General features: G+C 73.4%; 43 protein-coding genes and 3 pseudogenes (2 of these 46 cut by a window edge). 19 read left to right on the top strand and 27 right to left on the bottom strand.

Annotated elements, in window-relative coordinates; genetic code table 11:
- The 3 genes from ACZ51D_RS25190 to ACZ51D_RS25180 form a co-directional block, all read left to right on the top strand.
- Positions 1 to 44: the 3' portion of a universal stress protein gene (locus ACZ51D_RS25190; protein ID WP_465663582.1), read on the top strand. It extends 829 nt beyond the left edge of the window; 44 of the gene's 873 nt are visible here — the last part of the coding sequence; its start codon lies beyond the left edge, outside the window; the stop codon is at positions 42 to 44.
- A 92-nt stretch (positions 45 to 136) separates the two neighbouring features.
- Positions 137 to 670, top strand: a complete 534-nt coding sequence (locus tag ACZ51D_RS25185) for a flavodoxin family protein (RefSeq protein WP_465621762.1) — start codon at positions 137 to 139, stop codon at positions 668 to 670.
- 267 nt (positions 671 to 937) lie between these two features.
- Positions 938 to 1,549 (top strand): hypothetical protein, encoded by a 612-nt coding sequence (locus ACZ51D_RS25180; RefSeq protein WP_465621760.1) that lies wholly within the window; start codon positions 938 to 940, stop codon positions 1,547 to 1,549.
- 18 nt (positions 1,550 to 1,567) lie between these two features.
- Here the strand turns inward: ACZ51D_RS25180 and ACZ51D_RS25175 are convergent, their stop codons facing one another.
- Positions 1,568 to 2,725 (bottom strand): Rossmann-fold NAD(P)-binding domain-containing protein, encoded by a 1,158-nt coding sequence (locus ACZ51D_RS25175; RefSeq protein ID WP_465621758.1) that lies wholly within the window; start codon positions 2,723 to 2,725, stop codon positions 1,568 to 1,570.
- Between the two features lie 112 nt (positions 2,726 to 2,837).
- On the opposite strand from ACZ51D_RS25175, the gene ACZ51D_RS25170 reads away from it, so the two are divergent.
- Complete coding sequence (locus tag ACZ51D_RS25170) at positions 2,838 to 6,425, top strand: hydantoinase B/oxoprolinase family protein (RefSeq protein ID WP_465663581.1); 3,588 nt, start codon at positions 2,838 to 2,840, stop codon at positions 6,423 to 6,425.
- Here ACZ51D_RS25170 and ACZ51D_RS25165 read toward each other — a convergent pair.
- Positions 6,395 to 7,655, bottom strand: a pseudogene (locus tag ACZ51D_RS25165) (APC family permease). The gene ACZ51D_RS25170 and the pseudogene ACZ51D_RS25165 sit on opposite strands and share 31 nt — an antisense overlap.
- Before the next feature lie 955 nt (positions 7,656 to 8,610).
- Between ACZ51D_RS25165 and ACZ51D_RS25160 the strand changes: the two are divergent.
- A pseudogene (locus ACZ51D_RS25160) lies at positions 8,611 to 8,850 on the top strand (SpoIIE family protein phosphatase); the annotation flags it as partial.
- 156 nt (positions 8,851 to 9,006) lie between these two features.
- Here the strand turns inward: ACZ51D_RS25160 and ACZ51D_RS25155 are convergent.
- Positions 9,007 to 9,960, bottom strand: a complete 954-nt coding sequence (locus ACZ51D_RS25155; protein WP_465621936.1) for a 1-phosphofructokinase family hexose kinase — start codon at positions 9,958 to 9,960, stop codon at positions 9,007 to 9,009.
- 332 nt (positions 9,961 to 10,292) lie between these two features.
- Here ACZ51D_RS25155 and ACZ51D_RS25150 point away from each other — a divergent pair, with 332 nt between their 5' ends.
- The 5 genes from ACZ51D_RS25150 to ACZ51D_RS25130 all read left to right on the top strand — a co-directional run bounded on the left by ACZ51D_RS25150 (position 10,293) and on the right by ACZ51D_RS25130 (position 13,696).
- Complete coding sequence (locus tag ACZ51D_RS25150) at positions 10,293 to 10,700, top strand: HAD-IC family P-type ATPase (protein WP_465621754.1); 408 nt, start codon at positions 10,293 to 10,295, stop codon at positions 10,698 to 10,700.
- Between the two features lie 120 nt (positions 10,701 to 10,820).
- A complete protein-coding gene (locus ACZ51D_RS25145) occupies positions 10,821 to 10,994 on the top strand; it encodes a hypothetical protein (protein ID WP_465621752.1) in 174 nt (57 codons plus the stop codon).
- Positions 10,987 to 11,598, top strand: coding sequence for a cytochrome b N-terminal domain-containing protein (locus ACZ51D_RS25140; protein ID WP_465621750.1), 612 nt, complete (start codon positions 10,987 to 10,989; stop codon positions 11,596 to 11,598). The genes ACZ51D_RS25145 and ACZ51D_RS25140 overlap by 8 nt, the downstream gene beginning before the upstream one ends.
- Complete coding sequence (locus ACZ51D_RS25135) at positions 11,595 to 12,569, top strand: hypothetical protein (protein WP_465621748.1); 975 nt, start codon at positions 11,595 to 11,597, stop codon at positions 12,567 to 12,569. Before ACZ51D_RS25140 ends, ACZ51D_RS25135 begins: the two co-directional genes overlap by 4 nt.
- Before the next feature lie 425 nt (positions 12,570 to 12,994).
- A complete protein-coding gene (locus tag ACZ51D_RS25130; RefSeq protein WP_465621746.1) occupies positions 12,995 to 13,696 on the top strand; it encodes a helix-turn-helix domain-containing protein in 702 nt (233 codons plus the stop codon).
- A 701-nt stretch (positions 13,697 to 14,397) separates the two neighbouring features.
- On the opposite strand, the gene ACZ51D_RS25125 is transcribed toward ACZ51D_RS25130, so the two are convergent.
- The gene (locus ACZ51D_RS25125; protein ID WP_465621744.1) at positions 14,398 to 15,384 is read right to left on the bottom strand and encodes an Acg family FMN-binding oxidoreductase; all 987 of its coding nucleotides are present in this window, start codon (positions 15,382 to 15,384) and stop codon (positions 14,398 to 14,400) included.
- Positions 15,385 to 15,680: 296 nt separating this feature from the next.
- Between ACZ51D_RS25125 and ACZ51D_RS25120 the strand changes: the two genes are divergently transcribed.
- Entirely contained in the window at positions 15,681 to 16,475 is a 795-nt protein-coding gene (locus ACZ51D_RS25120; protein ID WP_465663580.1) for an OsmC family protein, read from the top strand.
- A gap of 306 nt (positions 16,476 to 16,781) precedes the next feature.
- Here the strand turns inward: ACZ51D_RS25120 and ACZ51D_RS25115 are convergent, their stop codons facing one another.
- Positions 16,782 to 17,549, bottom strand: coding sequence for a methyltransferase domain-containing protein (locus ACZ51D_RS25115; RefSeq protein ID WP_465621740.1), 768 nt, complete (start codon positions 17,547 to 17,549; stop codon positions 16,782 to 16,784).
- A gap of 7 nt (positions 17,550 to 17,556) precedes the next feature.
- On the bottom strand, positions 17,557 to 17,976 hold the full coding sequence (locus ACZ51D_RS25110; RefSeq protein WP_465621738.1) for a hypothetical protein: 420 nt from the start codon (positions 17,974 to 17,976) through the stop codon (positions 17,557 to 17,559).
- Between the two features lie 89 nt (positions 17,977 to 18,065).
- Here ACZ51D_RS25110 and ACZ51D_RS25105 point away from each other — a divergent pair, with 89 nt between their 5' ends.
- Positions 18,066 to 18,839: a class I SAM-dependent methyltransferase gene (locus ACZ51D_RS25105; RefSeq protein WP_465621736.1), complete on the top strand. Its 774-nt coding sequence runs from the start codon at positions 18,066 to 18,068 to the stop codon at positions 18,837 to 18,839.
- Between the two features lie 126 nt (positions 18,840 to 18,965).
- Here the strand turns inward: ACZ51D_RS25105 and ACZ51D_RS25100 are convergent, their stop codons facing one another.
- Positions 18,966 to 20,216 carry a glycosyltransferase gene (locus ACZ51D_RS25100; protein ID WP_465621735.1) on the bottom strand — a complete coding sequence of 417 codons (1,251 nt, stop codon included), beginning with the start codon at positions 20,214 to 20,216 and terminating at the stop codon, positions 18,966 to 18,968.
- Positions 20,213 to 21,007 carry a MerR family transcriptional regulator gene (locus ACZ51D_RS25095; protein WP_465621733.1) on the bottom strand — a complete coding sequence of 265 codons (795 nt, stop codon included), beginning with the start codon at positions 21,005 to 21,007 and terminating at the stop codon, positions 20,213 to 20,215. The genes ACZ51D_RS25100 and ACZ51D_RS25095 overlap by 4 nt, the downstream gene beginning before the upstream one ends.
- A 437-nt stretch (positions 21,008 to 21,444) precedes the next feature.
- Here ACZ51D_RS25095 and ACZ51D_RS25090 point away from each other — a divergent pair, with 437 nt between their 5' ends.
- On the top strand, positions 21,445 to 21,828 hold the full coding sequence (locus tag ACZ51D_RS25090; RefSeq protein ID WP_465621731.1) for a VOC family protein: 384 nt from the start codon (positions 21,445 to 21,447) through the stop codon (positions 21,826 to 21,828).
- A gap of 332 nt (positions 21,829 to 22,160) precedes the next feature.
- Positions 22,161 to 23,000: an SAM-dependent methyltransferase gene (locus ACZ51D_RS25085; RefSeq protein ID WP_465621729.1), complete on the top strand. Its 840-nt coding sequence runs from the start codon at positions 22,161 to 22,163 to the stop codon at positions 22,998 to 23,000.
- Positions 23,001 to 23,209: 209 nt separating this feature from the next.
- Here ACZ51D_RS25085 and ACZ51D_RS25080 read toward each other — a convergent pair whose 3' ends face one another.
- From ACZ51D_RS25080 to ACZ51D_RS25070, 3 genes are all read right to left on the bottom strand, one after another.
- Positions 23,210 to 24,460 (bottom strand): D-arabinono-1,4-lactone oxidase, encoded by a 1,251-nt coding sequence (locus ACZ51D_RS25080; protein ID WP_465663579.1) that lies wholly within the window; start codon positions 24,458 to 24,460, stop codon positions 23,210 to 23,212.
- A gap of 152 nt (positions 24,461 to 24,612) precedes the next feature.
- Positions 24,613 to 26,544 (bottom strand): phosphatase PAP2 family protein, encoded by a 1,932-nt coding sequence (locus tag ACZ51D_RS25075; protein WP_465621725.1) that lies wholly within the window; start codon positions 26,542 to 26,544, stop codon positions 24,613 to 24,615.
- Between the two features lie 87 nt (positions 26,545 to 26,631).
- Positions 26,632 to 27,993 carry a jacalin-like lectin gene (locus ACZ51D_RS25070; RefSeq protein ID WP_465663578.1) on the bottom strand — a complete coding sequence of 454 codons (1,362 nt, stop codon included), beginning with the start codon at positions 27,991 to 27,993 and terminating at the stop codon, positions 26,632 to 26,634.
- A gap of 369 nt (positions 27,994 to 28,362) precedes the next feature.
- Here ACZ51D_RS25070 and ACZ51D_RS25065 point away from each other — a divergent pair, with 369 nt between their 5' ends.
- The gene (locus tag ACZ51D_RS25065; RefSeq protein WP_465663646.1) at positions 28,363 to 29,619 is read left to right on the top strand and encodes an SLC13 family permease; all 1,257 of its coding nucleotides are present in this window, start codon (positions 28,363 to 28,365) and stop codon (positions 29,617 to 29,619) included.
- A 4-nt stretch (positions 29,620 to 29,623) separates the two neighbouring features.
- Positions 29,624 to 30,115: a universal stress protein gene (locus ACZ51D_RS25060; RefSeq protein WP_465663577.1), complete on the top strand. Its 492-nt coding sequence runs from the start codon at positions 29,624 to 29,626 to the stop codon at positions 30,113 to 30,115.
- Between the two features lie 207 nt (positions 30,116 to 30,322).
- Here ACZ51D_RS25060 and aspA read toward each other — a convergent pair whose 3' ends face one another.
- The 8 genes from aspA to ACZ51D_RS25020 form a co-directional block, all read right to left on the bottom strand.
- Positions 30,323 to 31,732 (bottom strand): aspartate ammonia-lyase, encoded by a 1,410-nt coding sequence (gene aspA, locus ACZ51D_RS25055; RefSeq protein WP_465663576.1) that lies wholly within the window; start codon positions 31,730 to 31,732, stop codon positions 30,323 to 30,325.
- Positions 31,733 to 31,778: 46 nt separating this feature from the next.
- Positions 31,779 to 32,795 carry an asparaginase gene (locus ACZ51D_RS25050; RefSeq protein WP_465663575.1) on the bottom strand — a complete coding sequence of 339 codons (1,017 nt, stop codon included), beginning with the start codon at positions 32,793 to 32,795 and terminating at the stop codon, positions 31,779 to 31,781.
- A gap of 102 nt (positions 32,796 to 32,897) precedes the next feature.
- Complete coding sequence (locus ACZ51D_RS25045) at positions 32,898 to 34,337, bottom strand: amino acid permease (protein ID WP_360500136.1); 1,440 nt, start codon at positions 34,335 to 34,337, stop codon at positions 32,898 to 32,900.
- Positions 34,334 to 35,065 (bottom strand): FadR/GntR family transcriptional regulator, encoded by a 732-nt coding sequence (locus tag ACZ51D_RS25040; RefSeq protein WP_360500133.1) that lies wholly within the window; start codon positions 35,063 to 35,065, stop codon positions 34,334 to 34,336. The genes ACZ51D_RS25045 and ACZ51D_RS25040 overlap by 4 nt, the downstream gene beginning before the upstream one ends.
- Before the next feature lie 206 nt (positions 35,066 to 35,271).
- A complete protein-coding gene (locus tag ACZ51D_RS25035; protein ID WP_465663574.1) occupies positions 35,272 to 36,531 on the bottom strand; it encodes a hypothetical protein in 1,260 nt (419 codons plus the stop codon).
- A 458-nt stretch (positions 36,532 to 36,989) separates the two neighbouring features.
- Positions 36,990 to 39,407 (bottom strand): glycoside hydrolase family 95 protein, encoded by a 2,418-nt coding sequence (locus ACZ51D_RS25030; protein ID WP_465663573.1) that lies wholly within the window; start codon positions 39,405 to 39,407, stop codon positions 36,990 to 36,992.
- Positions 39,408 to 39,469: 62 nt separating this feature from the next.
- Positions 39,470 to 39,721 (bottom strand): hypothetical protein, encoded by a 252-nt coding sequence (locus tag ACZ51D_RS25025; protein WP_465621711.1) that lies wholly within the window; start codon positions 39,719 to 39,721, stop codon positions 39,470 to 39,472.
- Between the two features lie 35 nt (positions 39,722 to 39,756).
- Positions 39,757 to 40,491 carry a FadR/GntR family transcriptional regulator gene (locus ACZ51D_RS25020; protein WP_465621709.1) on the bottom strand — a complete coding sequence of 245 codons (735 nt, stop codon included), beginning with the start codon at positions 40,489 to 40,491 and terminating at the stop codon, positions 39,757 to 39,759.
- A 398-nt stretch (positions 40,492 to 40,889) separates the two neighbouring features.
- Here ACZ51D_RS25020 and ACZ51D_RS25015 point away from each other — a divergent pair, with 398 nt between their 5' ends.
- Entirely contained in the window at positions 40,890 to 43,292 is a 2,403-nt protein-coding gene (locus tag ACZ51D_RS25015; protein ID WP_465663572.1) for a SpoIIE family protein phosphatase, read from the top strand.
- Positions 43,293 to 43,588: 296 nt separating this feature from the next.
- Here ACZ51D_RS25015 and ACZ51D_RS25010 read toward each other — a convergent pair whose 3' ends face one another.
- Positions 43,589 to 44,587: an aldo/keto reductase gene (locus ACZ51D_RS25010; RefSeq protein WP_465663571.1), complete on the bottom strand. Its 999-nt coding sequence runs from the start codon at positions 44,585 to 44,587 to the stop codon at positions 43,589 to 43,591.
- Positions 44,584 to 45,000 (bottom strand): annotated as a pseudogene (locus ACZ51D_RS25005) (SDR family oxidoreductase); the annotation flags it as partial. The gene ACZ51D_RS25010 and the pseudogene ACZ51D_RS25005, both read right to left, overlap by 4 nt.
- A gap of 239 nt (positions 45,001 to 45,239) precedes the next feature.
- Here ACZ51D_RS25005 and ACZ51D_RS25000 point away from each other — a divergent pair.
- A complete protein-coding gene (locus tag ACZ51D_RS25000; protein ID WP_465663570.1) occupies positions 45,240 to 47,243 on the top strand; it encodes an alpha-amylase family protein in 2,004 nt (667 codons plus the stop codon).
- 21 nt (positions 47,244 to 47,264) lie between these two features.
- On the opposite strand, the gene ACZ51D_RS24995 is transcribed toward ACZ51D_RS25000, so the two are convergent.
- Entirely contained in the window at positions 47,265 to 48,635 is a 1,371-nt protein-coding gene (locus ACZ51D_RS24995) for an ROK family transcriptional regulator (RefSeq protein WP_465663569.1), read from the bottom strand.
- 72 nt (positions 48,636 to 48,707) lie between these two features.
- Positions 48,708 to 50,138 carry a xylulokinase gene (gene xylB / locus ACZ51D_RS24990; RefSeq protein WP_465621699.1) on the bottom strand — a complete coding sequence of 477 codons (1,431 nt, stop codon included), beginning with the start codon at positions 50,136 to 50,138 and terminating at the stop codon, positions 48,708 to 48,710.
- 97 nt (positions 50,139 to 50,235) lie between these two features.
- On the opposite strand from xylB, the gene xylA reads away from it, so the two are divergent.
- Positions 50,236 to 51,408 (top strand): xylose isomerase, encoded by a 1,173-nt coding sequence (gene xylA, locus ACZ51D_RS24985; RefSeq protein ID WP_465621697.1) that lies wholly within the window; start codon positions 50,236 to 50,238, stop codon positions 51,406 to 51,408.
- Positions 51,409 to 51,538: 130 nt separating this feature from the next.
- Here xylA and yicI read toward each other — a convergent pair whose 3' ends face one another.
- The 4 genes from yicI to ACZ51D_RS24965 form a co-directional block, all read right to left on the bottom strand.
- Complete coding sequence (gene yicI, locus ACZ51D_RS24980; protein ID WP_465663568.1) at positions 51,539 to 53,821, bottom strand: alpha-xylosidase; 2,283 nt, start codon at positions 53,819 to 53,821, stop codon at positions 51,539 to 51,541.
- The gene (locus ACZ51D_RS24975; RefSeq protein WP_465663567.1) at positions 53,818 to 55,218 is read right to left on the bottom strand and encodes a GH1 family beta-glucosidase; all 1,401 of its coding nucleotides are present in this window, start codon (positions 55,216 to 55,218) and stop codon (positions 53,818 to 53,820) included. The genes yicI and ACZ51D_RS24975 overlap by 4 nt, the downstream gene beginning before the upstream one ends.
- 34 nt (positions 55,219 to 55,252) lie before the next feature.
- The gene (locus ACZ51D_RS24970; protein ID WP_465621691.1) at positions 55,253 to 56,242 is read right to left on the bottom strand and encodes an acetylxylan esterase; all 990 of its coding nucleotides are present in this window, start codon (positions 56,240 to 56,242) and stop codon (positions 55,253 to 55,255) included.
- Positions 56,243 to 56,421: 179 nt separating this feature from the next.
- Positions 56,422 to 57,671, bottom strand: partial view of a glycoside hydrolase family 3 C-terminal domain-containing protein gene (locus tag ACZ51D_RS24965; protein WP_465621932.1) — the 3' end only. The gene runs 1,606 nt beyond the window's last position; 1,250 of the gene's 2,856 nt are visible here — the last part of the coding sequence; its start codon lies beyond the right edge, outside the window; it ends in the stop codon at positions 56,422 to 56,424.

Genomic DNA, 57,671 nt, shown 5'->3' with positions numbered 1-57,671 from the left:
TCCACCACGCCCACTGCCCGATCGCCGTCGTCCCGCACGACTGACACGGACCGTCCGGCGACCCGATCCGGGCCGAACGGCCCGCGTCCGGACCGTCCGCGCGGCGCGAACCTGATGGTGAGGAAAGGTGGAGACCATGCACACCGTGATCGTGTACGAGAGCATGTACGGAAACACCCGCGAGATCGCCGAGGCCATCGCCGAGGGTGTCCACCAGGCCGACCCCTCGGCAGCCGTCGACTGCCTCCCGGTGACCGAGGCCGGCGCGGACGTGACCCGCACCGCGGACCTGCTGGTGGTCGGCGGCCCGACCCACATGCGCGGCATGTCCTCCGGGCTCAGCCGCCGGATGGCGGCCACCGCCGAGGGCCACAAGGAAGGCCACGAGGACGCCGCCGCCGAAGCCCGGGAGACCGCCGAGGGGCCGGGCCTGCGCTCCTGGTTCCACGACCTCCCGAAGACCGAACCCGGCACCTACGCCGCCGCGTTCGACACCCGCGGCGCCACACCCGGTAGCGGCGGCGCCGCCGAGGGCATCGCCCAGCGGCTCTCCCGCCACCACTACGACGTGGTCGCCGAGCCCCAAGGCTTCATCGTCGAGGGCGTCGACGGCCCGCTGCGCAGCGGCGAACTCGACCGCGCCCGCGCCTGGGGCGCCCGCCTGATCTGACTGCCCCGGCGGCGCCCCGGACGCAAGCGTGCGGGGCCGGACCGAACCCCAGGGGTCCGGCCCCGTGCGGTCGTCGGGCAGAGGCCGGACCGGCTCTCCTTCGCGATAGCCGCGGCCCCGGACGGCAGTACCGAAGTACGCCTGGACGCCGCGCCACCGCCCGACGCCGGGTACGCCCCGCACCGGGCGGAGCAACACTGGTCGAGGGGGAGGCGGAGCGGGCCGGACAGGCCGCTCGGGCGCTCCGCGGAGGACAGGAGCGAACGGATGTCTGATGGCGGAGAGCGGAACCGGGAGTACCGCACCCTGATCGCCGAGTTGGCCGGACTGGTGCGGCTCGCGCACGCCGCCTTGTGCGGCGCGACCGCCGCGCTGACGGATCCGGCCGACGACGGGGTCCCGGCGGCGGAGAAGGCACTGGCCGAGCTGCGGGACCGGATCGAGGAGGACGCTGCCGGAACGCTCGGCGGGCGGGCCGGGGTCGTCACGGGTGTCCATGTGGGCACCGAGGTGGAGGCCCTGGGGCAGCTCGCCCAGCGGCTGCTGGAGGCGGCCTGGGCGCGTCAGGAACGGGAGCCGGTCGACGAGCGGCTCCAGGCCCCGCTGCGCGGGATCGCCGACGCCGCCCTGGACCTGGCCGCACGGGCGGCCGACGTCCTGGAATCCGGTGCGCCCGAGGGCGTCGCGGACATCCTCGGGGAGCTGCACGAGGTCGGACAACGGCAGCGGCTGCTGTACGAACTGCTGATCCACGAGGAGTCGGCGGACCTGGTCGACATCGCCGACCTCGTGCTGCTGTCCTGCTGCTACCAGCAGTGCGCGGCCCACGCGGGGTCGATCGCCCGCCACGCGGTGCTGTTCTCGCACGCCGGGCTCTGAGGCCCGGGGCTTCCGAGGCTACGGCAGGCCCGCCACGGCGGTCGCCTCCAGCAGCAACCGCCTGGTGGGTTCGTGCAGCACCATGCCCTGGTGGGTCACCAGCATCGGCCCCAGGACGGGGTCGTCCGCCGGCGCGGCGGCCCGCAGGAGGCGAGCGAGCAACGCCAGCGCGTTGTGGGCGTACGCGCACGAGGCGGTGACGGGCACCTGCGCGGCCAACTCCCCGGCACCGATCACCACCACCCCGTCGCCGACCAGCGTGGTGGTGTCCGGCAGGACGCCCTCGATGTTGCCGCCCTCTGGGCAGACCGCCAGGTCCACCAGCACCGAACCGGGCCTCATCGCAGCCGCTGCGGCCGTACTGAGCAGCACCGGGGGGACGCGACCGGGGAGCCCGAGGGCGGTCACCACGAGGTCGTGGCGCGTGACGGCCTCGGCGAGCCCCGCCGTCCAGGCGGAGCGCTTGAGGTCGAGCGTCTCCCGGAGCTCCCGATCGTCCGCCACCGGGTGGAGCAAGGGCAGGTCCAGCAGGTCGGCCCCCAGGGCGGCGACCGCCGCACGCTCGCGGCGGCGCAGTTCGACCGCGTGGACCTGCGCGCCCAGACGACGGGCCGTGTCGATCGCCTGCAGGCCCGCGTGTCCGGCACCGACCACGAGGAGCCGGACCGGGTCGAACAGCCCGTCCGCCGAGCCCCAGGGCGGCAGGCAACGGCCCAGCCGGGCGGCCGCGAGCAGCACCGCCTGGTAGCCGGTCACCCTCGCCTGGGAGGCCTCGGCGTCCAGCGGATAACCGGCGGGCAGCGCGGGTGGCACCAGGTCGAGGCCGATCGCGGTGACCCCCCGATCCGCCCACTGCCGGACCCGGTAGGGGATCCGGTGCGGGCGCAGCATCGCGACCAGCACCTGGCCGGGGCGCAGGCCGTGCACCGGGTCGACGGTCGGCGGGTGGACGCCGAGCAGGACGTCCGCGCGACGCAGCAGGTCGGTCCGCCCGACGACGGTCGCTCCCGCGGCACGGTAGTCGGCGTCGTGGTACCCGGCGAGGGCTCCGGCACCGGGCTCGACCACCGCGGTCAGCCCGAGCCGGCCGACGGCCGGCACCAGGTCGGGGACGAGAGCCACCCGGCACTCGCCCGGTACGGTCTCCCGGAGCACTCCTACCGTCGTGGTCGTCATCGCTGCCTCTCTGGTCGGCCCGCATGCCCAGTGTGTTCCGATTGCCCGCCCGGTTCACCCGGACGGATACTCGTGCACGGGGCGCCACTCGGCACGGCGGAGGGAGCCGGTCATGGCGACATCCAAGGGCTGGCAGTTCTGGGTGGACCGGGGCGGGACCTTCACCGATGTCGTCGCGCTGGCCCCGGACGGCCGGCTGTTGACCCACAAGCTGCTCTCACACGACCCCGCCCGCTACCGCGACCCCGCCGTAGCCGGGATCCGGGCCCTGCTGCCGTCCGGAGCCGGCATCGAAGCCGTCCGGATGGGCACCACCGTGGCCACCAACGCCCTGCTGGAGCGAACCGGCGAGCCGACCGCGCTGGTCATCACCCGCGGCTTCGCGGACGCGCTGCGGATCGGCTACCAGAACCGGCCGCAGATCTTCGCCCGCGAGATCGCGCTGCCCGAGCCGCTGTACGCCCGGGTGGTCGAGGTGGACGAGCGGATCGCCGCCGACGGCACGGTGCTGCGCCCTCCCGATCTCGACCGGCTCACCGAGGACCTGCGCGGGTGCCTGCGCGACGGCATCCGTTCCGTGGCCGTGGTCTGCCTGCACAGCTACCTGCACCCCGCTCACGAGCGGTCAATCGGCCGGATCGCCGAGCAACTCGGCTTCACCCAGGTGTCGTTGTCCAGCGAGGCGAGCCCGCTGATGAAGCTGGTCCCGCGCGGCGACACCGCCGTGGTCGACGCCTACCTCTCCCCCGGGCTGCGCCGCTACGTCCGACAGGTGGCCGACGAACTGGCCGGCGTCCGGCTGATGTTCATGCAGTCCAACGGCGGCCTGGCCGAGGCCGGGCACTTCCGCGGCAAGGACGCGATCCTCTCCGGCCCGGCGGGCGGCATCGTCGGCATGGTGCGGATGTCCCGACTGGCCGGCTGCGAGCGGGTGATCGGATTCGACATGGGAGGCACCTCCACGGACGTCTCGCACTTCGCGGGCGAGTACGAGCGGGTGGTGACGACCCAGGTCGCCGGGGTGCGGCTGCGCGCGCCCATGCTGGCGATCCACACCGTCGCGGCCGGCGGCGGCTCGGTGCTGCGCTTCGACGGCGGACGGCTGCGGGTCGGGCCGGATTCGGCGGGCGCCGACCCCGGCCCCGCCTGCTACCGGCGCGGCGGCCCGCTGACCGTCACCGACGCCAACCTGCTGCTCGGCCGGATCCAGGCCGGGCACTTCCCCCGCGTCTTCGGCCCCGACGGCGACCAGCCGCTCGACGCCGAACTGACGCGACGCCGGTTCACGGAACTGGCGGCCGACGTAGGGGACAGATCACCGGAGAAGGCCGCCGAGGGCTTCCTGCGGATCGCGGTGGGCAACATCGCCAACGCGATCAAGCGGATCTCCGTCCAGCAGGGCCATGACGTCACCCGCTACGCGCTGACCACCTTCGGCGGCGCCGGCGGCCAGCACGCCTGCGCGGTCGCCGAGGCACTGGGCATCCGCACCGTGCTGGTCCCGCCGATGGCCGGCGTGCTCTCCGCCCTCGGCATCGGCCTGGCCGACACCACCGTCCTGCGCGAGCACGCCGTCGAACGCCCGCTGGCGGCCGAGGAGATGGCGGACGTACGCGCCCTGGCCGACGGACTGGCGGAGGCCGCCACCGCCGAACTGCTCGACCAAGGCACCCCGCCGGAGCAGATCCGGCTGGCCTTCCGGGCTCGGCTGCGCTACCAGGGCACCGACACCACCCTCGGCGTCCCGCTGGGCGAACCCGACGACATGGCGGCCGAGTTCGAGGAACGGCACCGCGCCACCTACTCCTTCCTGATGGACCGGCCGCTGGTCATCGAGGCCCTCGCCGTCGAGGGCACCGGGCTCTCCGAGCAGCCGGAACTCGACACCCGCTCCCCCGCCCAACCCTCCGAACCCGTCGACGTGCCGCTGTACGCCGACGGCGCCTGGCGCCAAGTCCCCCTGCTGGAACGTCAGTCCATGCGACCGGGCGGCACCCTCACCGGCCCGGCCGTCATCGCCGAGGCCAATGCGACCACCGTGGTGGACGACGGCTGGCGGGCCACCGTGACGCCGGCCGGTCACCTGCTGGTCGAGCAGATCCGGGCCCGCGCCGAGCCGGCCGCCCCGACCGCTGCCGACCCCGTCCTGCTGGAGGTCTTCAACAACCTCTTCATGGCGATCGCCCAACAGATGGGCGCCCGGCTGGAGTCCACCGCCCAGTCCGTCAACATCAAGGAGCGGCTCGACTTCTCCTGCGCCCTCTTCGACGCGGACGGCAACCTCGTCGCCAACGCCCCGCACATCCCCGTCCACCTCGGCTCGATGGGCACCACCGTCAAGGAGGTGATCCGCCGCCGCGGCCCCGCCGTGCGCCCCGGCGACACCTACGCCGTCAACGACCCGTACCACGGCGGCACCCACCTGCCCGACGTCACCGTGGTGACCCCGGTCTTCGACCCGACCGGCCGAGAGCCGCTGTTCTTCGTCGCCTCCCGCGGCCACCACGCCGAGATCGGCGGCATCACCCCCGGCTCTATGCCCGCCGCCAGCCGCGAGATCCACGAGGAGGGCGTGCTCTTCGACAACTGGCCGCTGGTGACGGACGGGCGCCTCCGCGAGGCCGAGACCCTGCGGCTGCTCACCGAGGCGCCCTACCCGTCCCGCGACCCGGCCACCAACCTCGCCGACCTACGGGCCCAGGTCGCCGCCAACCGCAAGGGCGTCGAGGAAGTCAACGCGATGATCGACCAGTTCGGCCTCGACGTCGTCCAGGCCTACATGCGGCACGTCCAGGACAACGCCGAACAGGCGGTGCGCCGGGCCATCGACGGCCTCGCCGACGGCGCCTACCGCTACGAGACCGACTCCGGCGCCGTCATCGCCGTCCAGGTCCGGGTCGACCACGAACACCGCACCGCCACCATCGACTTCACCGGCACCGCGCCCCAGCAGAAGAGCAACCTCAACGCGCCGTCCGCCGTCGTCACCGCCGCCGTCCTGTACGTCTTCCGCACCCTCGTCGACGACGACATCCCGCTCAACGACGGCTGCCTGCGCCCACTGCGGATCGTCGTCCCGCCCGGCTCGATGCTCGCCCCCGTGTACCCCGCCGCCGTCGCCGCCGGCAACGTCGAGACCTCCCAGGCCATCACCGGAGCGCTCTACGCCGCCCTCGGCGTCCAGGCCGAGGGCTCCGGCACGATGAACAACCTCAGCTTCGGCAACGAGCACCACCAGTACTACGAGACGATCGCCTCCGGTTCCGGCGCCGGCCCCGGCTTCCACGGCGCCGACGTCGTCCAGACCCACATGACCAACTCCCGCCTCACCGACCCCGAGGTCCTGGAGTGGCGCCTGCCCGTCCTGGTCGAGGAGTTCGCCGTCCGCCCCGGCAGCGGTGGCGACGGCCGCTGGCACGGCGGCAACGGCGCGCTGCGCCGGCTGCGCTTCCGCGAATCGATGACCGTCAGCCTGCTCTCCGGCCACCGGCGCGTCCCCCCGTACGGCCTGGCCGGCGGCTCCCCCGGCGCCCTCGGCGCCAACCGGGTCCTGCACGCCGACGGCACCGCTGACGACCTGCCCGGCTGCGGCACCGCGGACGTCACGGCCGGCGACGCCCTGGAGATCCGGACCCCCGGCGGTGGCGGATTCGGTTCGGCCGGCTCCGCTCACGAGGACCAGCGTCGGCGAACCGTGTAGGCGACGGCACCGGCCGCCAGGACGGCCGCGCCTGAGATCACCGAGAACAGCGGCAGCGCGAACGCGCCAGCACCAGGCAGCCGACCAGGCCGAGTACCGGAACCATCCGTGGCGGGCGGCCCTCAGCCTCGGTCAGCGTCCACGCCGAGGCGTTCGCGACGGCGTAGTACGCCAGCACCCCGAAGGACGAGAACCCGATCGCCCCACGCACGTCCGCGGTCGCCGCCACCACCGCGACGGCCGCGCCGACCGCCAGCTCGGCGCGGTGCGGCACCTGGAACCGAGGATGAACCGCCGCCAGGACGTGCGGCAGATGACGGTCGCGGGCCATCGCGAGCGCCGTCCGGGACACCCCGAGGATCAGCGCGAGCAGCGAGCCGAGCGCGGCCACTGCCGCCCCGGCCCGCACCACCGGCACCAGCCGGTCGGTGCCCGCCGCCCGCACCGCCTCGGACAGCGGCGCGGGGGCGGCTGCCAGCCGCTCGGGCCCGAGCACCATCAGGACGGCAACGGCAACCACGGCGTAGACGACGAGCGTGATGCCCAGCGCGATCGGGATGGCCCTCGGGATGGTGCGGGCCGGGTCGCGGACCTCCTCCCCCAGGGTGGCGATCCGGGTGTAGCCGGCGAAGGCGAAGAACAGCAGGCCCGCCGCCTGCAGCACGCCGCCCGGTGTGGCATCCACGCCGATGCCCAGCCGGGCCGCGTCCGCGCCGCCCGAGGTCAGCGCGGCCACCACCACGGCCGCGAGCACCGCGAGCACCACCGCGACGATCAGCCGGGTGAGCCACGCGGACTTCTGCACACCGGCGTAGTTCACGGCCGTGAGCGCCACGACGGCGGCCACCGCCACCACGTGCACCTGGCCCGGCCAGACGTAGCCGCCCACCGTCAGCGCCATCGCCGCGCAGGACGCGGTCTTCCCGACCGCGAAACCCCACCCGGCCAGGTAGCCCCAGAACGCGCCCAGCCGCTCCCGCCCGTGGACGTACGTCCCGCCGGACTGCGGATAGCGCGCGGCCAGCCGGCCGACGACGCGGCATTGCAGTACGCCACCACCGCCGCGAGGACCAGCCCGAGCAGCAGACCGGACCCGGCCACGCCGGCGGCGGGGGCCGGTGCGGCGAAGATCCCCGCACCGATCACCGACCCCAGCCCGATGACCACGGCGTCGAGCACCCCCAGCTGACGGCGCAGCTGCGGCTCGGCGCTCCCAGCCGGTCGTCCCATGGCCAACCCCTATATCCCAGCCAGGGAACAGGAAGGTCGGCGCATGGGTCGAACGGCCCCGGTCCGGCGGCCGAGCGCCCCGCAACCGGGGGCCTGCTGCTCTGCACCGGACCGCCTTCAGCGGTCTCGGCCGGGTGCACGCCGGCCAAGGCGAACGCACCTCGCCGCAATGCCGTGCGGGCAGGCGAAAACCTGCAAGGTGGGCTCCCTTCGCCGGCATTGTCCGGATCAGGTGGTGGAGGTCGCCTTCCGGTCTCACAGACCATCCAGCCTCTCAGCCCGACCGTCGACAAACGCCCCGCGCGGAGCCTCCGCCCATCGCCCAGGGCCATCCGGTCGAACTCCCTCGCTCGCCCTGCAGGCCGATTCCCACAATACGCTCGCCCCCGCCCGGCGCCAGGGCCGAAGTGGGTGGGGACGCTGTGCACTCCTCTCTCAGGTGCGACGCATTGCCTGCGGACGGTCACCCCCGGGTGTGGTTGCGGGCGAAGCGCAGGGTGGCCGGGTACGTGCGCTTACCGGCCCTCCCCGCTCCGGTGTCGGCGTTCGGGCGACGGATACCTCCTCGGGGACGCCATCGGTGACCCGCCAAGCCGGAAGTCCTGCACGTGGGGCGGGCCGGTCACGACGGGAGCGGGCCCGTTCGGCCCTGTCGCCGGCACCGGATGCGGGGCAGGCTCACGGTAGGACCGAGTACCGGTCCCGCGTCTCCCGGTCGCTCTGCTCGTGGCGACGCGTTCCCGGACCTGGCTGTCGACGCAGGTCCGCGATCGAAGGGAGCCGACATGACCGCCGTGATCGCAGTCCTGGTGGTGCTCGTCATCCTGGTCCTGATCGGGCTCGCGATGTCGATCCGCATCGTCCGCCAGTACGAGAAGGGGGTCGTCTTCCGGTTCAGCCGGATCACCGGAGCACGCGACCCGGGGCTGCGCCTGATCGTCCCGTTCGCCGACGGACACTTCACTGGAGCAACGCCGGACACCCGCCGCCGCTCCTGGTCGGCCCCGACGGCACCGCCCGCTACCTGTACGCCGACCCCGGCCTGCCCCTCGAAGACCTGTGCCGGAACCTGGCCGACGCCCGCCTCGCCGATGGACGCGACGACCTCGCCCTCCTCACCCCGCCCACTCCACGCCCACCGAGCCGGCCCCCAGTACACATCCCTCGCGCAGGCGACACACTCCCGGGCCCGTGAACAGGGGGTGCCTCGCCCCCTGGTAGACCGGCAGCTCGGTCTCGATGGTGGTCCTTCAGTACCGGAGCCGAGCCGCCTTCACCCGTGTCCAGAACCCCTGCCGCTCCGTGATCTGGAGGGCCCTGACCACCGGGGACACGGACGGCCCGGGGGCAGTCATGAACCTGCTTGCCGTCTTATTCGCACCGCGGGGTAGAGGGACTCGGCCACCTCTCGATCGAACGGTTCGGTGTCGGGGGTGAGCACCGCCGCGGCGGCCACGGCCACCCCAAGGGCACACGCCTGGACGGGATCATCGCCCGCCGCCAGTCGCAGAGTGAGTGCGGCCACCATGGCGTCTCCGGCCCCGGCGTCGCTGAGTGACTCCCCAGGCGACTGCGGGGCTCGCAACCCGGTATGGCCGTACCTCGTCGAACAGAGTGCTCCGAGTTCCCCGAGGGTGGTGACGGCGATCTCAGTCGCTCCTGCGGCAAGCAGCGACTCGTTGACAGCGCGGGCGTCGTCGAAGCTCCGGACCGCCCGGCCGGCGAGGGAGGCAGCCTCGTGATTGTTGCACCTCCGCAGAAAGACGCCCTCGTGCAGCGACTCGCGCAGGGCCCGCCCCGAGGTGTCCAGCACCAGCCGGGACCCGGCCTCCTTGACCCGGCGGGCGACCGCCGCGTAGAAGGCGTCGGGCAGGCCGCTGGGCAGACTGCCACTGGCCACGACGTACTGGTGACTGCCAGCCGCTCGGCCAAGCGCGTCCAGGAGGCGCCCTCCCTCCACATCGTCCAGTCGCGGGCCCGGCGGCACGATGTGAAAGCTGCGGCGTGACTCGGTCTCGAACAGCACGAACGCTTCGCGGGTCTCACCCGCGATCCCGAGGGCGATGTGGTCGACCCCCTCCTCGTCCAATAGGCGGTTGAGGCGCTGGCCGACCTCGCGGCCGGCGGTGTGGACGGCGGTCGCCCGTCCGCCGAGCCTCGACACGTCCCGGGCGACGTTGATCCCTCCGCCGCCGGCGGCCACGAACCTGACCCGGGCACGGGTCTTACCGATGTCCGCCAGGCGGTCGACCTCGCAGCAGATGTCGACGGTGGGGTTCACTGTCAGGGTGAGGATCGGAGGCATGGTCTCCGGCAGCGGACTCCTCCCTCCGCTGCCCGCCGCAAGCGGACCGGACGCGTCAGGGCCGTTCATCGCGGTGACACGGCGGTTGTGATCCCGATCGTCCGTGGCTGCCCTCCCGGGTCCTCCGGACAGGGGCGGGACGTCATGGGAAAGTCCTTGAACAAGTCCGGGAACGAAGGCCACCGGTACCCACGTCGATGGAGCAGTTCGCCGGCCATCTCGATCGCCTCACTCGGTCACTCCCTCCATCGTGCTGCGCGAGCGCAGGAGGCGCGATCGGGAGCACCTCGCAGCCGCCGACCCGTGCTGCCTGCTCGTGGCGGTCCGCGGTCGTGCTGATCATCTTCCTCAACGCCGCGTTCGCGTTCGTCCAGGAGGTGCACGCCCAGCACGCGGTCGAGGCGCTGGCCGCCTACATCCCCCAGCGGGCGAAGGCGCTGCGGGACGGTGTCCCGCGGGAGATCGACGCCACCGAGCTGGTCCCGGGCGACGTCGTCGTCATCGAGGCGGGTGACCGAATCGCCGCCGACATTCGCCTGCTGCAGGGGGCCATCGAGGTCGACATGTCGGCGTTGACCGGGGAGTCGGTGACCACGCTGCGGTCGGCCGCGATCCCCCCGGCGTGGGGCTGGCCCGTACCGAGTTCGTGGTCGCCCACCAGGTCCGCGTCCACCCGATGGCCCTGGTGCACGCCGGGATCGGCTCGGTCTCCGTCACCCCGGACAGCCTCGCCACCGTGAAGCACGCCGTGGCGGCCGCCCAACAGGAGCGACCCGCCGATCGGAGCAGCCCCGCATGCCGGAGGCCTGGTGCCCGCCGAGACTGGGCCCCGGGCTCCCGGCGTTCGGAAGGAGAGCGTGATGGCGGTGACACCGATGTCGGCACCCGTCGATCTCAACCACCCCGGGCACTACGTCCACTGGGGCGTGGTGCAGATCTCGGTGGCGAACCTGGTGGTGATCGGCGTGATGGTGCTGCTCTTCGTGGCCGCACTGCTGTTGCCGTTCCCGACCGGACAGCACCGCGATGACTAGCTGGACGGGTGCGGTGCGGCGGTTCGCCGTCCGCCGGCTGCCCCCGGAGAAGCTGCTGCCGGACACCCAGCCGGTGTACATGGCCTCGTGGATCTACCTCTTCGGTGTCCTCACGGTGTCCTCGCTGGTGGTGGTGCTGGTCTCCGGCGGGGTCCTGGCGCTGGAGGGCCCGGGGTGGTGGCATGCCTCCGCTGTCGGGAAGTACGTGAACAGCGTGCACCTGTGGAGCGCGGAGCTGTTCATGGCGTTCATGGTGATCCACCTGTGGGGCAAGTTCTTCATGGCCGCCTGGCGCGGGCGGCGGGCGCTGACCTGGGTGACCGGTGCGGTCACCTTCCTGGCCTCGATCGCCACGGCCTTCACCGGGTACGTGGTGCAGCAGAACTTCGACGCACAGTGGATCTCCGGGCAGGCCAAGGACGCACTCAACGCCGTCGGGATCGGTGCCTGGTTCAACGTCCTGGACTTCGGCCAGATGTTGATGTGGCACATCGCGCTCTTCCCGCTCGTGCTGGTACTGCTCACGGGCTGGCACCTCCTGCTGGTGCGCACCCGCGGGATCGTGCCACCGATCGACGCCGCACCGCCCGAGGCAGCGCCGTGAGGCACACCGATACCCCCGAGTCGGGTGACTTCCCGACCCGCCCGTACGACCTGGTCAAGGAGTTCACGATCGCCCTGGTCGTGGTCGCCCTGCTGAGCGCGGGCCTCGCCGCACTGTTCTCGTCACCGGACGAGAAGCCGATCACCCTGGCGTCCTGGTCGACCGCGGACCAGGCCGACTTCACCGCCACGGCGGTCGCGGAACTCGCGGGCACCAGCACCTCGGCGGGCTACGGCCCGCCGTACAACCACACCCCGGGCGCCGGACAGAAGATCGGCCCGGTCGGACTGCAGCGCGCCGCCGGGGTCCGCATCCCGGTCGACCCGGCCGAGGACTTCGTGCTGCGCCCGCTGAGCCAGTCCCCCGAGCCCCCTGAGGTCACCGCCGCGCTCACGGCCTGGCGCGCCGCCCCGGCCGATCAGCGGCAGGCTTGGAGTTCGGCGTACTCCGACGCACTGGGCAAGTCCCCGGACGGCGATCCGGCCAAGGTCGCCCCCGACGGATACGGCCCGGTGCCGACACTCACAGCCCGACTGCTGGCCCTCGCCCAGTCCGGCGCACTGGACGGCCGGCTGCTGGCACAGGGGCGCTTCTACCAGACCGACTACACCCGGCCGATGCTCTTCCTCGCCGACGGCTCCTACCTGTCGGACCAGGCGACCGCCCAGCACCTGACCGGCAGCCAGTGGGGCATGATGAACGAGACCGGCAACTACCCGGGCCAGGCCTGGCTGTGGCTGTACACGTTCTGGTACCAGATCGACCCGTTCAAGACCTCGAAGAACGCGGACGCGGAGGTCTGGGCGATCATGGCCGTGCTCAGTCTGGCACTGGTCCTGCTCCCCTTCATCCCCGGTCTCAGGTCCGTTCCCCGCTGGACCCGGGTGTACCGCCTGATCTGGCGTGACCACTACCGGAGCGAACCCCGACCCGGACGCGACACCCGCGGCCCGGGGGAGCCACCAGGCTGACGGACGCCCGCGGGCGGTGACCGCCGGGTCCTGCGGGACCAGCTCCCGGATCGCACCGGCCGTCCACCAGCTGGGGGACGGCCGTCAGGATGCCCTCCAGCAGGTCGAGCGGCTCGAACCCGGTGACCGGATGGGGGGAGGGTCGTCGGGGCCCATCGGCCTGCTGCCGGGGCCCGACCGACCCTCCCCGGCCCGTACAACAGTGCCCGACGATGAAGGTGGTGAAGGCTCCGCACAGAGCCGGCGACGGCGACGGCACCGGCCGGGGCCGAACGGGGTCCGCGACGAACGGCTTCGGAACCCACCACCCCGTGATCGTGGGCATCGACCGCTCCGAGGCGAGCCGCTCGGGAGGCACCGCCGCACGGCCCCGCTGGTGATCGTCCCAGGCGGCCAGGGGCCCGCGGGCTGAACAGGAGGTCCCGATGAACAGCACCGACAGCGGCCGGGCACACATCCGCTCCGCCGACCCCGGCGACCTCGGGCGCCGTGTCGCCCGCCGACGTACCCAGCTGGGGCTCACCCGCGAGCTGGTGGCGGAGCGCGGCGGCCTGGCCCCCGGGTTCCTGGAGTACCTGGAGACACACCCCGTCCCGGTCGGCGTCAGCACCCTCGCCCGGCTCGCCGACGCGCTCGACACCACGGCCACCGACCTGCTCGGCGGTGGGCGCGACGTCCCGTCCGGCCGGGCCCGCGCCAACGCCCGCGTCCGGCTGGAGGAACTGGAACCGGCAGGCTGCTGGGCCAAACTCACCCCCGGTGGCGTCGGCCGGGTGATCCTGACGGCACCGCGCGGACTGGTGGCGCTGCCCGTCAACTACCGGGTGCTGGACGCCACCATCCTCTACCGCACCGAGGCGGACGGTACCCTCGCCCAGGCCGAGGGCAGCGAAGTCGCCTTCGAGGTCGACCAATTGGACGAGGTGTTCGCCACCGGCTGGAGCGTCCTGGTGAACGGCACCGTCTCGACCGTCTCCGACGACGAGGTCGTGCGCTGGTTCGAACAGCACGCCGACCCCCACCCCTGGGCGGGCGGTACCCGGGACACCTGGATGCGCATCAAGCCCGCCGGGATCAGCGGCCGGATCATCCGCCCCGAGGGCCCTCCGGTCATCGAGCCCGAGTAGGAAGGCACGGACCCCGCGATGACTTCGAAACCGCACGTCCTCGTGGTCGGCGGGGGGGTTTCGCAGGCCTGGAGACGGCCTTCGGTCCGCGCCGTCTGCTCGGCGACCGCGTCCGGCTGTCGCTCGCCGCCGACCAGGAGGACTTCCTGTTCAAGCCCAACACCATCTACCTTCCGTTCGGAGCCGAGGAGGCCCCGCTCCGCATCCACCGTGGACGCCCCGGCAGATGCGGTCGCCGGGCCGGCGGTTCCAGGACCTCAAGGGCGCCGCCCGAGCAGGACAACACCGGCGGGTGCTGTTCCACGTCCCGCCGAACAACAAGTGCGCCGGGCCGCTGTACGAGATCGCGCTGATGGTGGACACCCGGCTGCGCCGGTCGGACCTCCGCTCGCTCGTCCACCTCACCTGGACCACCTACGAGTCCGGCTACGTCCAGGCCTTCGGCCCACGGCTGCACCAAGTGGTGGAGCACGAGTTCGCGGCCCGGGGCATCGAGGGCCGCACTTCGGCCGTGGTCGACAAGGTCGGCCACGGCAGGCGATGCAACTGGCCCTGGACGGCATGTCGCACACGCTGGCAAGCGGCCCCGGCTGACCCCGGAAACCCGTCCACCCCGAAGCCGGTCGGGTCTCGGGGCAGCGGAAGATGTCCGGTTCATCTCCTGCGCACAGGAGATGAACCGGGATGGCAGACGATTCCCGCTACCCCTCGGCCGGGTCGAGAACGTCCTCCACCGCGCGGCGCGGACTGGCCGCACCGGGCGGGCCGTAGCCGAGGCGCAGCACGAGCTGGACGTGCCCGGGCCCTTCAGCGGGGTCGCGCAGGCGCCAGCGGGTGTCCGGGATCTCGACGGCCTGGTGCAGGACGGAGGCGCGCAAGCCGTGGACGGTGGCGAGCAGCCACACGCGCTCCATCGCCTGCCCGGTGCGCAGCCAGTCGGCCGGGGTGTCGAGGTGGGTGCTGAGGGTCGCCAGTTGCGGCAGCGCCTCGAAGCGTTCGGCCGCGGTGGTGTGGCGCGGCGGGTGGCCGGCGAAGCCGCGCATCGGGACGCGGGCGTCGCGGTCGTGCGAGCCGAGGGCCGCGAGCGGGATGCCGTCGTAGGAGGGTTCCAGGCGCAGCCAGCGTCGGGTCTCGGCCTCGCGGGTGACGTCCGCGGCGATCCGGGCCTCGGCCTCGAAGGTGAGGGCGAGGACGCGGCGAACGCCGTGTTCCTCCAGCATGGTGAGGGTGACGCCTTCGTCCCGGGCGGCCGTGATGAGGTCGGCGACCAGCGCCTCGGGGACGTCCCGGTTGGTGAACGGCTGTCGGCTGGAGTGGCGTCCCGCGATGGCGGGGTAGAGGTCGGCGCCGAAGGGCTGCGGTGAACGGGCCGGGGCGGAGAGGTCGAGGACGGCTCGCGGCTGCGCGTCGGCGCCGGCCGGCAGCAGTCGGACGGCGGCCTCCCGGCCGAGGTGGGCGGCGGCCACCCGCAGGTTGAACACGGCGGCGCCGATCGAGATGTGCATCGCCCGGCCGTCGGGGTCGGCGGCCGGGACGGCCCGGTCGAGGTCCGCGTGGACCTCCAGGGCGAGCAGGTCGGGGGTGGGGCGGAAGCGCCAGGGCTGGCTGTTGTGCAGCGAGGGCGCCGCGCCGCCGGCTTCGGCCAGCAGGTGCAGGTCGGGGGCTGTGAGGACGGTTTCGGTGGTCATGGTGGTTTCACTCCCTGCCGGCGGGGAGCGCCGGTGGTTCCAGCATCCGCCGGACCAGCGTGTCGGGCGAGGGTCCAACGGCCCCGGGGCCCGCCGGCCGATGCCGAGGTGGAACTCCGCCGTCTCCAGCAGCCGCATCCGGCCTCGTCGGGCATGCTGCGACGTGCTCCCTCCGGGATCGCCGATGGGGCCCACCGGCGGGTCCAACGGCCCTTCCTCTTCACCCCCGGCGGCGGTCTGCTGGACAGCAGCGGTCCGGTTCGCCGTGCCGGGCCCTGAGCACCGGAGGCACGGCCGTGCTGACCCACGACTCTCACACCACCACCCAGCAGCTGACGCACACCGCCTCCGGGCGGACCGTCGCCGTATCCCGCTACACCCCGGAGGTCCTGCCGGACACCGGCCGCGTCGTCCTCGACACCGCTCGCGAACCGTATGACACGAACGATGTCTGGGCCTCGCTCACCCCGACCGAGGCCCGACAGCTGGCCGGGATGCTGCTCCGCCAGGCCGCCGCGGTCGAGCGGCCCGGCATCCTTCCCGCCGGGCGAATCGAGGTGGACCCGGTCGAGCGGGACACGTATGCCATCGGCATCCGCTCCCACGCCCTGAGCGTCGACCAGCCGATCGACGCCGGCGGCGGCGACTCCGCGCCGACGCCCGTCGAACTGTGCGCCGCCGCCTTGGCCTCCTGCACCGCCCACTACGCCGGAAGCTACCTCGATCGGCACAACCTGGGCAGGGACGGCCTGCGGGTCACCGCCGACTACACCATGGCCCGGGACCGTCCGGCCCGGATCGCCTCGGTGTCCATCGAGGTCACCGCCCCCGACATGCCTCCCGAGCGGGCAGCCGGTCTGCTGGCCGTCGTCGGTCACTGCACGGTGAAGAACACACTCGACCACCCGCCCGAGGTGACCGTCTCCCTCCCCATCCCCGCGAACCCCGCCAGGCCGATCAGGGCCTTGTCGAAGTTGCGCGATGGCAGGGGTGAGACTGGCCGACACGACGGCGGGGCCAGGCCCCCTCGCAGGATGCGAGGGGCGGTCACTGCAGTCAGGCGCATCACTGTGGCCGCGAAATATACCTGATTAGCCATCAAGCGCGGTCAGCAAGAGGTCAGCATAGGTACGAGCAAACCCTGTCCAACGAGCACAGACGTGAGACTCGACCACTCTCGACGCCCCCACACGAGGAGCCCCCGACTGGAGTCGACCGCTCGGCACCTGTCGAAGAGCTCTCATACGCACGACTGCACGGGGCATCCGTCCAGTTCAGAGCGATGTCGGGCCGTCTCCTGGATCAAACGGTGCTCTCAGCAGGGACGGCCAGCCGGACCTTCCGGTCTTTCCTCAACCCTTCCATATCTGTACGATGCGGACACCGGATCGGTCGATCTACTTGCGCGCCTCGATCAGGAAGCGCGCCGAGTGGGCCACGAACGGGCCCTCGGCCCGGATCCGGACGTCCAGTTCGCGCAGCCGGTCCCGGTAGGCGTCGACGGTGAAGCCCGGGACCATCCAGATCACCTTGCGCAGGAAGTACACCACCGCGCCGATGTCGCGGAACTCCATGCGCAGCCGCTCGGAGCGCAGGTCCACCACGTCCAGCCCGGCGGCCCGGGCCTCTTCGCTCTCGACCTCGGGCCGGCGGCCCTCGCGTGCCTCCGGCTGCGGCCCGAGGAAGTACTCGACCAGTTCGAAGACGGACGCCGGGCCCACGTGCTGGGCGAAGTAGCTACCGCCGGGCCGCAGCACCCGGGCGATCTCCGGCCACCAGGCCCGCACCGGGTGGCGGCTGCTGACCAGGTCGAAGGCCTGGTCGGCGAAGGGCAGCGGAGGCTCGTCCCGGTCGGCGACCACCACCGCACCCAGCGGGTGCAGCAGCCGCGTGGCGCGGGCGATGTTCGGCGGCCAGGACTCGGTGGCCGCGAGGACCGTCGGCAGCCCCTGCGGCTCGGCGAGCCGCAGGGCCCCGGCGAGCACCTCGCCACCGCCGGTCTGGACGTCCAGAGCCGCCGTCGCCGTGCCCAGCCGTTCGGACAGCAGCCGCTGGTAGCCCCAGGAGGGGCGTTCCTCGGTGGCCCGGCCGTCCAGCCAGGAGAAGTCCCAGCCGTCCACGGACACGGCCTGGGCCTCGGCGATCAACTCTTCGAAGGTGCGCATGCCCGCATCATCCCGGCGACGGCACCGCACGGCCACCGGATTCCGTGCCCCGTCCGTGCCGCAGGACCCACCCGACCCGCACCTCCAGGCTCCCGGCGGCGATCAGCCCGGACACCGGCTCCGTGCCACCGCCGTCCGCCTCGAAGGCGACCAGCACGCCAGGCGGCTCGCCGCACTGCCGCCCGACCAGCCGCCGCTCCTCCGGCGTGGGCGCGCGGAACACCGGGTCGTGGAAGTCCGCCGGGCAGCGGACGTACAGCGGGTCGGCGAAGACCAGCTCCAGGCCGTGGTGGTAGGCGAGGTCGTACCCGGCGGCCAGGCGCAACTCGCCCGGGCGCCAGGAGAAGACGTCCCAGTCCCACCAGGAACCCTCGGGCAGTTCGACCGGCTGCTCCGGGCCCGTCCGCCGATCCTGCGCGGGTTGCATCCGTCCCCCTGCTCGGCTTCCTCGCCCCGGCCCGTGAACCCTGTCGAAACCAGTACTCCGCGCCGGTGCTCCTCCGCGAGGATAGCGCCATGAGCAGCTCCCCCATCGCGCGCTTCTACGACGCCCTCGCGGCGGGCTACCACCTCCTCTACCCCGACTGGGACGCCTCCGTCGCCCGCCAGGGCGCCGCGCTGGACGCCCTGATCCGCGAGCGGCTCGGCGACCGCGCCGCCGAGGTGCTGGACTGCGCCTGCGGCATCGGCACCCAGGCCATCGGGCTCGCCGAGCTCGGGCACCGGGTCACCGGCACGGACATCAGCCCGGTGGCCGCCCACCGCGCCGCCGCCGAGGCCACCCGGCGCGGGCTCGCCCTCCCCACCGCGGCCGCCGACATGCGGCAACTCCCCTTCCCTGACGGCCGCTTCGATGTCGTCGTCTGCGCGGACAACGCGCTGCCCCACCTGCTCACCCCCGAGGACGTCCTGGCCGCGCTCGGCGAGATGCGCCGCGTCCTGCGCCCGGGCGGTCTGCTGCTGCTCACCACCCGCCCGTACGACGAGCTGCGCCGCAGCCGGCCGTCCTCCAGCGCGCCGCAGACCGCCGAGCGGGAGGGGCAGCGGTCCGTCGTCTTCCAGCTCTGGCAGTGGCACGAGGACGGCGAGCGGTACGACCTGGAGTTGTTCCAGCTGCTGCCCGACGACGCCGGGCAGTGGCGGGTCGACGTCCACCGGTCCACCTACTGGGCCCTCACCCAGGCGCAGTTGAGCGCCTTCGCCGAGGAGGCCGGCTTCGCCGGGGCCGACTGGCGGGCGCCCGCCGACACCGGGTTCTTCCAGCCCGTCCTGATCGCCCGAGCGCCGTGAGGTCTGCCGCACCCCGTCGTCCCGGTCTCCCGGTCTCCCGGTCACCCGGTCACCCGGCGACGGGCCGGACCTGGCCGCTCACTCGCTCCCCTCCCTCGCATCATCGCCCTTGCCGGCACCCGCGCCTCACCGCCCCCGCCCCATGACACCGGCCTGCCGACCACCCCCCACGGCTGCCACCGCTTCCGCGACCCGCGCCGCGCCGTTCTCCTCCGCCATCGCGCGAGCCACCGCCTCCGCCCGCGTGCGCAGTGGCCGGCCCTCGACGGCCCGGCGGATGGCTTCCGCCAGCCCGGCAGCCGTCAGGTCGGCGAACCGGATCGGCGCGGTGGCGGTGCCGGCCCGGACGAGCCGGTCGGCCCAGAAGGGCTGGTCCGCCATCACCGGGACCGGAACGCTCGGGACACCGGCGCGGAGGGTCGCGGCCGCCGTGCCGGCGCCGACGTGGTGCACCACAGCCGCCATGCGGGGGAAGAGGTGGGCGTGCGGCACCTCCCCGACGCTCAACACGTCGTCGTCCTCCTCCGCGATCCCGGCCCAGCCCGCCTGCAGCACACCCCGGACTCCCGCCCGCCGCAGCGCGTCCACCGCGAGGGCGCCCAGCCGCTCGCCCTGCCCCGCCGCCATGCTGCCGAACCCGATGAACACCGGCGGTGGTCCGGCCCGCAGGAAGTCCTCGACCTCGGCCGGGAGCCGGTAGTCCGCCGCGACGTGCGGCCACCAGTTGCCGACCACCTGCAACCCGTCCCGCCAGTCGGCCGGGCGCGGCACGAGGGTGGGGCTGAACCCGTGCAGCACCGGCCAGTTCGCCCGCTCCACGGCCCGCCGCCGGGCGCCCTGCGACCCTGCCGGAAGGCCCAGCCGCGACCTCAGCCGACGCGCGGCCCCGGTGTGCAGGCGGTCCACGACCCGCTGGCCGAGCGCCCCCGCGGCCCGGTTGCCCCACCTGCCCAGCGAGCGGCTCCCGCCGACGACCGGCGGGAACTCCCCCGTCGGCAGGGTGGGTTGGAGGTAGACCCCGAGGCTCGGTACGTCCATCGCCTCGGCGAGGTGCCAGCCCAGCGGCGCGGTGGTGGTGCCGAGCAGCAGCAGATCGGCACCGGGCGCGGCCGCGTCGGCGAGCCCGTCACCGAGCCGGTCGATGAACGCGGCGGCTCGCGCGAGCAGTTCGGAGCGCCCGCCCTCCGGACCGGTGGGCGCCCCGCGCGGGTCGACCGGCAGCGAGCGGAACTCGAGGCCGCTGCCGGCCACCAGCTCGCGGAAGGTCTCCGGCGCGGCGAGCGCGACCTGGTGTCCCTCGCCACGCAGGTGCACCCCGAGCCCGGTGTAGGGCGCGACGTCACCGTGGGAGCCTGCGGCCATCACCAGGATCCTCATCGCGTCACCTCGGAGCCGCTCGCGCCGTGCCGTTCGGCGTTGTGGCCGATGGCCGTCCGGAGGTATCCGGCCAGCTCCGGGCGTTGCTCGGCAGCCGGAACGACGAGCGCGAAGGCCCGGGCGTCCGCCTCGTAGTCGTCGGCGATCCGGCAGTGCATCTCGGGCGGGCAGGGCGTGAACCACCGGGTGATGTGCTGCCGGTGCTCCTCGGCGAGGTCCAGCACCGCCTCGTGGTCGGCCGGGAGGCCCTCGTCGAAGGCGGCCAGCAGTCGACGGCGCCACCCGGCGGCCTCCGCCATCAGCTGCCGCCAGTCTTCCTTCGAGTGGGTGGCGGCGCGGGCCAGCGCCTCCCGGTGGCTTTCCCGCTCGCCCCACTTGAGGTGGGCGTCGGCGGCGTAGCTGAGGTCGAAGACGACGTCGCCGAAGACCTCGAAGCGCTCCTCCGGGCCGAGTTCGACCCCCGTGCGCTGGACGTCGATGGCCCGCTCGGCGACGTCGACCAGTTTCTGCAGCCGGGCGATCTGCTCGGTGAGGGCCTGCCGTCGCGCCACCAGGTGCTCGAGGGCGTTGGCCTGCGGGTCGGCCAGAATGTCGGCGATCTCGTCGAGCGGGAAGCCGAGTTCCCGGTAGAAGAGGATCTGCTGAAGCCTGGCGAGGTCCGCGCCGTTGTAGAGCCGGTAGCCGGCCGAGCTGCGTTCACTGGGTGACAGCAGCCCGGACCGGTCGTAGTAGTGCAGGGTCCGAATGGTCACCCCGGCGAATCCGGAGACCTGTCCCACCGACCAGCTCATGAATCCCTCCCGTACATCCGTGCATGCGTGCATGCGTGCATCCGTGCCTTCGTGCGTTCGCTGTACCCCACCGTGCGGCCTGACGTGGGGTAAGGGTCAACACGCGTAGCTCGGCGGCCTGCTCCGGGGGCGGGAACCGGACCCGGTCAGGTCTCGCGCTGCGGATGGTAGGCGCTCTCGGGTATGCCGAAGGTCCAGGCGACCCGGCGCGGGCCCGGGCCTCGGAGGCGACGGCGGAGTCCTGGAGCGTGTACGGGCCGGCCGGCCGCAGGGCCGGTGATGAATCGGCTGCCGACCGACCACGTTGCGTGAAGGCCAAGGAATGCGCCCGCGTAACGCCCAGCCACCTGCCGCGCACGCTGTGGAGCCGCCGATCCCGTCCGTGGGCGCACCTGCCTCGAGGTGCCTAGCCTGGAAGCAGAAGGAGGCGAATCACCATGCTGGGAGACGCACAGGTGCTGGCCATGATCCCCGCCGCCGATTTGGCGCGGGCCAGGGCCTTCTACACCGACACCCTGGGCCTGAAGCTCGTCGAGGAGACCCCCGAGGACCTCACCTTCGAGAGCGGCGGCACCCGGTTCGGGATGTACGAGACACCGAGCGGAGGCCAGGCCGCACACACCCTGGCCAGCTTCAAGGTTGCCGACCTCGACGGCGAGGTGTCGGCGCTGCGAGCCCGCGGCATCACGTTCGAGGAGTACGACTTCCCGGGCCTGAAAACCGTCGACGGCATCGCTGAAGGCAGCGACGGCCTGCGCGCCGCCTGGTTCAAGGACAGCGAAGGAAACATCCTCTGCGTGGCCGAGCGACCCGCCAAGTAACGCCCGCCCGACCCCAACCCCCGACCGGCCGGGCGGGACGTCTCAGCCCCGCCCGGCCGGTCCGCTCGGTCCTGACCGCAGAAGGTGCAGGTCTGCGCACCGCCGTGCTCCCCGCTCTCGTCGTCCGGCACGCCCGGCGGGGGGTACCGCTCCCGGAGCGTCCGTCCTCTCCCCGGCGCCGCTCCGGCCGGGCACCGATCCGCCGCAGGCTGGTGAGCGGCGGGCTACTGGCATCTTGCCCGCCCCACCTGTCACACTACTGACCATACGTCAAGTCATATCGTCCTTCCGGTCGTGCTGCGGCCGCGGGGAGGAAGCGGGGAGCAGCGGCGATGAACGTGGAAGATCCGGGCCTGGAGAAGCCGCTCAGCACCGTCATACGGCAGGACATACCGCACAGCGCCCGCATGTACGACTGGTTCCTGGGCGGCAAGGACCACTACGAGGTGGACCGCGAGGCCGCCGAGCGAGTGCTCACGGTGTTCCCGACCATGCGGATCGCGGTCTGGGCGAACCGGGCGTTCATGCACCGGGCGACCCGGACGCTGGCGCAGCGGGGCCTGCGCCAGTGGTTGGACGTCGGCACGGGCATTCCCACCTCCCCGAACCTGCACGAGGTCGCGCAGTCGGTGGCTCCGGAGGCGCGGGTGGTCTACGCGGACAACGACCCGATCGTGCTCGCGCACTCGCGGGCGCTGATGACCAGCACGCGGGAGGGGCGGACGGCATACGTCCACGGCGATGTACGGGATCCGGACTCCATCCTGAGCGCCCCTGAGGTGGCGCGGACGCTCGACCTGGGGCAGCCGGTGGTGTTGTCGATGGTGGCGTTGCTGCACTTCGTCCCGGATCTCGGTGAGGCACGCACGATCGTGGAGCGGCTCCTGAAGCCGTTGCCCTCGGGCTCGGCGCTGGTGCTCTCGCACGCCACGGCGGAGCTGGACCCGGAGGGCGCGCCGATGGTGCAGGAGATCTACAACAAGGCGGGCACAACGCTGCGGCTACGGCCCCGCGCCGAGTTCGAGACCCTCTTCGAGGGGCTGGACCTGCTGGAACCCGGGATCGTGCCCGCCCACCGCTGGCGCCCGGACGAGGACGCTGCCGACGGGTCGCCGGACACTGTCACGGATGCCCAGGTGTCGTTCTACGCGGGTGTCGCCATCAAGAACTAGCCGGCTCACGGCGGACCTCCCTCGAGGCGGGCGCGCCGGCGGTGTGGAAGTTGAGATCGTCGCTGGTGACCTGAGGCACGGGCGGTGGTGACCGAACGGCCTCCCGACCTGCGCGGCAGCGTGAGCCGTCGGGGACCCCGGCCGCACGTCGGCCGGGGTCCCCGAGCGATCGGCGAAGGCACGGAAGCCTGGGTCCCCAGGAGTCCGTACTACCCGATGTCGAAGTGGCGGGCGACGAACTCGTTGCGGAACTTGCCCGCCGGGTCGATGTCGCCCAGCAGCTCCCGGAAGTCCTCCCAGCGCGGGTACGACTCCCGGATCGCCTCGGGCGCCGTGGTGAAGACCTTGCCCCAGTGCGGCCGCGCGGCGAAGGCGGACAGGGCCTCCTCGACCGTCCTGACCGCGTCCGCCACGGCCGCCGCATCGGGGTGCCAGGTGAAGTGGAAGGCGACACAGTCGCGTTGGTAGGCGGGGCTGAGCCACAGCGCGTCGGCCGCCACGGTGCGGATCTCACCGATCTGCAGGGCCGGTGCGATCCGTTCCCTGACGGCGTCCAGTGCGTCGAAGGCGCGGACGGCGTCGGCGCGGTCGACGAAGTACTCGGACTGCAGTTCGTCGCCGCTGCTCGGAGTGAAGTCCGCCCGGAAGTGCGGGAGCCGGGCGTGCCACCGGCCCGGGACGCCCAGTTGCCGCGTGCAGGGTTCGGGCGGGCACCCCGGCACGGGGTGGCGCGGGCCGTCGGCGAGCACCGCGCCGAGCCAGGTCCGGGGCGCGTCGGGGCCGCCCCGCCGCTTGAGCCAGACCTGGTCGATGCGGTCCGCACGCCAGCCGGTGAAGAGGCTGACGCTGTACGCCGCCGCCATGATCTCGTCGAACCGTTCCCGCAGCACCGCCGTCGGCAGGCCCTCGTAGACCCACTGCCGGACGCCGAAGGCCGGCACCACGTCCAGGGTCAGCCGGGTGACCACGCCGAGGGCGCCCAGGGCCACGACCGAACCGGGGAACTCCGCCGAGCCCCGGCCGATCGTCACCAGGGCGCCGTCCGCCGTGACCAGCTCGACGGCCCGGACCGCCGTGGCGAGGCAGCCGTTGGCCACCCCCGATCCGTGCGTCCCGGTGGCGCACGCGCCCGCGACCGAGATGTGCGGCAGCGACCCGAGGTTGTGCAGCGCGAATCCCGCCCGGTCCAGCACCCCGGCGAGCTCGCCGAACCGCATCCCGGCGCTCACCGTGACCGCGCGGGTCCGCTCGTCCGGCTCGACCGCCCGGGGCAGGCCGGCGACGGACACCAGGTCGCCCGTGGTGTCGGCGATCGCGTTGAACGAGTGCCCGGTCCCGAGGACTCTCACGGACCGGCTGCCTGCGACGATCCGCCGCAACTCGGTTACGGAGCGCGGCTCGTGGAACCGCTCGGCGCCGAACGTGATGTTCCCGGCCCAGTTGGTCGCGGCCACGGTCATGGGGTGTTGCCTCCTCGGTCTCGGGAACGCACCGGTGCCGTCAGCAGCAGGTCGGCGGCGGGTCTGCGGCGGGTCGGCGGCGGGTCTGCGGCCGGTCTGCGGCCGGTCTGCGGCCGGTCTGCGGCCGGTCTGCGGCCGGTCAGTGTGGCGGGTCAGCAGCGGGTCAGCCGTACCGCGAGGCCGTCATGGGTGTAGAGCGGCGTCGCCCGGTACCCGCCCGCCTCGACCGTGACGCTGCCGAACCCGCCCTGCGGCGTGCGCCCGCCGATCACCGGCAGCACCACGTCGTCGCCCAGCGCGCCGGCGTCCGGCAGCCGCAGGACGAGCTGCGCCCCGGGGCCGAGCGTCACCCGGCCCGCGACCGTCAGGGCCGGGGCATTGCGGTGATGGAGCGTCAACTCCAGGCGCGTTCCGGTGGCCGACTGCAGGTAGTCGCCGTGCACCCGGACGGCGCCCCGCTCGGTATCCACCCGCAGGATGCCGCCGAGGACCTGGACGTCGCCGCGCCCGAGGGCGTCACGCGAGCCGGCCGCGAGGACTCCGGCCGCCACCACGGTGGGGCCCGTGTAGCGGTTGGTGCCGCTCAGGGTCAGCGTCCCGGTGCCGCGCTTGGTGAGGCCGCCGGGCCCGGCGATGTCGTTGCGCCAGGCGTCGGCCGCGCGGAACCCGCCGTCGGCGGCGTTCAGCTCCACGGTCACGTCCCGCTCGAACGAGCCGTAACCGTCGGCCGCGGCGAACAGGTTGAGCCGGCCCCACATCTCCGGGCCGTCCAGCAGGACGTAGCCGGAGGGCAGGGCGGTGGTGCGCAGCACCTCGCGGCGCTGGGCGGCGTCGAGGTAGGGCAGCCGGGTCTCCAGCAGGACCTCGGCGCCCTTGGGCACGACCATCGGAACGTCCCGGCCGCCGCGGCGCAGGACGTACGTCAGCCGCCGGGTGACCTGCTCGGCGTTGGCCGCTCGGTCGGCGTACGGGTCCTCGGCCGCAGTGGCCCGGTGGGCGAAGGCGTACAGGGTGTCGGCCGTGGTGCCGGTCTTCGCCTGGAGGTACGCGGCCGCCTGGCTCCGGGCGGCGGTCTTGAGGGCGGCGTTGCGCGGGTCGGCGAGGGTGGCCGCGGCGAGCGCGGTGGCGAGCGTCCGGCCGCCGATGACGTCGAGCGGGGAGTGCATGCCCGCGGTGATCCGGGTGTGGCTGAGCTCGAACGCCCGGGCGATCAGTTCCTGGAAGCGTTCGGGCACCGCGTACGCGAGGGCCAGCGCGGCCAGGTGGAAGGCGTTGGTGTGCCCGCTCACGAAGCCACCGTCGTCGACCGGCGAGGTGCTGCGCTGGCGCAGCAGTTGTGGGGCGACGGCGACGTCCGAGGCATAGACCGGGTAGCCGAGGGCGTCGGTGGTGCCGGTGTCGACCACCGCGCTGTCCTCGGTCAGCCGCCAGGGACGCGGGTACCGGTAGGCGTACTTGGCGGGGTTGCCGGAGGCGTACGGTCCGCGGAGCGTGTTGACCAGGGCCACCACCTGCCCCAGCTCCGAGTCGACGGCCCCGGCGCCGAGCGCGGACCCGGCGGGCGCGTCGGCGGGGACGGCGTCGTCGACCTTCGCGGGCGGGGTGGAGTCGGGCGCCGTGGTGATGGAGGTGACGGCCCGGGCGCCCGTCCGGTACGGGTCGGCGAGTGGGCCGAGGCCGGCGATGACGGCGTAGCTCTGGTGCTGGCGGTCGTAGATGAAGGCCTCCCGGGCCTGCGCCGCGGTGCGCCGCGTGGTGGCCCGCACGCAGTAGCGCACGTTGGCGCGCAGGACGTCGGCCAGCAGTGGTGAGCCGTCGTTCCACGACCCGCCGGTGTGCCAGATCCGGTTCATCCCGGTGAGGATGCGTACGGCCGCGTTCCCCTCCGGGGTGAGGTCGGCCATCGTGTTGGTCGCGTAGGAGTCCACGAAGGCGGTGCTCCGGGCGGGGCCGCCGGGCGCCGCGGCGGCCCGCTGCGGGGCGGCCGACAGGCTCAGGACCGTGGGCGCGGCGAGGATGCCGACCGAGGTGCCTGCGGAGTTCCGCAGGAAGCGGCGGCGGTCCAGGGTGGGCTGATCGTTCATGCTGGTCTTCCTGTGGTGGGCCTGGCGGGCGGAGCGGCGTGCGGGAGCGGGGACGGTCCCCGGCCCGGGCCGGGGAGTCGGGGGGGGTCAGCGGCGGGTGAACAGGAAGCCGAGCTTGTCGACCTCGTCACCGGCGCGTCCGTGGAACCCGGCGATCTGCCAGCCGGCGGGCGCGGTGCGGGTCACGCAGTCGGCGGTGGTGCTGCCGCCGGCCAGGGTCCGGCCCAGGTTGGTGGTGAACGAGGCGTGGAAGACGCGGGTGTGCCCGTTGTACGAGCCCTGGCAGAGCGTCGCCGAGCTGACGTACTCGCCGCTGCCCAGGGTGAGCGAGGAGGCGGTGCCGCCGGAGCCGCCGTGGGTGAGGGCGGTGCCGTCGGCGAGGGTCAGTCCGACCTGGTCGACCCGGGCGCCGGCCCGCAGGCTGACCACGGCGGCCCGCGCACCGGCCGGAACGCGGTCGATGTCGTCGTAGAAGTCGCCGTGCGGGCCACCGAACTGCTCGCTCGCCAGATAGGCCGGGTTCCGGCTCCAGGTGAAGCCCACGGCGATCGGGTCGTGGTCGGAGAGCATCGTGCCGGAGCCGTCCAGGAAGTCTGCGTGCCTGTTGGCGTACGAGGTCGCGGTCAGCGAGACGAGCGCGCTGCCGCGGTACAGGACCTTGTCGACCACCTCGCAGGTGTCGGTGGGCGCGTTCTGGTCGCACAGCAGCGGGTCGGCACCCCTGATCGGTGCCACGCCGCCGCGTTCCAGCCCCACCCACGCGTCGGTCAGCCGGTTGTCGGCGGCGAAGGCGGCGATGGTGTCGTCGGCACGCGTGTAGCGCGTGTTGGTGTCACCCGCCACGACGACGGCGTTCCCGGCCGAGTGGGTCCTGATGTAGTCGGTGAGCTGCGCCAGGTTGGCGGCGCGGGCGGCCTCGTCGCCGACCGCCGTCCCCGCGTTCGCGTGGAGGTTGTAGAAGTCCACGTACACGCCCTCGGCCAGCCGGGTCCGCATGAAGGTGAACCCCTTGGGAGTGAGGCAGTCTCCGGAGTCCAGCCGGCAGTCCTTCCACGTGACCCGCTCGAAGTCGTCGGTGTCGTGGGCGAGGTCGGACAGGGTGTTGAGGCCGCTGCCGATGCCCGCCCCGCCACTGGTCGCCGTGCGGTTCGGGTGCGAGTCGGCGGCGTACAGCGCGGCGTGGTAGTTGAAGTCCTCCTGGACGTTCACGACGTCGTACGGCGCCAGCCGGCCGCCGATGGCGGTGGTGCTGCTCTGCCGGTCGGTCGAGGCACTGGACAGGACCTGCGGAAGGCCGGCGACGTTGTAGGTCAGCACGGAGAACGAGCCGCCCCCGGTGTCGGCGTGCGCGGCCGGCGCGCCGACCAGGCCGCCCAGCGAGGCGGCCGCGCCGAGCGCGCCCACGAGGACGGAGCGGACCAAGGCATGACGGAGGCTGGGCTTGGACATCGGTGCTCCGATCGGAGGACAGCCGCGGGAATCCGGTGCCCCGGAGCGTATGAGCGAACCATGAGCGCGTCAACATGTTCGAATCCCCCATCAATCGGCCCTGACCTGGTACTTTATGAGGCCATGCCACATTTTTCGCAAAGGTTCTGTTAGCGTTAACAGAGTGTTCGTGCCGCGCCGTGGCTCGGACACCGTGCGACCTCGGCGGCGGTCGAGGCGGTGGGGGGTACCCGGATACCACGTCTTGCGCATCGCGCACCTCCCCCGCGCCGACGCCGACGGGGCTGTCGCGACCGGTACATTCCTACCGGCTCACCTGCGTGTTTCCGGATCGGTGGGCGGTCACCGTCACCTGCGAGGAGCAAGACCCTGAGTACGTCATCCGCGGAAGCCCTGTCCGTCGGGCTGCTGGTGCTGGTGCTGGCCTGCGCGGTGGTGCGGCCGTGGGGCTGGCCGGAGGCGGTGGTCGCGGTCCCGGCGGCCGGGCTGGTGGTGGCCGTCGGAGCGATCTCGCCGTCGGACGCCCTGGCCGAGGCGCAGCGGCTCGGGCCGGTGATCGGGTTCCTGGCGGCCGTGCTGGTGCTGGCGCAGCTGTGTGATGACGAGGGTCTGTTCCGCGCCTGCGGGGCGTGGATGGCCCGGACGTCGGCCGGGAGTCCGCGGCGGCTTCTGGTGCAGGTGTTCGGGGTCGCCTCGGTGGTCACGGCGGTGCTCAGCCTGGACGCCACCGTGGTGCTGCTGACGCCGGTGGTGTTCGTCACCGCGGCCCGGCTCGGCGCGCGCCCCAAGCCGCACCTGTACGCCTGTACCCACCTGTCGAACACCGCCTCGCTGCTGCTGCCGGTCTCCAACCTCACCAATCTGCTGGCCTTCGCCGCCAGCGGGCTGAGCTTCACCCGCTTCGCCGCGCTGATGGCGCTGCCGTGGCTGGCGGCCATCGGTGTGGAGTACGTGGTGCTGCGCCGGTTCTTCGCCGCCGACCTGGACGCGGGCGCCCCGTCCGCGGGCGAGGCGGCGGCCCCGGAGATGCCGCTGTTCGCCCTCGTCACCGTCGCCTGCACACTCGCCGGATTCGTCCTGACCTCGATCGTCGGTGTCGATCCGGCCTGGGCGGCCCTGGCCGGCGCGCTCGCGCTCGCCGTCCGGGCCCTGGTCCGGCGACGCACCACCCCGGTCGCGATCGTGCGTTCGGCCGCCGTACCGTTCCTCGCCTTCGTGCTGGCGCTCGGCATCGTGGTCCGGGCCGTCGTCGACAACGGGCTGGCCTCCGCGCTCGGGCACCTCGTCCCCCACGGCGCCTCGCTGCCCGCCCTGCTCGGCATCGCGGCGCTGGCGGCGGTGCTCGCGAACGTCATCAACAACCTGCCCGCCACCCTCGTGCTGCTCCCGCTGGCCGCCCCGTCCGGTGCCGGCGCGGTGCTGGCGGTGCTGCTCGGGGTGAACATCGGCCCCAACCTCACGTACGCCGGCTCGCTGGCCACCCTGCTGTGGCGGCGCATCGTGCGCGAGCACGACACCGAGGTCGGCCTGGGCGAGTTCACCCGGCTCGGACTGCTCGTCGTGCCCGCCGCCCTGGCAACGGCCGTGGTGGCACTGTGGGGGTCCCTGCACATCATCGGAGGCTGACCGCGTGACCGTCGTCGTCTGGATCACCGAAGGCACCTGGCCCGCCTGCGTGGACGCCGCCCGCGCCCACGCACCCCGGGAGGCGGAGATCGTCCTGCTCCACGTCAGCGGCCAGGAGATCCCCGGCGTCGCGCACGGCGCGTTCGCCGGGCTGCTCGGTCGCGGCCACCGCGAGCGCGACCCCGGCACCCGGGTGGAGACCCTGGCGGCGGCCTCGGCCCAGCACCTGCTCGCCGCCGCGGCCGAGCGTCTCGGGCGGCCCTGCGCCCACGTGGAGCGCACCGGGCGGGTCGAGCGCGAGGTCGTCGCAGCCGCCGAGGGCGCCGAGCTGCTCGTCCTCGCCCGCGACGGCGACCGCACGCGCCTCGGCCCGCACAGCCTCGGCCCCGCGACCCGTTTCGTCGTCGACCACGCGCCCTGCCCCGTACTGCTGGTCTGGCCGGAACCCGCACCCGGCGCCGACACGCTTCCTCCCCCGCCGCCCCACCAGCGATGACGCGACCGGCCGGCGTTCAGTGCCCGAGTCCGGCCCAGGGTGGGCGATTCGGCGGCACCAGCCCGCCGGACGACGCAGCCGCGCGGAGCGTGTGGCTGCCGATACTCGCCGCGCGGGGTGGTCCGGCCTGATCCGGATGAACGCGATGCGCCGCCACACCGGGACCGGTGCGGCGGCGCACCGTTCGCTCCCGAACCGCGCCTGCTCTCAGGCGACGGGCGCGCCGGTACCGGCGATGACCTCGGGCCGCAGCAGGGCGGCGAGCCTATCGGCCGGCAACAGGCCCTTCTCCAGGACGAGTTCGGCCACGCCCCGACCACTGGCGAGGGCCTCCTTGGCGATGTCGGTGGCGGCCGTGTACCCGATGTGCGGGTTCAGGGCGGTCACCAGGCCGATGGAGTTCTCGACGGTCGCGCGCAGCACCTCGGTGTTGGCGGTGATGCCGACCACGCAGCGCTCGGCGAGGGTGAGGCAGGCGGCCCGCAGGTGGGTGATCGACTCCGAGAGCGAGTGCAGGATGATCGGCTCGAAGGCGTTGAGCTGGAGCTGCCCGGCCTCGGCCGCCATGGTGACGGCAACGTCGTTGCCGATCACCTCGAAGGCGACCTGGTTGACGACTTCGGGGATCACCGGGTTGACCTTGCCGGGCATGATGCTCGAACCTGCCTGCACCGGCGGCAGGTTGATCTCGCCGAGGCCCGCGCGCGGCCCGGAGGACAGCAGTCGCAGGTCGTTGCAGGTCTTGGACAGCTTGACGGCGACGCGCTTGAGCACACCGGACATCTGGACGAACGCGCCGCAGTCCTGGGTGGCTTCGACCAGGTTGGCCGCGGTGACGAGGGGCAGCCCGGTGAGGTCCGCGAGGTGGCGTCGGGAGGCTTCGGCGTATCCGGCGGGGGCGTTGAGGCCGGTGCCGATCGCGGTCGCGCCGAGGTTGATCTCGTGGATGAGCTCGACGGCCTCGGCGAGTCGGCTGCGGTCCTCGTCGAGCATGACGGCGAAGGCGGAGAACTCCTGCCCGAGTGTCATCGGTACGGCGTCCTGCAGCTGGGTGCGGCCCATCTTGAGCACGTCGCGGAACTCGACGGACTTGCGGGCGAAGGCGTCCTGGAGGACGGCCATCGCGTCGAGCAGGCCGCGCACCGCGGCGACGGTCGCGATCCGGACGGCGGTCGGGTAGACGTCGTTGGTGGACTGGCCGAGGTTGACGTCCTCGTTGGGGTGGAGGTGCCGGTACTCGCCCTTGGCGTGACCGAGCAGTTCCAGCGCCCGGTTGGCGACGACCTCGTTGGCGTTCATGTTGGTCGAGGTGCCGGCGCCGCCCTGGATGACGTCGACGACGAACTGGTCGTGCAGCTTCCCGCCGCGGATCTCGCGGCAGGCGGCGACGATCGCGGCGGCCTTCCGCGGCTCCAGCAGGCCGAGTTCCTCGTTGGCGAGGGCGGCGGCCTCCTTCACGGCGGCCAGGGCGTCGATCAGGTGCGGGTAGGCGGAGATGGGCGTGCCCGTGATGGGGAAGTTCTCGGTGGCACGCAAGGTGTGGACGCCCCAGTAGGCGTCAGCGGGGATGTCGCGGTCTCCGAGCAGGTCGTGCTCGCTGCGGGTGGCGGCAATCATGGTGTGCGGGTCCTCTTCCTGAGGCGGGTGCGGGGTCGTGGATCGGTCACGCTGGAGCAGCGCAGGCTTGCGGCGCCAGTGCCGGCACCGGGCGCACCTCGCCGACGCGGTGGCCGCCGCCGACCGTCGCTTCGCCGGCGCAGTCCACCAGCAGCCGGGGATCGACTCCTGCCAGCGCCAGCGCGGCGGCCGCCACCGGGACGCGCGCCCGGTTCGCCCCGTCGGCGATCTTCACGGCGACGGCGCGGCCGTCCGGCAACGCGGCGATCTGGACGCCCTCGAAGCCGTCCTTGGCGAGCAGTCCGGGCACCGCGCGCATCAACGCGGCCGTGTCCCGTCCGGTGCCCGAGGCCATCTCGGGGTGACCGCGCAGCGCTTCCGCGACCCGGAACCCGGGGGTGCCCGGCGCCGCGGTGGCGATGCGGGCGGCGGCGCGGGCGAGGCCGTGCAGGGAGACCGCGAACAGCGGGGTGCCGCAGCCGTCCACGCTGGTGTGCGCGGTGCGCTGGCCGGTCAGCTCCTCGACGACGTCGGCGATCTCCCGCTGGAGCGGATGGAGGGGGTCGAGGTAGGTCTTCAGGGGCCAGCCGTTGAGCTTGCAGAGGTAGAGCATCGCGGCGTGCTTGCCGGAGCAGTTCTGCGCGAGCCGGGACGGCGGCCGGTCACCTCGCACCCAGGTGTCCCGGACGGCCGGGTCGTACGGGTGGTCCGGTACGTTGCGCAGGTCCTCCTCGGCGAGGCCGGCCAGTTCGAGGATCCGCCGGGTGCTGGCGAGGTGGCGTTCCTCTCCGGAGTGGCTGCCCATCGCGAGGGAGAGCAGCTCGCCGTCCAGCGGCAGCCCGGCCCGCACCATGGCGACGGCCTGGACCGGCTTGAGGGCCGACCGCGGGTAACAGGCGGCCTCGATGTCACCGAGCCGGAACCGGACTTCGCCGTCCGCGGCGAGGACGACGACGGAGCCGTAGTGGACCCCCTCGATCATGCCGCCGCGGGTGACGTGGGCGACGGGGACGTGGTGGGGTTCGCGGATCGCGGGAGCGTCCGCGGGGGAACTTCTGTGCATCACTGCCTCGATCGGTGGTGGGGCGCTTCCGGTCGGTCGGCCGGCGGCGGCCCTCGGCGACGGCGGGAGCGGTCCGCGCGTCGTCGTGGGCCGCCGCTCGGTTCAGCCGTCGGCCCTGGCGGCTTCGCGCGCGGGGCGCCTGCGGACGGCGTACCAGCCGGCGACGAGTGCGGCGGCGATCAGCGGCACGCACAGCACGGTGGTGCGTCCGGCGCCGCCGTCGGCGTACATGAGGACCAGGACGGAGGCGAGGAAGGCCAGCGTCACGATTTCGGTCCAGGGGGAACCGGGCAGGCGGTACGCGGGGCGGGTCAGTTCGCCGGCCCGGGTCTTCCGCCAGAAGAAGAGGTGGCAGACCATGATCATGCCCCAGGTGGCGATGATGCCGATCGCCGCGAGGTTGAGCACGATCTCGAACGCGTCGGCGGGCACCACGAAGTTGAGACCGACACCCAAGACGCACATGCCGCTGGTCAGCAGGATGCCGCCGTACGGCACCTGGGTGCGGCTCATCCGGGCGGTGAAGCGCGGGGCGGACCCGTTGACGGCCATCGAGCGCAGGATGCGGCCGGTGGAGTACAGGCCGGAGTTGAGCGAGGACATGGCCGCGGTGAGAACGACCAGGTTCATCACGCTGCCGGCCGCCGGGACACCGATGTGGGACAGCACGGTCACGAAGGGGCTCTGGCCGGAGGTGTACCTGTTCCAGGGCATCAGCATCGACAGCAGGACGACCGAGCCGACGTAGAAGAGGCCCACGCGCCACATGATCGAGTTGATCGCCTTCGGCATGATCTTCTCAGGGTTCTCGGTCTCCCCGGCCGTGACACCGACCAGTTCGACGGAGGCGTAGGCGAACACGACGCCCTGGATGATCAGCAGCATCGGCATCAGGCCGTGGGGGAAGATGCCGCCGTTGTCGGTGATCAGCGACGGACCGGGTACGGTGCCGTCGACCGGGTGCCGGGTGACCAGCAGGAAGATCCCGATACCCATGAAGACCACCAGCGCGCTGACCTTGACGATGGCGAACCAGAACTCCAGCTCGCCGAAGATCCGCACCGAGATCAGGTTCACGGTGAGCACCACGGCCAGGGCTATGAGCGCGATGACCCACTGCGGGACGCTGGAGAACAGGTGCCAGTAGTGGGTGTACGTCGCCACCGCCGTGATGTCGGCGATGCCGGTGGTCGCCCAGTTGAGGAAGTACATCCAGCCCGCGGTGTACGCGCCCTTCTCCCCGAGGAACTCCCGGGCGTACGATACGAAGGCCCCGGAGGACGGGCGGTACAGGACGAGCTCGCCGAGCGCCCGCACGACGAGGAACGCGAAGAGGCCGCAGACGGCGTAGGCGACGAACAACGAGGGGCCGGCATCGGCGAGACGCCCGCCGGCGCCGAGGAAGAGGCCGGTGCCGATCGCGCCACCGATGGCGATCATGTTGACGTGACGGGGTTTCAGGGACTTGCTGTAGCCGGTGTCCCCGGCATCGACGTGACGGGTCGTGGGACGGTTCTCGTCTTTGAGGAACTGCTCGCTCACGCCTCGGATCTGCCTTCCGTGGGGGTGTCCGCCCGCTTGGGGCGCACGATGTCGGTGAGGGTCGTCTCGACCCGGTGGAGGTGGTGCGACATGGCCTCGACGGCGTCGTGTTCCGAACCGTCCACCAGCGCTTCGACGATCGCCCGGTGCTCGCAGTTGGACTGCTCGCGCCGACCGCCCAGCTCGTTGAGGAAGGTCGACTGACGCGCCAGTGCGTCACGGATCTCCTCGATGACCCGGCGGAACACCGGGTTCTGGGCGGCCTCGGCCACCGCCAGGTGGAACACGGTGTCCAGTGCGACCCATGCGGTGGTGTCGGTCTCCCGCTCCATCCGGTCGAGCAGGTGGGCCAGGTGGTCCAGGTCCCCCGGGGTGCGGCGCAGCGCCGCGTACCCGGCGACCGGGATCTCGACGTGCCGGCGCACTTCCAGCAGGTCACTGGCCGCGTAGTCGCCGAAGGTGGGGTCCTCGACCGTGTTCGCCACGACGAAGGTGCCCTTTCCGGTCTTGGAAACGGTCAGGCCCATGGCTTGGAGGGCCCGCAGTGCCTCCCGCAGCACCGGCCGGCTGACCTCCAGGGTCCGGCACAGCTCCGCTTCGGACGGGAGCTTGTCGCCCACCGCGTAGTCACCGCGCTCGATGGCGCTGCGCAGGTGGCCGAACACTGCTTCGGTGGCGCTGATGCGCCGCGGGATCGAACTGGCTGTCTGGCTGTCTGACAGGTTCACTCGGTGATCCTCGGGGCACGGGCGCCACGGTGTCAAGACTCCCGGCTGCTGCGCCGTCCGCTCCTGTACGCCGTCCGGATCGACACCCGGCACACGCCGCGGGCCCTGCCGGCTCCGGAGGAGATACTCACGGCACAGGCGCCGACTGCCGTTGCCTGAGGTGGACGGCACCCGTACCGCGGGCCGAGTCCCGCAGTGGCCTCCCGCTACTCCGGCGAGAGGCCCTCGTCGGCGGTGAGGCGATCCCGCCACTCGGCCACGGCGGCGGGAGACATCGCCGCCAGCCGGGCGATCGCTTCGTCGTCCCGCCCGTCGCTCCAGCTGAGGACCCGGGTCAGGATCGTGTTCCGGACGAGTCGGATCTCCTTGAGCACCTCGTCGAGGCGCTTCAGCTCCAGGCCGGTGGCAACGAGCGTCTCGTCGACCGCCCCTCGCTCCTCGGCCCGCTGTTCCCGAAGGTGGGCCATCAGGCCGGTGAGGACCACGCCTTCGTCGAGCGCGGCGCTGCGGAACGTGTCGGCGAGGTGGCTCAACACGCAGTCGGTGGCGTCGGCGAGACTCGCACCCACGACCTTCGCGGCCTTCCAACTGCTCCGTCCGGCCTCGCTGCCCCGGAGCCAGAGCCCGGCTTCGACCGGTGTGCGGTCGCCGCACGCGGCCGCCCGGTAGGCGTACAGGGCCGCGCGGTGGCCGTAGAAGGTATAGCCCTCCTCGATACGGACGTCCACGGGAGCACACATCCGTCCCGGCACGCCTCCGTAGCCGGAATCGGGTTCGTAGGCGGCGTAGGCGTCCAGTTCGGCGTCGGTAGCCGTCGCCCAGGCCGGGTCACACAGCTCCGGGTTCCGCGCGAGGAAGTCCGCCACCTCGATGCGCCATCCGGGAACCCGGCTCGCGCCGGCTCCGGCCCAGGTCACCGTTCCCGCCGCGTCGAGCGTGAAGCGGCAGGCCTGCTCGAGATCGGTCCAGGCCGTGGCGGCCTCGGCGGACCACTCCAGGTCCTCGGTCCGGCCCACACGATGAAGGGACCCGATCACCCGCTGGACCAGGGGCAGCACCCGCCGGGCCAGTGCGTGGAGTTCGTCCACGCCGAAGAACCGCCAGGTATCGGCGCCCTGGCCGTCGATGACGCGATGGTCGAACGGGTGCACCAACACGGTCGGGGACGGCAGGGCGCCGTCCCCGACCTCGGCCCGGCGGCGGCCCGGCAGCCAGGGGCCGGCATCCCCACCCTGCGTGCGCCAGTCGGTGTCCCCGAACCACACGGCACCCGTGTCGACGTCGACGGCCAGCCACTGCTGGTAGCCGTTGCCCGGGCCGAAGCGCTGCTCGTGGTGCTCGGCCTGCCGGTCGTGCCACACGTACTCCGCCGGAGGCGGGCTGAGTTGGACGGCGACGAAACCTTCCTGCGGGGTGTACCCGACGACAACGTGCGCGGTCGGTTCGGTGTGCTCGGTCCCGGACATGCGGCTCCCTCCGTGCCGGACCGTGGCTGATCCGCCACTGTGCGGCACTGAGCCTGCCTTGCAGGAGCGTGTCCGATCAAATCCGATCACTTGCAGTCTTTGAGCACGATATGCGTCCGTATACGAGCGGATGCGACATGGCCGCCGCTCGGCAACGATCGCAGGATCCGGATGATCCTCCATGGTGAACGAGCGGTGAACAGCGACTTGACATCACGTCACCGCGAACCACAGGATCGGCTCGTGAACCCGCCAGGCAGCGAGACAGGCCGAGACGGGCGAAGGCCCGTGTGGCAACGTCGATTGACTGGCAGTCAGTTCCGACCTGATCGGCTGGGGGCGCAGGTGACGGCAGTTCGCGGAGCGCCGGCTCAGTGGGGGCGCTTCACGAGGCTCACCGCGTCCGGGCCGCTCGACGGCCGGCTGTCGTATTCCGGTTGCAGGATGAGGTCGGAGAGTCAGTGGCCGATGTCCGGCACCGGGTAGGAGAGCCGGCGGCAACCACCGGCCGGCAGGTGGACCCGCAGGCGGCGCGCGTCGCCGGGCACCGCGGCGACCGCGACCAGGTCGCCCCGATCGTCGGTCATGACGGGATGGCCCGCGCGCTCGGGCAGGTACAGGTCGACCGTCGTGTCACGGGCGGCCCGCAGTTCGGCTCCGGTCAGCACGCCCTGACGCCAGCTCAGGCCGACCGTGAGCCCGCCCCTCGCGCGCAGACCGCGGACGTCGCCGGAAGGCCAGGACGGGGGCAGTGCGGGCAGCAGCCGCAGGATGCCGTTGTGGCTCTGCAGCAATGCCTCGGCGATGGCGGCGGTGATGCCGAAGTTGCCGTCGATCTGGAAGAGCCGGGGCGGGTGCAGGTCGAAGAGGTTGGGCGCGATCGAGCTCGCGAGCAGGCGCTCCACGGCGTGCCCGGTGAGCGCGCCGTCGCCCAGGCGGGCCGCGAGTGCGGCGACCCAGGCGAGGCTCCAGCCGGTGCCGCCGCCGCCGTGTTCCAACCGGCGGACCAGGGCGCGGCGGGCCGCGTCCAGCAGGGTGGTGTCGCCGAGCGGGTCGACGGCGCTGCCCGGGTAGAGGCCGTAGAGGTGGGAGAGGTGGCGGTGGCCGGGGTCCTCCTCGGGGAGGTCGTCCCGCCATTCCAGCAGGCGGCCGTCGGCTCCGAGCGCCGGTGGACGCAGCCGGGCGCGGACGCGGCTCAGTTCGTCCGCCGGCTCGTGGTCGACACCGAGCTCGCGGGCGGCGGCGACGGTGTTGTCGAGGAGTTCGGCGGCCAGCCAGTAGTCCATGGTGGAGCCGGCGTCGACGGCGGCCAGGGAGCCGTCGACGAGCCTGAAGTGGTGCTCGGGCGAGGTGGACGGGCAGGTCAGCAGCTCACCGTCGGCGTCCTCGACCAGGAGGTGGGTGAGGAAGCGGGCGGCCTCGCGCATGACCGGGTAGGCGCGCTCGGCCAGGAAGTCGCGGTCCCCGTGGAAGAGGTGGTGGTCCCACAGGTGGGCGGCGAGCCACGGCCCGGCCATGGGCCAGTGCGCCCAGACCGGGTCACCCGACACGGGGTTGGTGGCGCGCCAGAGGTCGACGTTGTGGTGGCAGCACCAGCCCGGCGCGTCGTAGTAGGCCCGTGCGGTGGAGCGCCCGGACTCGGCGAGGTCGGCGACGAGGTCGAACAGCGGCTCGTGGCACTCGGCGAGGCCCGTGGTCTCGGCCGGCCAGTAGTTCATCTGGACATTGATGTTCGACGTCCAGTCGGAGTTCCACGGCGGGGTGACGTCGTTGTTCCAGATCCCCTGGAGGTTGGCGGGCTGGGTGCCCGGCCGGGAGGAGGCGATCAACAGGTAGCGGCCGTAGGCGAACAGCTGCGCGGTGAGCCCCGGGTCCTCGGCGCCCGCGTTCGCGGCGACGAGGCGCTCGTCGGTCGGCCGCTGCGCCGCCTCCGCCGGGCCGTGGAGGCGGAGTTCGGCCGCACCGAAGAGCCGCCGGTGGTCGGCCACGTGCGCGGCCCGCAGCTCGTCGTAGTCCTGCCCGCCGGTCTCGTCCAGCCACCGGCGGGCCTCGGCGAGCGCCGTCTCGGGGCCGTCGGGCCGCTGCCGCCAGTCCCGGTACCCGGTGCCGACGGCGACCAGGAGCACCGCCTCGTCGGCGCCGGTGACCTCGATCCCGCCGTCCACGGCGCGGGTGGTTCCGTTCACCGTCCGCACGCGTATCGCGGCGGCGAAACCCGTGCCCTCGTCGTCCCGGGGAACGGGGGCCACGCCGTGCCGGGGCGACACGCGTGGCGCGGCACGCCCGTGGACCGACAGCACCCCGGATCCGGGGTCGACTGTCGGGGCCGCGGCCGGATGGGGCGTCGTGAGGCACACCCGGAAGGCGAGGGCGCCGGGGGCATCCGTGCCGAGGCGGACGGCCAGCACGCCCGCGGGCGCGGACACGAAGCCCTCCCGCCGGTACCGGACTCCTCCTGACGTGAAGGACACGGTGTGCACGGCCTCGTCGAGGTCCAGCTCGCGCCGGTAGTCGGCGGCGTCGTCCTCGCCGCAGGACGGGAAGGTCAGCAGGAGGGTGGCGAGCGGCTGGTACGCCTCGGTGTCGGGGCCCTGGAAGTGGGCCGTGGCGATCGCGTGGGCGCCGGCGTGGTCGCGGTCGCGCAGCACCGCGTCCCGCAGGGCGGACAGGTGGTCGGCGGCGCCTGCCCGGTCCCGGGGACCGGGACCGCCCGACCACAGGGTGTCCGCGTTGAGCTCGATCCGCTCGGTGTGCACGCCTCCGTACGTCATGGCGCCGAGCCGGCCGTTGCCAAGGGGGAGCGCTTCCAGGAAGTCGGCGGCGGCGCGCCGGTACCAGAGCGGAGCCGTGGCGGGCTGCTGGGTGTCCGTGGGCACGTTGTCATTCCGATCGTGGCGGCGGGGTCCGGCGTCCGGGTGGACGGGCCGGAAGAAGGAGGTCAGGGGGCGGTACCGACGGTGCGTCGGCGGCCGGTGTCCGCAAGGGCGGCCAGGGCGAGGAACTCCTCGGTCTCGGCGGCATCCGGCAGGACCTGCACCAGCACGGTGCGGTCGATGCCCGCCGCTCGGGCCCGGGGGGCCAGGTCGGACGGCCCGAAGTCACGCCGGACGGCTGCCGGCTCCGCTGCGTCGAGCCAGGAGTGCGGGCGCCGGGTCAGGTCCCACACCTGGTGGCGCGCGTCGACTCCCACCCGCGGTCGCTCCTCGATCGATGGTTGACGGATGATCAGGTACGGGTCCGGTCCTGCTGCGGTCCGGACGGCGAGTCGGGGATCTCGTCGCCCTCGGCCAGGTGGTCGCGCAGCCAGCGTTCGGTGGTGTGGACGTGCATCAGGGCCGCGGCCTGGGCGAGGTCGGGGTCGCGGGCGGTGAGGGCCTCGAGGATCGCCTGGTGCTCGGCGATGGTCCTGCCGGCCGCGTCGGCGTCCGCCCGGCCCCGCCAGACCCGGGCCCGCAGCGTGCGCCCGGAGATGTGCTCCAGCAGCGTGGCCAGGGTCTCGTTGCGGGTGGCGCGGACCACGGCCCGGTGGAAGGCCGCGTCGTGCCGGATCAGCAGCTCGACGTCGTCCCGCGCGTCCCGCATGGCCGCCAGATGGCGTTCCACCTCCGCGAAGTCCTCGTCGGTGCCGCGGGTGGCGGCCAGCGCGGTGGCGACCGGCTCGAAGAGCCTGCGCACCTCGGTGAGTTCGAGGACGGTGTCCCCCTGCAGCAGTTCGACCGCGCCGCCGAGCCCTTCCAGCAGCAGACCGGGCGCGAGGCTGGTCACATAGGTGCCGTCCCCCCGCCGGATCTCCAGGACCCGCGCGACGACGAGTGCCTTGACCGCCTCGCGCATCAGGTTCCGGGACAGGCCCAGCTCGGCCGCGAGCTGCTGCTCGGGGGGCAGCTTCGAGCCGGGCGGCAGCTCGCCCTCCCGGATCAGCTGACGGATGCGGGCGATGGCTTTGTCAGTCAGGGACACGACGTCAACGTAGCAGGCCATCCCATGTCCTGGAAGGCGTCCGACGCCCACTCCTTCGCGCCTCCCGTACGCGAGCAGGCACGTTCCCACTCACCGGCCGTTCCAGTGGACATCCAAGGCTGGATCTCTCGCCGATCCATCCCATGTCTTGACGGCCACCACCGTCTCGTACGGAAAGGGCGGCACCGGACTGACCACGGCGGCGCGGGGCACGGCGGCGCGGGGCACGGCGGGTGCCCAGCCGCTCCCGCCGTACTCGATCACGGCCCTTCCCCTGCCCGTTGTGACTGGGTGCGCGAGCGGCGGGGGCCCGACCTAGGCTGGAACGCAGGCGCCGGAATCCGGTTCCGGCGTGCGCGGCTGCCCGGGCGGAGGTCTGGCACGTGGATTCGGCTGGCATGCGGGACGCGCCTACGGCTGTTGTCGTGGTGGCTCCGGACGGCCTGGTGAGCGCCTGGAGCGAGGGCGGGCTGCTCCTGCTGGGCTGGACGGCGCGGGAGGTCGTCGGCCGTCCCGTGACCGACCTGCTGGTCGATCCCCCGCCGGGATTCCCCGGGGGCGGCGACTCCGAACCGGACCCTCTGGTCACCCTGCGCCACCGGGACGGTTCCACGGTGGAGGCCGTGGTGACGACCCACCCGCTGCGCGGTGCGGACGCCCTGGAGTCGGGCCGCGTGATGACCGTCCAGCGCTGGGGGCGCCGCCCGGTGATCGCCGACCGGGCCTTCGAGCAGTGCCCCTTCGCCCTGGGGATCTACGACCCCGAGCTGCGGTTCCTGTGGATCAATGGCGCCGCGTGCCGGGTGATAGCGCACTCGGAGGAACAGGTGCTCGGCGAAAAGTACCGCGAGCTGTTCCCCGAGCTGGACGACGCCGCGTACACCCACCAGCTCTCCGAGGTGGCGAGGACGGGGCAGGCCGCGCGTCTCATCACGGTCTTCCGCCCGCTCGGCAGCGCCTACGCCAACGCCTGGGCCACCAGCATGTGGCCCGTCCGGGACGCCGGGGGCAGGGTCCGCGCGGTCGCCAACTGGGGCTTCGACATGAGCGCCGAGTACTGGGCCCGCCAACGCCTGCTCATCCTCAACGAGGCCAGCAGCGGCATCGGCCGGACCCTCGACGTGATCAGCACCGCGGAGGAACTGGCCCGCACCTCGGTCCCCGGCTTCGTCGACCTCGTCACCGTCGACCTCTTCGACGAGGTGCTGCGCGGGGAGGAACCGCCCTCGCCCGCCACGATCACCACCGGCGGATCCATCACGCTCAACCGGGCCGCCCGGCACACCGCGCGGGACCACCCCGGCTGGCCTTCCGGATCCGGGACGCCCGTCGTCTACGCCCTCGGTTCCGTCCCGGCCCGCTGCATGGCCACCGGCAGGTCCATGGTCCAGCTCGCCGCCGAACCCGACCAGGGCGGCGAATGGGCCTTCGGTCCCGGGCTCGCGGCCGACCCGGCCCACTGGCCGCCGGGCAACCCGACGATCGACCGGACCATCGCCGCGCAGGGGCTGACCGGCCGGATCACCGTGCCGCTGCTGGCTCGCGGCGCACTGCTCGGCGTCGTCGCCTTCGCCCGTAGCGACCGGCCCGAGGCCTTCACCGCCGACGACCTGATCCTCGCCGAGGAACTGGCCGCCAAGGCCGCCGTCGCCATCGACAACGCCCGCCGCTACACCCGCGAGCACACCACCGCGCTGACCCTGCAACGCAGTCTGCTGCCACAGCGGTTGCCGGGCCACGGGGCGGTCGACATGGCCTCCGGGTACCTGCCCGCCGGGGCCGGCGTGGGCGTGGGCGGAGACTGGTTCGACGTCATCGCACTGTCCGGCGCGCGGGTCGCGCTGGTCGTCGGCGACGTCGTCGGCCACGGCGTGCACGCCTCGGCCAGCATGGGCCGGCTGCGCACCGCCGTCCGCACCCTGGCCGACGTCGACCTACCGCCCGACGAACTGCTCACCCACCTGGACGACCTGGTGCTCCACCTGCCCGACGAGGCCCGGCCCGAAGGCGGTTTCGAGTCGACCGGCGAAATCGGTGCCACCTGTCTGTACGCCGTCTACGACCCGGTCTCCCGCCGCTGCGCCATGGCGAGTGCGGGTCATCCGCTGCCGCTGGTCATCGCGCCGGACGGCACCAGTACCTCGGTCCTCGCGCAATCGGGGCCCCCACTCGGCGTCGGCGGGCTGCCGTTCGAAGCGACCGAGATCGAGCTGCCCGAAGGCAGCCTGCTCGCCCTCTACACCGACGGGCTGGTGGAGAACCGTGAGCGCGACGCCGAGCAGGGGGTCATCGACCTGCTGCGGATCCTGAGCGAACCGGCCGCCTCGCTGGAGGCGCTCTGCGACACGGCGATGAAGGCCCTCCTCCCCGACCACCGCACCGACGACGCGGCCCTGCTGCTCGCCCGCACCCATGCGCTGGATCCCGGGCACGTCGCCGACTGGGGCGTCGAGCCCGACGTCTCCCAGGTGGCGCACGCCAGGCGGCTGGCCGCCGACCAACTGGCCGCCTGGGGCCTGGAGGAGGAGGCGTTCGTTACCGAGCTGGTCGTCAGCGAACTGGTCACCAATGCCATCAAGTACGGCGCGCCGCCGATCAGGCTGCGGCTGATCCGCGACACCGCACTGATCTGCGAGGTCTCCGACGCCAGCTCCACGAGCCCGCACCTACGCCGGGCCCGCGCCTTCGACGAGGGCGGCCGGGGCCTGATGCTCGTGGCCCAGCTCACCCGGGGCTGGGGCACCCGGCACTCCACCAACGGCAAGACGATCTGGTGCGCCCAGACCCTCGGCTCGATGTGAGCCCGCCCGCGGTCCCGGCCCGCGGCGGTGGAGCCCGGACACGGCGGGAACGGAAGACGTCCGCGCCTGTGGAGTGACAAGGTCTTCGCCCCACCGGTGGGGAGGCGGTCGCAGAGCGTCCGGGGCGCTGGTCATCTGATCTTCGCAGCACAGGGGTTCTGCCCGGCCGGGCCGCGGGGGTTCCGGGCACCGGGGCCGGACCGGGCGGCCGTCATGGCCCCGGTTCCCACACCACGGGGAGCCCGGCCGAGGGGGAGCAGGGTGTCGTCGAAGCAGGTGATGAACAGCGCGACGCATCAGTGCGCCTCCTGCGGGGTCGGGACGTCCGGTGGGAGCAGGTCGCGGTCCTTCAGTTCCGCCCACAGTTCGTCCGGGACACGGTGCCGGAGCATGGCGGCCGCGTCCCGGACCTCGGCGGCGTTGCGGGTGCCGACCAGCACGCTCACCACGGCGGGGTGCCCGAACGGGAAGTGCAGCGCCGCGGCACGCAGCGGCACGCCGTGCTTCTCGCAGACGGTCCTGAGGTGCAGGGCACGGGTGAGCAACTCCTCGGGCGCGGCGGTGTAGTCGAAGGTGGCGCCGGGCCGCGGGTCGGCGAGCAGGCCGGAGTTGAAGACGCCGCCGATGACGACGCCGACGCCGCGTGCGGCGGCCAGCGGCAGCAGCTCGGTGAGTCCGCGCTGGTCGAGCAGGCTGTAGCGGCCGGCCAGGAGGACGGCGTCCAGGTCGGCCTCGCGGATGAACCGGGCGAGGAGTCCGGCCTGGTTCATCCCGACGCCGATCGCGCCGACCACGCCTTCGGCGCGCAGCCGGGCCAGTTCCGGGTACGCCTCGGCGAGTGCCTGCTCCGCGTGGTCGTCCGGGTCGTGCAGGTAGACGACGTCGATCCGGTCCAGGCCGAGCCGCTCCAGGCTGTCCTCGATCGAGCGGCGGACGCCCACGGCGCTGAAGTCCCGGACCCGGTGCTGGGTGGCGGGGACGGCGAAGCCGTGGGCGAGGTCGTCGCCACCCGGCTCCGGTGCCGGGCGCAGCAGCCGGCCGACCTTGGTGGACAGGACGTACTCGTCCCTGGGGCGGCCGCTCAGGGCCCGGCCGAGCCGCCGCTCGGACAGGCCCAGGCCGTAGTGCGGGGCGGTGTCGAAGTACCGTACGCCGGACTTCCAGGCGGCGGTGACGGCCTCCTCCGCGTCGGCATCGGTCACCGGGGTGAACAGGTTGCCGATGCCTGCCGCGCCGAAGGCGAGTTCGCCGACCGTGACCCCGCTGGGCCCGAGGGGCCGTTGGCGCGCGATCACGGCCAGGGCTCCGGCCGCAGCCGCAGCCCCGCCATCCCACCGTCGACCTGCAGCGCCGTACCGGTGGTGCTGCCGGCCGAGGGGGAGGCCGGGTAGGTGATGGCGGCGGCCACCTCCTCGGCGGTGACCAGGCGTCCGTGCGGCTGGCGGCCGCTCAGCGCCGCACGCTCGGCGGCCGGGTAGTCCGTGGTGTCCAGCAGCCGGCCGACCCACGGGGTGTCCACGGTGCCGGGGTTGACGCAGTTGACCCGGATGCCCTCGCGGACGTGGTCGGCGGCCATGGCCAGGGGGAGCGACAGGACCGCGCTCTTGGTCGCCGAGTAGAGCGCCCGCCGCGGCAGGCCGGCGGTGGCGGCGATGGAGCAGGTGTTGACCACCGAAGCGGCGGCGGAGCGCTGGAGGTGGGGTAGGGCGAAGGTCGCTCCGCCCCCATCGCGGACGATCGGCGTCTCCGCTCCGGGGGCGCCGATTCGCAGCAGCCTCATGTGGGGGCTCCCATCAAGACATCGGATGAATCCGAGATGCCTGACCATACGAGGCGGCGGTGGGCGTCGCAATGATCCCTCTGATGATTGCTCACCGGCGGGCAGTTTCACAGCTCCTGCCTCGAACCTCTGGACACCTCAGCGTGCACCTCCTATAAATCCATCCCATGACTCATGGTATTGTGAACGCTCACAGCCCCGGTCACTTCCCCCGCCGCACCGTGCACCTGGACTTCCACACCAGCCCCGACATCCCGGACGTGGGCCGGGACTTCGACCCGGTGACCTTCGCGCAGACCTTCCGGGACGCCCACGTCGACAGCGTCACCGTCTTCGCCAAGTGCCACCACGGCCACCTCTACTACGGGACCGACCGGCCCGAGCGCCACCCCGGCCTCGCCCCCGACCTGGACCTGCTCACCGAGCAGGTGGAAGCCCTGCACTCCGTGGGTATCCGCGCGCCGATCTACCTCTCCCTCCAGGTCGACGAGTACGCCGCCCGGGAGCACCCCGAGTGGGTCGCGCACGACGAGAACCTGAAGATCAGCCGCTGGACCACCTCGGCGTTCGAGGCGGGCTGGAACGTCCTCGACCTGTCCAGCCCCTACGCCGACTACTTCGCCGACCAGTTGGACGAGGTGCTGCGGCGCTTCGCCCCGGTCGACGGGATCTTCATCGACATGTGCTGGAACCAGCCGAGTGTCAGCCGCTGGGCGGTCGACGGGATGCGCCGCGAGGGACTGGACCCGGCCGACGCCGACCACCGGGCCCGCTACGCGGACCTGGTGGCCCGGCGCTACATGGCCCGCTACTCGGCGATGGTGGAGAAGGCCCTGCCCCCGGACGCCGCCCAGGGCGTCTGGTTCAACGGCCGCCCGAAGACCGGACTGCCCGACGAGCGGCAGTTCGTCCGGCACGTCGAGATCGAGGGGCTGCCCACCGGCGGCTGGGGCTACGCCTTCCTTCCGTACGTGGCCCGCTTCGTCCGCCCGCTGGGGCTTCCGACCCTCAGCCACACCGGGCGGTTCCACGAGAGCTGGGGCGACAACGCCGGCCTCAAGCCCCGGGCGGCGCTGCTCTACGAGAGCAGCCAGATGCTGAGCCACGGTCTGACCAGCGGCGTCGGCGACGTGCTGCACCCGCGGGGCGTGCCCGCCCCCGCGGTGTACGAGCTCATCGGCTCGGTCTACCGGCACATCGAGGAGTGCGAGCCCTTCCTCGACGCCGGCCGCGTCGTCAGCGAGCTCGCCGTGGTCGTCGACCCGGGCCTCGGCGACAACCCCGGCGCGAGCAACATCGGCGCCGTACGGGCGCTGCAGCAACTCCGCGCGCAGTTCGACGTGGTCCCGCCGACCGCCGACCTCGGCGGGTACCGGGCCGTCGTGGTGCCGGAGACCACGACGGTCGACGACGCCCTCGCCGAGCGCCTGCAGGAGTACCGGCGGGCCGGTGGCGCCGTGCTGCTGGTCGGGCCCGCGCTGCTCAGGAACGGTACGGAGCCGGCCCTGCCCGACCTCCCGGTCGAGGACCTGGCCCCGGCTCCGGCCGGCGAGGTCTTCCTCGCCTGCCAGGACGTCCCCGGCGTCCCGGAGGACTTCCCGGTCATCAGCCACGGATCCCGGCTGACCGCCCGGGCGCTGCCCGGCGCCGACGTCCTGGCCCGGGTCGTGGCGCCGTACTTCCCGCGTTCCTGGGAGCGCTTCTGCGGCCACTCCTACACTCCCCCGGCCGACCCGACCGACGAGGTGGCCGTCGTCGTCGGCGACGGGGTGGCCGTGGTGACCGTGCCGCTGCTGGAGGCCTTCCACGAGCACGGCCTGGAAGCGTACCGCCGGCTGCTCGGCGCGGCCCTGGACCGGCTCCTGCCGGACCCGCTCCTGCGCGCCGGCGGGCCGGTCCACCTGGAAACCACGGTCGTCCGGACCGCCACGGGCACCGTGGTGCACCTGGTCAGCTTCGTCCCCTCCCGGGAGACCCCGGAACTGGACCTGGTGCACGACCCGTTCCCGTTGGTCGACGTGCCCGTCGCCGTCCGGCTCGCCGCCGCGCCGCGCTCGGTGCGGCTGCAGCCCGCCGGGCAGGAGCTCGCCTGGCAGCACGACGGCGAGTACGTCCACGTACGGGTCACCACGGTGGACGGGCACGCGATGGTCGTGGTCGAGCACGACTGACCACGCGGTACGGGTCCCGGGTCAGCCGACGGGCAGCAGGGTCGGGTCCGCCATGATCCGGCGGACCGTCGTCAGCGCCGCGCCCAGCAGCGGCCCGCGCCGCCCCAGCGCGGACGGGCGCAGCGCCTCCGGGGCCCACGGCCGCACGGTGACCCGGGCGGCCAACTCGGCGCGCACGGAAGGGAGCAGCCAGTCGGCGAGTTCGGCGTAGGCGCCGCCGAGGACCAGACCGTCCGGATCGATGAGTTCCACGGCCGAGGCGAGGGCGAGGCCCAGCGCTTGCCCGGCGCGGTCCAGCGCCGCCAGGGTGGGCGCGTGCCCGGCGGCCGCCCGCTCGGCCAGCAGGGCGACCGGGTCCCCCGCCGGGGCCGGTCCGGCCCCGGCGGCACCGCCGCGGGCGCGGCCGGGGGGGGGGGGGGCCGCCCCCGCCCCCCCCCCCCCCCCCCCCCCCCGCCGGCGCCCGCCCCCCCCCGGCCCCCCCCCCCCCCCCCCCCCCCCCCCCCCCGGGCCCGCCCCCCCGCCGGGGGGGCCCCGGCCGCGCGGGGGCGGGGGGGGGGCGCGGGCGGGGCGGCCCCCCCCCCCCCCCCCCCCCCCCACGGCCGCCTCGCCCGCGTACTGCTCCAGGCAGCCGCGGGCACCGCAGGCGCACTCGACGCCGTCCGGCCGGATGGGGATGTGACCGAGTTCGCCGGCGAAGCCGCGGGCGCCCCGGAACAACTGCCCGTCGATGACCAGGGCGGCACCGATCCCGGTGTCGGCGGAGACGTGGACGAAGGTCTCCACGGCCGGCTCGGCGCTCCAGTACTCGGCCAGCGCCCCGAGGTTGGCCTCGTTCTCCGGTTCGGGCACGGTGTCCGGGTCGGGCCAGTGGTCGGCGAGCCGGACGCCGTGCCAGCCGAGGTTGGGCGCGCGCTCGACCAGTGCGCCGGGCCCGTTCGGCACCACCCCGGGCACGGCCAGGACGCGGCCCTCGACCCGCAGTCCGAGGGCGGCGGCCTCGGCCTCCGTCTCGGCGGCCAGCGCGGCGGCCTCTGCCAGGACCCGCCCGGCCGGCCGGCCCGCGTTGACCCGTTCCACCCGGCGCCACACCCGCGGCTCGCCGCGCAGGTCCACCACGCACGCGCCGAGGTGGGTGACGCCGATCTCCAGGCCGAGACCGGCGGGGCCCTCGTCGGTCACCGACAACGCGCGTCCCGGGCGACCGACCCGCCCGTCGGGCGGGGTCTCCGCCTCGGTCAGCGCACCCCGCCCGATCAGCTCGTCGACCAGCGACGAGACGGCCGCCCTGGTCAGGCCGACGCGTCCGGCGACGTCCGCACGGGACAACGGGCGGGGCAGCGAGCGGTGCGCGGCGACCGCGCCGAGGACGACCGAGAGGTTCCGCCGTCGCATGTCCTGTTGCGACGCGGGCCCACTCCCCGGGCTGTTCTTCGCCTTGCCGACCACTGTCACGCGCCGCCCCTCCTACCGGTCCTCGGCCGGAGCTCCCTGCAAGGCCCCGGCCCGACGCAGGGTATCCCCGATCCGCAGCAGCGCGTCCTCGTCCCGCTTCACCGGCTCCAGCACCGGGCCCCGCGCCGTCTTCCAGCGGCGGGCGACGGCGTCGGCGGGCTCGCCGGTGAGCAGCGCGGCGGCTTGGGCGGCGGCGCCGAGCGCGACCAGTTCCTGCGCGTCGGGCACCTGGACCGCGCGGCCCGAGAGCCGCAGGACGGTCCGCTGCCAGGCCTGCCCGCGGGCGCCGCCGCCGATCAGCAGCAGCGGCTCGTCGCCCGCCGGGTCCGCGCCGCCCGCGCGCAGCACGCCGTCCAGGGCCGCGAGCAGGGCGTGGGCGGCGCCGTCGTAGGCGGCCTGCAGCAGCTGCCCCCGGGTGGTGTCGTGCCGCAACCCGTGGACCAGGCCGGAGGCCCCCGGGAGGTCCGGTGTCCGCTCGCCGTCCAGGTAGGGCAGGACGACCGCGGTGCCGCCGTCCTCGACCTCGTCGCGGCCACGGCCGAGCAGGGCGGCGAAGCGGTCGACGGCGAGGGTGCAGTTGAGCGTGCAGGCCAGTGGCAGCCAGCCACCGAGGGCGTCGGCGAAGCCGGCGACGGTGCCGCTGGGGTCGGCGGGCCTGCGCCGGCCGACGGCGTAGACGGTGCCGGAGGTGCCGAGGCTGAGCACCGGCTGCCCGGGGAGCAGGCCGAGCCCGAGGGCGGCGGCCATGTTGTCGCCGGTGCCGGTGGCCACCGGCGTGCCTTCGCGCAGCGGCGTCCCGGGGCGGACGGCACCGGCCCGGGCGCCGGGGGGCAGGACCTCCGGCAGCAGGCCCGGGTCGAGACCGATCCGGGCGAGGACGTCCCGGTCGTAGCCGTCCGGACCCCACCAGCCGGTTCCCGAGGCGTCGCCCCGGTCGGTGACCGCCTCCCCGGTCAGCCGCTCGGTCAGGAAGTCGTGGGGCAGGCGGACGGCCGCGACCCGGTCGGCGGCGGCGGGCTCGTGGGCGCGCAGCCAGGCCCACGTGGGGGCGGTGAAGGCGGCGGTGGGCACGCTGCCGGTGCGGCGGGCGAGTTCCGCGGCGCCGATCGCGGCCTTCAACTCGGCGGCCTGGGGCGCGGACCGGACGTCGTTCCAGAGCAGCGCCGGGCGGACCGGCACTCCGGCCGCGTCCAGGGTGACCAGACCGTGCTGCTGACCGGCGATCGAGACGGCGGCCGCGCGGGCCGCCCAGCCGGTTCCCGCCGCGGCCTGCCCGAGCGCGTCCCACCACTGCTCGGGATCGCTCTCGCGACCGGCGCCCGTGCTGACGGTGTGCGGGGCGCGGCCCCGGCCCAGGACGGTGCCGGTGTCGAGGTCGACGGCGAGCGCCTTGGTGGACTGGGTGGAGCTGTCGAAGCCGATCACGACACGCTGCTCGGGCATGCGTTCCTCCGATGGGGGTTCCTTCTGACGTTCCGGCATACTAATTTGTTGAGAGCCCTGACAAACACCCTTTCGGCACGGAACCCGGAGCCGCTCCATGTCCAGCGACGCCCTCACCCCCTCCCCCGCGCACAAGTTCACCTTCGGCCTGTGGACCGTCGGCTGGCAGGGTCGCGACCCCTTCGGCGACGCCACCCGCCCCGCCCTCGACCCGGTCGAGACCGTGCGGCGACTGGCCGACCTCGGCGCCTACGGCGTCACCTTCCACGACGACGACCTGATTCCCTTCGGGGCGGGCGAGGCCACCCGCGAGCAGAGCGTCAAGCGCTTCCGGGCCGCACTGGACGACGCCGGGCTGACGGTCCCGATGGCGACCACCAACCTGTTCACCCACCCGGTCTTCAAGGACGGCGCCTTCACCGCCAACGACCGCGACGTCCGGCGCTACGCGCTGCGCAAGACGATCCGCAACATCGACCTGGCGGCCGAGCTCGGTGCCTCGGTCTACGTCGCCTGGGGCGGGCGCGAGGGCGCCGAGTCCGGCGCGGCCAAGGACGTGCGCACCGCGCTCGACCGGCTGAAGGAGGCCTTCGACCTGCTGGGCGAGTACGTCGAGCAGCAGGGCTACGACCTGCGCTTCGCGATCGAGCCCAAGCCCAACGAGCCGCGCGGCGACATCCTGCTGCCCACCGTCGGCCACGCCCTGGCGTTCATCAACGCGCTGGAGCGGCCCGATCGGGTCGGTCTCAACCCCGAGGTCGGCCACGAGCAGATGGCCGGGCTCAACTTCCCGCACGGCATCGCCCAGGCCCTGTGGCACGGCAAGCTGTTCCACATCGACCTCAACGGCCAGTCCGGCATCAAGTACGACCAGGACCTGCGCTTCGGCGCCGGAGACCTGCGGCAGGCCTTCTGGCTGGTCGACCTGCTGGAATCGGCCGGCTACGACGGCCCGCGGCACTTCGACTTCAAGCCGCCGCGCACCGAGGACTTCGACGGCGTCTGGGCGTCCGCGGCCGGCTGCATGCGCAACTACCTGCTGCTGGCCGAGCGCTCCCGCGCCTTCCGGGCCGACCCGGAGGTGCGGGCCGCGCTCGCCGCCTCCCGGCTGCCCGAACTCGCCCTCCCCACGGCGGAGGACGGCCTGAGCGGGCTGCTGGCGGACCGCTCCGCCTTCGAGGAGTTCGACGTCGACGCCGCCGCCCGGCGCGGCATGGCCTTCGAGCAGCTGGACCAGCTGGCCCTCGAACACCTCCTCGGCGCCCGCTGACCGCATCCGTCAGCCGGGTCGCACGGTTCCGTCCGACCCGGCCCGCGCGACCCGGCGAGTACGGACGACAAGGAGCGAGGTCCCGCGCGCCCATGCGGGGGCGCGCGGGACCTCGCGTCCGGGGCCGGCCTCAGGCCGGGTAGGTCAGCTCGGCCTCGTGGGTGCCGGCCGGGCTGACGTGCAGGGCGCCGTCCGGGCCCCCGAGCCTCAGCTGCCACGGGTGCGGGCTGTCGGTGGTCACCCTCAGCCGGTCGCCGGTGCGGCGCAGCCGGAAGCGGGCGCTCTCGCCGGTGCCTTCGGTGCGCGGGATCACGACGCTGCGCTCGGCGCCGTCGGCGAAGGCGTGCACCCGCAGCTCGACGCCCTCGGCCCAGGCGGAGACCGGGCGCTGGTCGTCCGCCCCGAACGCGATGACGGAGTCCGGGCGGGCGAGCAGCGGCAGGGTGTGGAAGCCGTGCCGTTCGCGCACCCAGCGCGGGCCGGTGACCTGGTCGCCGGTCAGGATGTTGGTCCACGTCCCCTCGGGCACGTAGTACTCGACCGTGCCGTCCTCGGTGAAGACCGGGGCGACGAGCAGGTCGTCGCCGAGCAGGTACTGCCGGTCGAGCGCGGCGGCGGCCGGGTCGTCCGGGAACTCCAGCACCATGGCGCGCATCACCGGGAGGCCGGTGGCGTGCGCCTGTTGGGCCGCGTGCTGGAGGTAGGGCGCCAGGCGGTGCTTGAGCAGCGTGAACTCGCGGGTGACCTCGGCGGCCTCCTCGCCGAAGTCCCACGGCACGCGGTAGGACTTGCTGCCGTGCAGCCGGCTGTGCGAGGAGAGCAGGCCGAACTGTGTCCAGCGTTTGAAGACGGCGGGGGTCGGTGTGCCCTCGAAGCCGCCGATGTCGTGGCTCCAGAACCCGAAACCGGACAGCCCGAGGGAGAGTCCGCCGCGCAGCGACTCGGCCATGGCGTTGAAGTGCGATTCGCAGTCGCCGCCCCAGTGCACCGGGTACTGCTGGCCGCCCACGGTCGCGGACCGGGCGAACAGCAGCGCCTCGCCCTCCCCGCGCTCCTCCCGGAGCAGCTCGAACACGGCCCGGTTGTACAGCTGGGTGTAGTAGTTGTGCATCCGTTCCGGGTCTGAGCCGTCGTGCCAGAGGACGTCGGTGGGGATGCGCTCGCCGAAGTCGGTCTTGAAACAGTCCACCCCGACCGCCAGCAGGGTGCGCAGCTTGCCGGTGTACCAGTCGCGGGCCGCGGGGTTGGTGAAGTCGACCAGCGCCATGCCCGGTTGCCACAGGTCCCACTGCCAGACGCTGCCGTCCGGGCGGCGCACCAGGTAGCCCTCGCGCATGCCCTCGGCGAACAGCTCCGACTTCTGGGCGATGTAGGGGTTGATCCAGGCGGAGATGCGCAGCCCCTGCTGCTTGAGCCGGGCCAGCATGCCGGCCGGGTCCGGGAACGTGTCCGGGTCCCACGCGAAGTCGCTCCACTGGTACTCGCGCATCCAGAAGCAGTCGAGGTGGAACACGCTCAGCGGGATGCCGCGTTCGGCCATGCCGCCGACGAAGCGGTTGACGGTGGCCTCGTCGTAGTCGGTGGTGAAGGAGGTGGTCAGCCACAGGCCCAGTGCCCAGGCCGGGGGCAGCGCGGGGCGGCCGGTGAGGGCGGTGTAGCGCTCCAGGATCAGCTTGGGGGTCGGGCCGTGGACGACGAAGTACTCCAGCGACTGGTCCTCGACGTTGAACTGCACCTGGCCGACCGCCTCGGACCCGATCTCGTAGCTGACCCGGCCGGGGTGGTTGACGAGGACGCCGTAGCCCCGGTTGGTCAGGTGGAACGGGACGTTCTTGTACGCCTGTTCGCTGCTGGTGCCGCCGTCCGCCTGCCAGATGTCCACCACCTGGCCGTTGCGGACGAACGGGGTGAACCGCTCCCCCAGGCCGTAGACCAGTTCGCCGACGCCCAGGGCGAGCTGTCCGAGCATGTGGTGGCGGCCGCCCGCGTCGGTGACGAAGCCGGTGCCGCGCTCGCCCACCGTGGTCAGGACCCGGCCGCCGGCGGTGAACTCCAGCTGCCACGGCTTCGAGGTGTCCACCCGCAGGGTCAGTTCGCCGGCGCAGAGCTCCACCACGTCGCCGTCCCGGCGCACCTTCCCGCTGCCCGGCTCGGCGCCGGGCAGCGCGAACTCCGGTCCGCGCCGCACCGATCCGGCGTGGTGGGTGGTGCGCACCCCGATCACGCCCTCGGCCGGGGACCAGCACTCGACGGTCAGCAGTGGGCTGTTGAGCGTGTCACCGCGGCCGCGCACGTGCTTCACGGGCGCGTAGAGGGTCATCCGGTCATCGTCGGTCCGGACGTCGGCGACCTCGGTGGCGTAGCGCGCCGTGACGCCCGGTCGCATCAGCCAGTAGCCGTCGGTGAACTTCATCGGGCAGGTTCCTCCGTCCGCGCGCGGTGCGCGGTGATCAGGCCCCGGTACCAGTGGTAGCTGTCCTTGGGCGTTCGGGTCAGGGTGTCGTAGTCGACGTGGACCAGGCCGAAGCGCTGCTCGTAGCCGCGCCCCCACTCGAAGTTGTCCAGCAGGGACCAGACGTAGTAGCCGCGCACGTCGACCCCGGCCGCGATGGCGTCGGCGACGGCGGCGAGGTGGCCGGCCAGGTAGTCGATCCGCTCCGCGTCGTGGACGCGGCCGTCGGGGGTGAGGCTGTCGGCCTCGGCGGAGCCGTTCTCGGTGATCCAGACCGGCGGGAGCTGCGGGTAGCGGGCGTGGAGGCCGCGGAGCAGTTCGGTGAGCGCGGTCGGCACGACGGGCCAGCCCATGGTGGTGTGCCGGGTGCCGTACGGGTCCGGCTCCGTGACTCCGATGTCCACGGCGGTGCGCCGGTCGACGTCGTCCGTGCGGTGGTACGCGGCGGCCACGGTGATCGGGCGGTAGAAGTTGACGCCGAGGAAGTCCAGCGGCGCGCCGATCAGGTCCAGGTCGCCCGGCCGCCGCCAGGGGCCGTCCGCGAGACCGCACCAGGTGTCGGCCTCGTGCGCGGGGTAGCGCCCGGCGAACAGCGGCGCCGTCCACACCTCGTTGTGCAGGACCTCGGCCCGGCGCCGGGCGGCCCGGTCCTCCGGGAGGGAGGAGGCGGCGTGCAGGCGGTCGAGGTTGAGTGTGATCCCGACCTCCCCGGCGCCCCCGGCGCGCAGTTCCCGGGCGGCGAGGCCGTGGGCGACCAGCAGGTGGTGCGCGGCGGCGAGGGCGCCGCGCCCCTCCTGGGCGCCGGGGGCGTGCCGGCCCTCGGCGTAGCCGACGAACGCGGAGCAGAACGGTTCGTTGAGGGTGATCCAGCGCTCGACCCGGTCCCCGTAGCGCTCGGCCACGAGGGCGGCGTACTCCGCGAACGATTCGGCGGTCTCCCGGACGCGCCAGCCGCCCCGGTCCTCCAGGGCCTGCGGCAGGTCCCAGTGGTAGAGGGTGGCGGCGGGCGCGATCCCGGCGTCCAGCAGTTCGTCGATCAGCCGGTCGTAGAAGTCCAGGCCCTTCCGGTTGACGGACCCGGTGCCCCGGGGCAGCAGGCGGGGCCAGGCGATCGAGAAGCGGTAGCTGTCGACGCCGAGCCCGCGCAGCAGGGCGACGTCCTCGGGGTAGCGGTGGTAGTGGTCGCAGGCGGTGTCGCCGGTGGCGCCGCCGAGGGTGCGGCCGGGGGTGTGGCTGAAGGTGTCCCAGATGGACGGGCCGCGGCCGTCCTCGTCGTGGGCGCCCTCGATCTGGTAGGCGGCGGTGGCGGCGCCGAAGCGGAAGCCGGCGGGCAGTTCCGGGAAGGCCGGGGTGCTCATGCGCACCTCCTGATGACTCGCTCGCTTCGTTCGCTCATGCGGCGGGCTCCGGCGTGAGTCCGCGCTCCCGCAGCCAGGCGAGCTGGGCGGGCGGGTTGGCGCCGCAGCCGCCGCCGTGGTCGGCGAAGGGCCAGACCGTCATGGTTCGGTCCTCACCGGCATAGTGGTTGAAGGCGGCGTAGACCGTGGAGGGCGGGCAGACCGGGTCCATCAGGCCGACGCTGAACAGGGCCGGCGCGGTGGCCCGCTGGGCGAAGTTGACTCCGTCGAAGTAGTCAAGGGTGTCAAGGGTCTGCTGGACGCGGTTCGGGCTGTGCCAGCGCAGGTACTTGACGATCTCCTGGTACGGCCCCTCCCCGGCGATCTGCGCTGCCTGGCGGAAGTGGCACAGGAACGGCACGTCCGGCATCACCGCCGCGACGCGGTCCCCGGTGAGCCCGGCGACGGCGATGGCCAGGCCGCCGCCCTGGCTGCCGCCGGCCAGCAGGATCCGGTTGCCGTCGAGGCCGGGCAGTCGGGTGACGGCGTCCACGGCGCGCGCGCAGTCGGTGATCAGCCGCCGGTAGTAGTGGTTCTCGGGGAAGTCGATGCCGCGGGTCATGAAGCCCTCGGCCCACTGGGTGCCGTCGCCCTCGCCCCGGTCGGGGGTGTCCCGGCCCTGGCCCCGGCTGTCGACGACGAGTTGGGCGTACCCGGCGGCGGACCAGAACAGGTGCTCGGTGGGCAGCCCGCGGCCGCCGGAGTAGCCGATGTAGGTGACGACGACCGGCAGTGGCCCCGCCACGCCGCGCGGGCGCAGCAGCCAGGCGGCCACCGGCTCGCCGTTCCAGCCGGGGAACCGCACGTCGTCCACCTCGACGGTGCGCAGTCCGTACTGCGCGGTGACGCGTTCGACCTTGACCGCCCCGCCGTGCGAGCGGGCGTCGGCGAGGCTCCGTTGCCAGAAGTCGTCGAAGTCCTGCGGGGCGGACGGCTCCGGCCGGTAGCGGACGAGTTCGTCGAGTCCGAAGTCTGTGAGCGGCATGGCGGATTCCTCCGGATAGAGCGATGACGAGCCGGTGTGGTGGGGCGAGCAGCGGCATGGGGACGCCTCCGGGCGGCGGGGTGACGGAAGCGAACGGGTGCGGCGCGGAGCGCCGGACAGGTGAGGGTGGCGGCCCGCCCACCCCATGGGCGGGCCGCCGGTCCGTGGGGCGACGGTCCTCAGTCGGCCTGGCCGGCCCCGCCGAAGCGGAAGGCGGCGAGGCGGACGTCGCCGTGCAGGGTCAGGCTCAGGTCGTGCGTACCGTCGAGCGGGGCGGCGAGTGCGGCGGTGGTGACCGTCCAGGCGTAGCGGTCGCCGGTGACGGGCACGTCGAGTTCGGCCAACAGGCGGTTGCCGGCGTGGACTTCGAGCCCGGCCCGGACCGGTCCGGCGTCCTCGCGGGCGGTCTCCACCGTGATCCGGACGGCTCCGGAGAGGTCGACGTCCCGGAAGAGGAGCGTCGCGGGCTGCGCGGGATCGGTGGGCGTGACCGCGTCGCCGTCGGTGCGGTCGGCGTCGACGATGGTGGTGTCCGTGTAGTCGTCGAAGTCGACGGCCGGGGTGCGGCGTTCGAGGACCACGCGGGGCGTGGCCACCGCCCCGAGCGCGGTGAGCGGCGCCGTGAGCACCGGGTGGTCGGAGCTGCGGGCGACGACCACCTCGTAGCCGCCGGGGTCGACGGTGAAGGCCCCGGTGGCGACGTCCCAGTGGGCGAGCCGGTCGGCCGGCAGCCGGAACGTCAACTCCCGCTCCTCGCCGGGCTCCAGGTGGACCTTGCGGAAGTCGGCGAGGCGCAGCCGGGGTGCCTCGTAGCGGGCGTCCAGGGCCCGGACGTAGAGCTGGACGACCTCGCTGCCGGGCCGCCGTCCGCTGTTGGCCAGTGTGACGGTGACGTCGACCGACCCGTCCTGGTCGATCGACGGCTGCGACAGGCGCAGGTCGCGGTAGGCGAAGTCGGTGTAGGACAGCCCGTGCCCGAAGGGGTAGAGCGGGGTGGCCCGGTGGTACTGGTAGGTCCAGCCCGCCTTGATGATGTCGTAGTCGAGCGGGGCGGGCAGCGGGTCGTCGCCCCGGTACCAGGTCTGCGGCAGGCGGCCGGCGGGCTCGGCCCCGCCGAGCAGCACGGCGGCCAGGGCGTGCCCCGTCTCCTGCCCGCCGTGGGAGGTCCACACCACGGCGGGCAGGTGCTCGTCGGCCCAGTCGAGGGCGTAGGGGTAGCTGCTCATCACGACCAGGGCCGTCTCCGGGCGGACGGCGGCGACCGCGTGCAGCAGTTCCTCCTGGCCCTCGGGCAGGTCGATGTCCGCGCGGTCCTCGGTCTCGCGGCCGTTGACCATCGGGTGGTTGCCGAGGACGACGACCGCGACGTCCGCCGTCTCGGCGGCCGCCCGCGCCTCGGCGATGCCGTCGCGCACCAGCTCGCGCTGCC

The organism is Kitasatospora sp. NPDC033851, assembly GCF_055576085.1.
This window is presented reverse-complemented; position numbering and strand designations above follow the sequence as displayed.

Excerpts from the sequence above, each read along its gene's own strand:
- ACZ51D_RS25070 (WP_465663578.1), bottom strand. The coding sequence starts at position 27,993 with ATGTCCAAGCCCAGCCTCCGTCATGCCTTGGTCCGCTCCGTCCTCGTG.
- ACZ51D_RS25175 (WP_465621758.1), bottom strand. The coding sequence starts at position 2,725 with ATGACGACCACGACGGTAGGAGTGCTCCGGGAGACCGTACCGGGCGAG.
- ACZ51D_RS25170 (WP_465663581.1), top strand. The coding sequence starts at position 2,838 with ATGGCGACATCCAAGGGCTGGCAGTTCTGGGTGGACCGGGGCGGGACC.
- ACZ51D_RS25075 (WP_465621725.1), bottom strand. The coding sequence starts at position 26,544 with ATGAACGATCAGCCCACCCTGGACCGCCGCCGCTTCCTGCGGAACTCC.
- ACZ51D_RS24970 (WP_465621691.1), bottom strand. The coding sequence starts at position 56,242 with ATGCCGCTCACAGACTTCGGACTCGACGAACTCGTCCGCTACCGGCCG.
- ACZ51D_RS25115 (WP_465621740.1), bottom strand. The coding sequence starts at position 17,549 with ATGCGCACCTTCGAAGAGTTGATCGCCGAGGCCCAGGCCGTGTCCGTG.
- ACZ51D_RS25080 (WP_465663579.1), bottom strand. The coding sequence starts at position 24,460 with ATGACCGTGGCCGCGACCAACTGGGCCGGGAACATCACGTTCGGCGCC.
- ACZ51D_RS25085 (WP_465621729.1), top strand. The coding sequence starts at position 22,161 with ATGAACGTGGAAGATCCGGGCCTGGAGAAGCCGCTCAGCACCGTCATA.
- ACZ51D_RS24975 (WP_465663567.1), bottom strand. The coding sequence starts at position 55,218 with ATGAGCACCCCGGCCTTCCCGGAACTGCCCGCCGGCTTCCGCTTCGGC.
- ACZ51D_RS25185 (WP_465621762.1), top strand. The coding sequence starts at position 137 with ATGCACACCGTGATCGTGTACGAGAGCATGTACGGAAACACCCGCGAG.
- xylA (WP_465621697.1), top strand. The coding sequence starts at position 50,236 with ATGTCCAGCGACGCCCTCACCCCCTCCCCCGCGCACAAGTTCACCTTC.
- ACZ51D_RS25035 (WP_465663574.1), bottom strand. The coding sequence starts at position 36,531 with ATGTCCGGGACCGAGCACACCGAACCGACCGCGCACGTTGTCGTCGGG.
- ACZ51D_RS24995 (WP_465663569.1), bottom strand. The coding sequence starts at position 48,635 with ATGCGACGGCGGAACCTCTCGGTCGTCCTCGGCGCGGTCGCCGCGCAC.
- ACZ51D_RS25125 (WP_465621744.1), bottom strand. The coding sequence starts at position 15,384 with ATGACCACCGAAACCGTCCTCACAGCCCCCGACCTGCACCTGCTGGCC.
- ACZ51D_RS25015 (WP_465663572.1), top strand. The coding sequence starts at position 40,890 with ATGCGGGACGCGCCTACGGCTGTTGTCGTGGTGGCTCCGGACGGCCTG.
- ACZ51D_RS25155 (WP_465621936.1), bottom strand. The coding sequence starts at position 9,960 with ATGCCTCCGATCCTCACCCTGACAGTGAACCCCACCGTCGACATCTGC.
- yicI (WP_465663568.1), bottom strand. The coding sequence starts at position 53,821 with ATGAAGTTCACCGACGGCTACTGGCTGATGCGACCGGGCGTCACGGCG.
- ACZ51D_RS25105 (WP_465621736.1), top strand. The coding sequence starts at position 18,066 with ATGAGCAGCTCCCCCATCGCGCGCTTCTACGACGCCCTCGCGGCGGGC.
- ACZ51D_RS25130 (WP_465621746.1), top strand. The coding sequence starts at position 12,995 with ATGAACAGCACCGACAGCGGCCGGGCACACATCCGCTCCGCCGACCCC.
- ACZ51D_RS25140 (WP_465621750.1), top strand. The coding sequence starts at position 10,987 with ATGACTAGCTGGACGGGTGCGGTGCGGCGGTTCGCCGTCCGCCGGCTG.
- aspA (WP_465663576.1), bottom strand. The coding sequence starts at position 31,732 with ATGATTGCCGCCACCCGCAGCGAGCACGACCTGCTCGGAGACCGCGAC.
- ACZ51D_RS25095 (WP_465621733.1), bottom strand. The coding sequence starts at position 21,007 with ATGAGCTGGTCGGTGGGACAGGTCTCCGGATTCGCCGGGGTGACCATT.
- xylB (WP_465621699.1), bottom strand. The coding sequence starts at position 50,138 with ATGCCCGAGCAGCGTGTCGTGATCGGCTTCGACAGCTCCACCCAGTCC.
- ACZ51D_RS25090 (WP_465621731.1), top strand. The coding sequence starts at position 21,445 with ATGCTGGGAGACGCACAGGTGCTGGCCATGATCCCCGCCGCCGATTTG.
- ACZ51D_RS25145 (WP_465621752.1), top strand. The coding sequence starts at position 10,821 with ATGGCGGTGACACCGATGTCGGCACCCGTCGATCTCAACCACCCCGGG.
- ACZ51D_RS25050 (WP_465663575.1), bottom strand. The coding sequence starts at position 32,795 with ATGCACAGAAGTTCCCCCGCGGACGCTCCCGCGATCCGCGAACCCCAC.
- ACZ51D_RS25100 (WP_465621735.1), bottom strand. The coding sequence starts at position 20,216 with ATGAGGATCCTGGTGATGGCCGCAGGCTCCCACGGTGACGTCGCGCCC.
- ACZ51D_RS25000 (WP_465663570.1), top strand. The coding sequence starts at position 45,240 with ATGACTCATGGTATTGTGAACGCTCACAGCCCCGGTCACTTCCCCCGC.
- ACZ51D_RS25180 (WP_465621760.1), top strand. The coding sequence starts at position 938 with ATGTCTGATGGCGGAGAGCGGAACCGGGAGTACCGCACCCTGATCGCC.
- ACZ51D_RS25110 (WP_465621738.1), bottom strand. The coding sequence starts at position 17,976 with ATGCAACCCGCGCAGGATCGGCGGACGGGCCCGGAGCAGCCGGTCGAA.